Below are 54,132 nucleotides of genomic sequence, written 5' to 3'. Positions count from 1 at the left end.
GCTACCAGGTCGGACGCGGGCCGCATCTGACCAGGGACATGGGGCCGATCGAAAGCTATCTGTCGATCGAGGAGGTGATCCGCGTCGCCAGGCTGTCGGGCGCCGATGCTATCCATCCCGGCTACGGATTGTTGTCGGAAAGTCCCGAATTCGCCGACGCCTGTGCCGAAGCCGGCATTACCTTCATCGGGCCGAGGCCGGACACAATGCGGCGGCTCGGCAACAAGGTCGCGGCGCGCAATCTCGCCATCGAGGTCGGCGTGCCGGTGATCCCCGCCACCGATCCGTTGCCGGATGACATGGAGACGGTCAAGACACTGGCCAAGGAAATCGGCTATCCGGTGATGCTGAAGGCATCATGGGGCGGCGGCGGCCGCGGCATGCGGGCCATCCGCGCCGAAGCCGACCTTGCCCGTGAAGTCACCGAAGGCAAGCGCGAGGCGAAAGCCGCCTTCGGCAAGGACGAGGTCTATCTCGAAAAGCTGATCGAGCGCGCCCGTCATGTCGAGGTGCAGGTGCTGGGCGATACCCATGGCAATGCCGTGCACCTGTTCGAGCGCGACTGTTCGATCCAGCGCCGCAACCAGAAGGTCGTCGAGCGGGCGCCGGCGCCCTATCTCGAAATGTCGCAGCGCGAGGTGCTTTGCGGCCATGCGCTCAAGATCGCCCGCGAGACCAGCTATATCGGCGCCGGCACGGTCGAGTTCCTGCAGGACGCCGACACCGGCAAATTCTATTTCATCGAGGTCAACCCGCGCATCCAGGTCGAGCACACCGTCACCGAGCAGGTGACGGGCATCGATATCGTCAAGGCGCAGATCCATATCCTCGACGGCTTTGCCATCGGCACACCGGAATCAGGCGTGCCGGCGCAGAAGGACATAAGGCTGAACGGCCACGCGCTGCAGTGCCGTATCACCACGGAAGATCCCGAGCACAATTTCATCCCCGATTACGGCCGCATCACCGCCTATCGCGGCGCGACGGGCTTCGGCATCCGCCTCGACGGCGGCACCGCTTATTCGGGCGCGGTCATCACCCGCTTCTACGATCCGCTGCTGGAGAAGGTGACGGCGTGGGCGCCGACGCCGGCCGAGACGATCGCCCGCATGAATCGGGCGCTGCGCGAGTTCCGCATCCGCGGCGTCGCCACCAATTTGACCTTCCTCGAAGCGATCATCAACCATCCGAGCTTCGCCGACAATTCCTACACGACCAAGTTCATCGACACGACGCCGGAACTGTTCCAGCAGGTCAAGCGCCAGGACCGCGCCACCAAGCTCATCAACTATCTCGCCGACGTCAGCGTCAACGGCCATCCTGAGACGCGCGGCCGACCGCAGCCGAAGGCCGACGCCGCGGCACCCGTGGTGCCTTACCTCAACGGCAATGTGCCCGGCGGCAGCAAGCAGAAGCTGGATGTGCTGGGCCCGCAGAAGTTCGCGGCCTGGATGCGCGATCAGAAGGAGGTTCTGGTCACCGACACGACGATGCGTGATGGCCATCAATCGCTGCTGGCGACGCGCATGCGCACGCATGACATTGCCGGCATCGCCGGTACCTATGCGCGTGCCTTGCCGCAGCTTCTATCGCTGGAATGCTGGGGTGGCGCCACCTTCGACGTCGCCATGCGCTTCCTCACCGAGGATCCGTGGGAGCGGCTGTCGCTGGTGCGCGAGGCGGCGCCCAATCTGCTGTTGCAGATGCTGCTGCGCGGTGCCAATGGCGTCGGCTACACCAACTATCCCGACAATGTCGTGCAGCATTTCGTCAAGCAGGCAGCAAGCGGTGGCATCGACCTGTTCCGGGTCTTCGATTGCCTGAACTGGGTCGACAACATGCGCGTCGCCATGGATGCGGTCGGAGCCGAGGGCAAGCTGATCGAAGCGGCGATCTGCTACACCGGCGATATCCTCGATCCGGCGCGGGCGAAATACGACCTCAAATACTATGTCGGCCTAGCCAGGGAATTGCAGGCGGCCGGCGCCCACATCATCGCCGTCAAGGACATGGCCGGCCTGCTGAAGCCTTCCGCAGCACGCGTGCTGTTCAAGGCGCTGCGCGAGGCGACCGACCTGCCGATCCATTTCCACACCCACGACACGTCGGGCCTGTCGGCGGCGACGGTGCTGGCGGCGGTGGAAAGCGGCGTCGACGCCATAGACGCGGCGATGGATGCCTTCTCCGGCAACACCTCGCAGCCATGCCTTGGCTCACTCGTCGAGGCGCTGAAGGGCACCGAACGCGACCCCGGTCTCGACCCGCAATGGATCAGGAAGATCTCGTTCTACTGGGAAGCGGTGCGCAACCAGTACGCCGCATTCGAAAGCGACCTCAAGGGGCCGGCCTCGGAAGTCTATCTGCACGAGATGCCGGGCGGGCAGTTCACCAATCTGAAGGAACAGGCTCGCTCGCTCGGATTGGAGACGCGCTGGCACGAGGTGGCGCAGACCTATCACGACGTCAATCTGATGTTCGGCGACATCGTCAAGGTGACGCCGTCGTCCAAGGTCGTCGGCGACATGGCATTGATGATGGTCAGCCAGGACCTGACCGTTGCCGATGTCGAAAACCCGGATAGGGATATCGCCTTCCCGGATTCGGTCGTCTCGATGCTGCGCGGCGATCTCGGCCAGTCGCCAGGCGGGTGGCCGGCGGCGCTGCAGAGGAAGGCGCTCAAGGGCGACAAGCCGATCACGGTGCGGCCCGGCTCGCTGCTCAAGCCAGCCGACCTCAAGGCCAACCGCAAGGAAATCGAGGAGAAGCTCGAGCGCAAGCTGTCGGAGTTCGAATTCGCCTCGTGGCTGATGTATCCGAAGGTGTTTACGGATTTCGCCGGCGCGCAGGAAACCTATGGGCCGGTCAGCGTGCTGCCGACGCCGACGTATTTCTACGGCATGAAGCCGGAAGACGAGATTTTCGTCGACATCGAGAAGGGCAAGACGCTGGTGGTGCGGTGCCTTGCCATCGGCGATGTCGACGAGAAGGGCATGGTCACCGTGTTCTTCGAGCTCAACGGCCAGCCGCGCCGTGTCAAGGTGCCCGACCGGGCGCATGGCGCGTCCGCCGCCAAGGCCCGCCGCAAGGCCGAACCCGGCAACGAGGCGCATGTCGGCGCACCGATGCCGGGCGTCGTTTCTGCGCTTTCGGTGGCTGCCGGCCAGGCTGTGAAGGCCGGTGACGTGCTGCTTTCCATCGAAGCGATGAAGATGGAGACGGCGCTGCATGCCGAGCGCGACGGCACGGTCGCCGAGGTGCTGGTTAAGGCAGGCGACCAGATCGATGCCAAGGATCTGCTGATCGCTTTCAGCTAATTGATACCTTCCTGGGGGTCGCTGTCCGCATCGTGGCGGCAGCGTCAGTTCGATCATCGATAACAGCTTGACCCGCCGCCGCCGGTCGGGCATCGAGCCCGCTCAATTCGCCGCTGCATGCATCCCGAGTCGCGGCGCAGAAACGATGTGGAGAAAAATATGGCCGACGATATCACCGATACCAGCCAGACTGTTGCCGCCGGCCAGCTGCGTGCCTTCATCGAGCGCATAGAGCGGCTCGAGGAAGAGAAGAAGACCATTTCCGACGACATCAAGGAAGTGTTCGCCGAGGCCAAGGGCACAGGCTTCGACACCAAGGCGATGCGCACGATCATCCGGCTGCGCAAGAAGGACCAGGCCGAGCGTCAGGAAGAGGAAACCATCCTCGATCTGTATAAGGCCGCACTCGGCATGGTGTAGAGACCGTCTGGAAATTCTACTCCGGCGGCCATCTGGTGGCGTTTTCTGCGCTTCCCTAGTTCTACTGCAATGCAGTAGAACTGAGCTCACGTACTTTAAGTACGCTCCGCTCCGGTTCTCGAAACCACCACCATATGACTCGCCGGAGCGAATTTCGAAACAGTCTCCGGCCGAGCATGATGCCGGAGCGAGCATCGAGCCATGAGCGAATTCGACTTCGGCGCCCGCCGCGCCTCTGAATTCCGCCAGCGCGGCTTCTGGACGCTGTTCGCCGAGCGGCATCCGGAAGAAAGGGCTCTGATGGCGAGGCGCGGACCCTGGTTCTGGCAGCGCGGGCTGCCCGATTTCGCCTTGGTCCTTTCCATGTATGTCGCGCCGGCGCAGAGCCAGGTCGGCGTCTTCTTCGGCCGCAACGAGAAGTTCGGCGCCACGCAAGCGTGGTCGCGGTTGAAACCGTTCCAGCCTGATATCGAAGCCAGGCTGAAGCTCAGGCCGGAACAGAGTTGCGAGGATCTCGGCATCAATTCGATGTGGCGGGTGAACTGCTATGCCGAGGACAACTGGCCAGCCATGGCCGACTGGCTGGTGACCGAATGTTCGCGTTTCGAGCGCGCGGTAACCGAAGTCCTGAGGCAGGGATAGACATCCGGTGTTGCCAGAGGGTATCGGCTCCTTTTTCCGCTCACGCTGGCAAGGCCAGGTGCCGCTCGACCGGCTGTTCTGGCGCGACCTTGTTCTTGTCGGCACGGCGCTCAACGTAGCATCTCTGGTGGCCGCGATCGTCCTGCTCGGACTGAAGCTGCCGCTCGCGCTGGTTCTGGCGGCGCATTTCGCACCGGTGCCCTACAACCTCTTTCTGACCTTTTCCGTATGGCGAACCACGGAAAAGGCCGGCGCCAAGGCCTCACTGATGACGCTCGGCGCCACATTATGGCTGATCCTGACGGTCGTGGTCTGAGAGCGGACACGGGCGCCCACCGCGTTCGCCGGGTTCGGCCGGGGGGCAATGAAAAGGGCGGCCGCAGCCGCCCTTTTCATTCATTCAATCGAATTTCGGTTCAGGCCGCCGGCTCGAATTTCAGCGCCACGCCGTTGATGCAATAGCGCAGGCCGGTCGGCGGCGGGCCGTCCTCGAAAACATGGCCGAGATGGCTGCCGCAGCGGGCGCAATGGCATTCGGTGCGAACCATGCCGTAGCTGCGGTCGACGGTGTTTTCGACCGAACCCGGCACCGGATCGTTGAAGCTCGGCCAGCCGGTGCCGCTCTCGAACTTCAGCTTGGATTCAAACAAAGGCTGGTCGCAGCCGACGCAGGAAAAGGTGCCGGCGCGCTTCTCGTAGAGCAAAGCGCAACTTCCCGGCCGCTCGGTGCCGTGGCCGCGCATGACGGCATACTGCTCCGGCGTCAGCCGGGCGCGCCATTCGGCGTCGGTGCGGGTTACAGGGTAGGTGTGGGTGTCCATGTGATCTCCTCAGCCTTGCCGGCTCGCCACTACAGCGCCGCGCGCCCATCGGACGCGCAAAGGGACGCTGTAGTACTTTGGTTTTGCGCATAATCCTTTCCGAACCGGAGGTTCGGGATCATGCGCGGATTGCAACCTCATATTCGCACCAAGATAGGCATTTGTGACGCGATTTGCCCGCATTTTCGATCGGGATCTTTATGCGATCGCCCTGAGATAGCGATCGACCGAAGCAGCCAACGCCGCTTTTGCGCCCCCGATGACATTCTGGTTCCACCATGCACCATAGATATGGTCGAACGCGAATGGCTCCAGTGCCGCCGCGATGCGGCGCACGGCCGCTGCATTGAGCGGAATGTAGTTCGGATAGCTGTACATGAAGCTGACATGGCGGCGCGTCGGCGTCACCTGCAAGATATCGCCGGCCAGCAAGACGTCGCCGACATCGCGTTTCCAGTGCAGCACCTGACCGCCGGCAAAGTGGCCGCCGCAGCGGATGAGCGTCAGCGAAGGGTTTATGGCCAGCGTCTCGCCTTCCCAACTGACGATCGCCTTGTGCGGTCGCATGATCCATTGGCGGTCGTCGGCATGGAGATAAATCGGCACGCCGCCAAACGCCTCGCTCCAACTGGCCATCACCGAATAATAGTGGCAGTGCGAGATGGCGATCGCCGCCAGGCCACCGCGGCGGTTGATCTCGGCCACCGCCTCGTCGCTGACCATCGAAACGCAGTCCCACAGCACGTTGCCGTGTGGCGTCTGCGCCAGCAGCGCCCGTTGGCCGATGGCGAAGCGCGGCTCGATGCCGAAGGCGAGAACGCCGGCATCGTCCTTCATAACAAGCCGGTGTCCTTCGGCAAGTTCCTCCGGCGTGATCCACGCTTGGCCCTCCCAGCGCACATATTGGCGCTCGTCCTCGCAGATCGGGCAATGTTTTGGCGGCGTCTCTGTCGCCGCGAACTGGACGCCGCATTGCAGGCAGAGGAAGCAGGTCATCGGATCTCCTGTCAGTCTTTCAGTGCTTTCTTGAAAGCTGCTTGGTCGCGCCCTCAAGCCCGGCCAGCGTCAGCGGGAACATGCGGCCGCCGAAGATGTCGCGGATCATCGCAATCGAGTGGGTGTAGCCCCAGTTCTTGGGGTCTTCGGGGTTCAGCCATACCGCGTTCGGCCATTGCTGCAGCAGACGGCCGAGCCAGACGCTGCCCGCCTCCGGATTCCAGTGCTCGACCGAACCGCCGGGGTGAGCGATCTCGTAAGGGCTCATCGAGGCGTCGCCGACGACGATCACCTTGTAGTCCGGCCCATATTTGTGAAGCAGGTCGAAGGTCGGAATCACCTCGGCATGCCTGCGGCGATTGTCCTTCCACACGCCCTCATAGAGGCAGTTGTGGAAATAGAAATATTCGAGCTGGCGGAATTCGGCGCGGGCGGCCGAGAATAGCTCCTCGACGCCTTTGATGTGGTCGTCCATCGAACCGCCGACATCGAAGAACATCAAAAGCTTCACCGCGTTGCGCCGCTCTGGCCGCGTCCGCACGTCGAGATAGCCATGTTCGGCCGTGGCGTGGATGGTTCCGGGCAGGTCGAACTCTTCCTCGGCGCCCTCGCGCACCCAGCGACGCAGGCGTTTCAGCGCGATCTTGATGTTGCGGGTGCCGAGTTCGACGGCATCGTCGAAATTCCTGAACTCGCGTTTGTCCCAGACCTTCACCGCGCGGCGGCTGCGGCTTTCATGCTGGCCGATGCGCACGCCTTCGGGATTGTAGCCATAGGCGCCGAAAGGCGAGGTGCCGCCGGTGCCGATCCATTTCGAGCCGCCCTGGTGGCGACCTTTTTGCTCCTCGAGTCGCTGTTTCAGAGTCTCCATCAGCTTTTCGAACCCGCCGAGCGCCTCGACCAGTTTTTTCTCCTCGTCGGTCAGGTGCTTTTCGGCGAGGCGGCGCAGCCATTCCTCGGGGATATTGGCGACGTCCAGCGCGTCCGGTCCGCCCAGCGCTTCAATGCCCTTGAAGACATGCGCGAACACCTGGTCGAAGCGGTCGATATGGCGCTCGTCCTTCACCAGGGCGGCGCGGGCGAGGTAATAAAAACCTTCGACGTCGTAGTCGACCAGCCCAGCTTCCAGCCCCTCCAGCAGCGACAGATATTCCCTGAGCGAGACAGGAACGCGTGCAGCCTTCAGTTCAAGGAAGAAGGGGATGAACATGGCCGGTTACAGCAAATCATACTCGATGAAGCCCGTGCGGCGGGCGACGTGGTCGTAAAGCTTGCGCGCGGTGGCGTTGGTCTCGTGCGTCATCCAGTAGACATTCTTGACGCCGATCTTTGCCGCCTCTTCCTTCACTGCGTTGATAAGGGCGGCGCCGATCCCCTTGCCGCGCACATCCGGGTCGGCGAACAAATCCTGCAGATAGCAGTTGTTTTTCTCCGACCAGCCGGAGCGGTGGTACAGGTAGTGCGTGAGACCGACCGCCTTGCCGTCCAGTGTGGCGATGAAGCCTTTTGGCTCGAATTCGCCCAGAGTGAACAGCCGCTTCCAGGTGATGGCGTAGACCTCTTCCGGCAGCTTCGTCTCATAGAAGGTGAGATAGTCGGTCCACAGGCGCCGCCAATCGGCGTGGTCGGACTGCGCGAGCGGGCGGACGATTATCTCGGACATTTCGTTCCCTCTGAAGTCTGGAACCCGATCCATACCAATAGAATCGGGATCAGGAACACCCTTGCCTATTCGGCAGGCGAACTATATTCGCGAAAAGCGGTCGCGAGCATGTGCAGCGCCTCCCGCGCCCGCGGCGGCAGAGCGTGCGACTGCAAAACGATCTCGGACGGGGGAATTGGTGGCAGGCCGAGTTTGCGGCCCACCTCGATCAAGCCCGGGGGCACAACCCGGTAAGCGAGGGCGGAAAGGGCAAAGCCCGCCGATACCGCGATGTTGACGGCAGCGCCGCCGCCGCCGACGAAAGCCTCATTCCAGGCGATGCCTGCCCGGTCCAGCGCCTCGACCGCTCTCATACGGTCCGGGCAATTGCATCTGGTGCTTAAAAGAGCCAGGCGCAGGGGCGTGCCTGGTCGCCATTCGAAGCCAGGTGCCGCGAACCAGCCATAGTGGGTGCGCGACAAAGCTTCACCGCGTCGACTGTCATCTTCCTGGTGCACAATCACCGCATCGAGTTCGCCGCGATCGAAAGCTTCTTCCAGCATGGAGCTGGTATCGATCCGTATGTTGAGCGCGAGCGACGGATCGTGGGCATGAAGCTGGGCGATCAGCGTGGAAAGCTCAGGCCCCGCGACATGATCGACGAAGCCGAGCGCAAGCCGACATGGCGCCGCGGAAAATTCCGCGACGGCGCGTTCATGGGCGGCAAGGAATTCGCGGGCCACGGGCAGGAAGACAGCCCCCCTTTCCGACAGTGCCACGCGGCGCGGGGTTCGTTCGATCAAACGTGCGCCGAGCTTTTCCTCGAGCCGCCGCAACTTGACGCTGATCGTCGCCTGGGTGCTGCCAAGTGCTGCAGCCGCCCGGGTGAAGCTCTGCAGGTCGGCCACCATGACGAAAGTGCGCACGGCATCGACATCGAGACTGGCCATCTCCGGCATTCCATTTTGTTATCTCTGAAATAGAAATGCATAGTCTTTTTTCATGGTCAAGCCTCGTCTATGTCATCTCGACCGCAGTTTGAAGAGCCAGCCCGGTTCCAGAATGCTTCGACAGAAAGTGATCGACATGACGTTTCAAATCGACCGAAACACCGTTGCGCTTGCCGGGGCCTGCCTTGCCTCGCTGTTGTTCGGCCTCGAAATCTCCAGCGTCCCGGTGATCCTTCCGAAACTGGAAAGCGTGCTCGCCGCCGACTTCAAGGATCTGCAATGGATCATGAACGCCTACACCATTGCCTGCACCACGGTGCTGATGGCGACAGGAACGCTGGCCGACCGCTTCGGCCGCAAACGGGTGATGGTGATCGCCACCATCGCCTTCGGCCTGGCCTCACTGCTGTGCGGCCTCGCGCCGAGCGCTTCGCTCCTCATCATTGCACGCTTCCTGCAAGGCCTGGCGGGAGGGGCGATGTTCACTTGCAGCGTGGCCGTCTTGTCCCACCAGTTTCAGGACGGCAGCGAACGCGGCAAGGCTTTTGTGGCCTGGAGCGTCGTCTCGGGGATCGGGCTTGGCTTTGGTCCAGCCATCGGTGGATTGATCGTCGCGTTCTCGAGCTGGCAGTGGGTGTTCCTCATCCATGTGCCGCTTGCCATCCTTGCGCTGGTCTTCATCGGTGCCGGTGTCACCGAATCACGCGACCACAATGCCCAGAAGCTTGACCGTGCCGGTATCCTGACGCTCTCGTTCGCGGTGTTCGGCTTCTCCTATCTGATCACGCAAGGGGCCGATCTCGGCTCTGGCGCCCGCATCGGCGTAGCAAGTGCTGCCGTGCTGGCCTTCGCCGCGTTCCTCGTTGCCGAGAAGATCAGCCCCTACCCGATGTTCGATTTCTCGGTGTTCCGGATCCGTCAATTTTCGGGAGCGATCATGGGCGGCATCGGCATGAATTTCAGTTATTGGCCGTTCATCATCTATCTGCCGATCTATTTTTCGGGTGTGCTCGGCTACGACAGCACCACGACCGGCCTGCTGCTGCTCGTCTACACGCTTCCCTTGATGCTGATGTCCTCGACCGCCGAGCGCCTGCGCGCCCGCTATCAGGCGCGGGTGGCGATCCCGCTCGGGTTGCTGACATTGGGGGTCGGCTTTATCGCCATGAGGATAGGTTCGAGCCTTGAGGGAGCCAGCTGGCTGACCATGCTGCCCGGTACGCTGATCGCCGGTATCGGTATCGGCCTCACCAACTCACCGACCACCAACACCACGACGGGTTCGGTGTCGCCGGATCGCGCCGGCATGGCTTCGGGCATCGATATCAGCGCGCGGCTGATCACGCTCGCCATCAACATCGCGGTGCTGGGCCTGCTGTTGACGCAGGGAATTGCTTCCTATCTCAAAACCGCATTGGGCACGGCCCTTGACCCGGACGAATTGCGCGCGTTGGCGGAAAAGATCGCCACCGGAAATCTCGATGGCCTCTCGCAATATTCGCCCAGGCTGGCGACCCTCGACCCGTCCGGCGCGCTTGCGCATGCCGCCTTGGTCAACGGTTTTGGCTGGGTCATGCTCTATAGCGGGATCGGCGTTCTTGCCCTTGCCGTCATCAGCTTCGTCGTCTTCGGCCCCAGAAACGTCGCGCCGCAAGAGGCAAGGGACCGTCATCGTGCTCAGGGCGCAAGCGAAGCTCGATCGTAGCAAGTGCCCGGCGCCTCACCCTTGCCTGCGCGCCATGAAGGCAAGCCGCTCGAACAGATGGACATCCTGTTCGTTCTTCAGCAATGCGCCATGCAGCTTGGGCAACGCGTTCTTCGGGTCGGCGCGCAGATCCTCGGGCGCGATATCGTCGGCGACCAGCAGGCGGATCCAGTCGAGCGCCTCGGAGGTCGACGGTTTTTTCTTCAGCCCCGGCACTTCGCGGATCTCGTAGAACTGGGTGAGGGCTGCCCGAACCAGGTTCTGCTTGATGCCGGGATAGTGGACGTCGACGATTCTGTGCAGCGTGTCGACGTCGGGAAAGCGGATGTAATGGAAGAAGCAGCGGCGCAGGAACGCGTCCGGCAACTCCTTCTCGTTGTTGGAGGTGATGATGACGATCGGCCTGACGGCGGCGCGGATGGTTTCGCCGGTCTCGTAGACGAAGAACTCCATCCGATCGAGTTCCTGCAGGAGATCGTTTGGGAATTCGATGTCGGCCTTGTCGATCTCGTCGATCAAGAGCACGACCTTCCTGCCGGCGGCGAAAGCCTCCCAGAGTTTGCCGCGCTTGATGTAGTTCCTGATGTCGTTAAAGCGCTCGTCGCCCAACTGGCTGTCGCGCAGCCGCGAGACGGCATCATATTCGTACAGGCCCTGCTGCGCCCGCGTCGTCGACTTGACGTGCCATTCGATGAAGTCGAGGCCGAGTGCAGCCGCCACCTGGCGGGCCAGTTCCGTCTTGCCGGTGCCGGGCTCGCCCTTGACCAGCAAGGGCCGCTCCAGCGCGATCGCCGCATTGACGGCCACCATCAGATCCTTGTCGGCGACATAGGCCGCCGTGCCTTCGAAACGCATTCTTGCTCCTCGGTTGGTCATCGCGACCGTAAGGACGAGGCCGTGCCTGTGCAAGGGTGAGGTGTTGGCGGCGCGAGGGCCTGAACCAACACGGAAAGAGTGCCCGTCTCACTGGCGCTTAGCCGGCCGGCAGCCTATATTGGGCGGGACGGTCTGTGCTTCCCGGCAGGAGAACATTTTCCCCGGGGCCTTAACGATCCTTAGGGAGCTGTCCCTGGGAAGACCTGTGGGTTTTCTCACACGGCGCCCACCTACTTTGTAGGTTCCCGGGATCGCTCTCTCCACCGGTTGTGTGGATCGTCACTTATTGCCACGCGTCCCGCATTTCGGTGGATGATTGCGGTGGAAAACGTCGCTCCCAACACTCCATCCAGATCTGACCTTTTCTACCCTGACTGCATGACCTCTCTCAAAGACCTCAAAAAGCAGCTTCGCCGCGAGGCCCTCGGACGCCGCGATGCGCTCGACGAATTCTGGCGGGTGGAGGTCGCGCTTGAAATGGCAGAGACGGCACGCGATCACCTCCACATTGAGCCGGGCCAGATCGTTTCCGGCTTCTGGCCGATGCGCTCGGAAGTCGACGTCAGGCCGCTGATGTTTGCCTTGCGCGAAAGGGGCGCGCGGCTTTGCCTGCCGGCCATTCTCGACAAAACCACGATCGTCTTTCGCGAACTGGTGCGCGGCGCGCCGATGGTCGAGATGGGTTTCGGCACGGTCGGCCCGCATGAAGAAGCAGAAGTGCTCGACCCCTCGGTGATGCTGGTGCCGCTCGCCGCCTTCGATGCGCGCGGCCATCGCATCGGCTATGGTGCCGGCTATTACGACCGCGCCATCGCCAAGCTGATCGACAAGGGACAGCCGCCGCGGCTGGTCGGCATCGCCTTCGACTGCCAGGAGGTGGCAATGGTGCCGGATGAGGAACATGACGTCGTCATTCCGGAAATACTGACCGAGAGCGGGTTGCGCCGCTTCGCGTCAAAATTGTAGATAAAAGGACGCATGATCTTTCACAGATGTCATGCAGCTTTTGCTTCGCTGACCTTCGGTGCGGGATCATATGAGACTTCTCTTCCTCGGTGACATGGTTGGAAAGACAGGACGGACGGCGGTGTGGGAACAGCTGCCCGGCTTGATCTCCGACTTCAAACTCGATTTCGTCATCGTCAACGGTGAGAACGCCGCCGGCGGCTTCGGCATCACCGAAGATATCTTTCGCGAGACGATCGCGGCCGGTGCGGATGTCGTCACAACCGGCAACCATGTCTGGGACCAGCGCGACGCACTCGCCTTCGCGCCGCGCGAAGAGCGCTTCCTGCGCCCCTCGAACTTTCCCAAGGGCACGCCCGGGCGCGGCTCCGGCGTCTACATCGCCAGGAGCGGCGCGCGCGTGCTGGTCGCCAACATCATGGGCCGGGTGTTCATGCATCCCGAACTCGACGATCCCTTCCAGGCCGGCGAACGCGAGCTTGCCGCCTGTCCGCTCGGCGAGCAGGCGGATGCCGTGATCATCGACTTCCACGCCGAGGCGACCTCGGAAAAGATGTGCTTCGCGCATTTCGTCGACGGCCGCGCCAGCCTCGTCGTCGGCACCCACACCCACCAGCCGACCGGCGATCACCAGATCCTCAATGGCGGTACCGGTTATATGTCCGACGCCGGCATGTGCGGCGACTATGATTCCTCGCTCGGCATGGACAAGGAGGAGCCGCTCAATCGGTTCCTGTCGAAAGTGCCGAAAGGCCGCTTCGAAGCGGCGACCGGACCGGCGACATTGTGCGGCGTCGGCGTCGATATTTCCGACCGCACCGGGCTGACCGAGCGGATCGCGCCGTTTCGTCGCGGCCCGCGGCTGGAGGAAACCGCACCGTCCTTCTGGTCATGACATTGATATAGGCACGCTTAGTACCTAACTGCCGGCGACACTGCTCTAGATCGTTAAAAGAGGGGACGACCTCCATGCAGCTCATCGAATTCCTGGCGCCGCATTTTCAATTTGTGTCCGATCCAACCGCCTGGGTCGCGCTGCTGACGCTGATTGTGCTCGAGGTCGTGCTCGGCATCGACAATCTGATCTTCATCTCGATCCTGACCAACAAGCTGCCGGAAGCACAACGGGCCCGTGCCCGCCGGCTCGGCATCTCGGCGGCGCTGATCATGCGGCTGGTGCTGCTGGCCACCATTTCGATCATCGTCCAGCTGACCACGCCGGTGTTCACGGCCTTCGGCCATGGTTTTTCCTGGCGCGACCTGATCCTGATCGCCGGCGGCCTGTTCCTGGTCTGGAAGGCGACCAAGGAGATCCATCACACGGTCGATCCCGACGACCACAAGGATACGATGATGGGCGAGACGCTGCAGATCAGCCTTGCCGGCGCGATCTTCCAGATCCTGCTGCTCGACCTGGTCTTCTCGATCGATTCGATCATCACCGCCGTCGGCATGACCGACGAGATCGCCATCATGTACATCGCCGTGATCGTGGCGGTCAGCGTGATGATGCTGGCGGCCGGGCCGCTGGCCAACTTCATCGCCAAGAACCCGAGCATTGTCATGCTGGCGCTGGGCTTCCTTTTGATGATCGGCATGACACTGATCGCCGACGGCATGGGCTACCATGTGCCCAAGGGCTACATCTATGCGGCGATGGGCTTTTCGGCATTGGTCGAGGGGCTCAACATGCTGGCGCGGCGGCGCAAGAAGCCGGGCGGCGGGCATTGAGGCATGAGCAGCAGGGACCTTAGCCAGGATCAGCGCGATCAGTTGGCCAAGCTGGCTGAATTGCCTGACAGCGAGATCGATATCTTGGACATTCCGGAAGCTCCGGCCGAGAATTGGGCTCAAGCTCGTCGTGAGCAGGAAAAGCGGCGATCCCAAGCCCGCCGGTTCAGTTAGCCGGCACGCCCTTCGGGTGACGGTCGCCGATCAGGCCGAGCGTCAGGCCTTGTTCCAGCCACGCCTTGGCACCGGCCAGCACCAGCGTGAAGCCGCCGGTTGAGCCGACGGCCTCTTTCACCTGCCCGTCGCCATCGCCGGCGAAGCCAAAATTGCGAACCTCGAGAAAAGTTGTCTCGCCAGGCATTTCGGTGAAAGTCCAGACCACGGTGGTCGGTGGATCGCTCCACTGCATGACGATCTTTTCGTTCGGAACGATCTCGCTGACGTCGACCGTCGTCGAGACGCCGTACATGCGCCATTCCCAGTGGATCTGCTCGCCGCTGTCCAGCCGGCCGCTGCTATGGGTAAACCAGAATTTTGTGGTGATGGCCGGGTCGACGAAGGCCTCGAACACTTCGGCGACAGGCCGCCGGATCAGCATGCCGGCTTCGGCGGTCGGTTTTTCGTGGATGTCCATGGAATGCTCCTAATGGTCAGATATTGGTCTCGTTGGCGGGTTCGCCTTTCATCTCGCTGCGGTAGTAACCGTCGCGCAAATTGATGCCGTGCTCGACATAGGCCTTCATGCAGGCCAGCATCTGCGACCAGCCCTCGCAATTGAGATAGGACTTCTTCAGGCCGACCGCGCCTTCCTGCCAGCCGCTCTCGGCGATGGTGACGAAGGTGCCGCCATCGTCCAGCGGTTCGAAGTTCATCTCGATGCGGGTTTTGTAGGCCGGCTTGCCGTCCTCATCGGTGGCATCCCAGCGCAGCACGATGCGGCGGTCCTTGACCACTTCGTCGACCTCGACCGGCACCTTGCCCCACCAGACGACGCCGGCGCCGGCTTCCAGCGGCGCGCTGGCGCCGCCGATCGTGGTGAAATAGCCGCTCAGTTTCTTCGGATTGACGACTGCGTCGAAGACGTCGGCGACCGGCTTGCCGATGCGTCCGGAAACACTGAATCCAAGTGACATATCCACAGCTCCTTCCCTTGATCGGTTCAACAATATGTTATATAAACATAACATGTCAAGCCGATCGCAAGACGACAATGTTTTCAAGGCGCTGGCGCATCCGCGCCGGCGCGAAATGCTGGATCAGCTGAAGGACGCGCCGAAGACGACCGGCATGCTGTGCGAGGCCTTTCCCGATATCGATCGCTGCACGGTCATGCTGCATCTGAAGGTGCTGGAGGAGGCCGACCTGATCGTTGCGCGGCGCGACGGCCGCGAGCGCTGGAACCATCTCAACGCGCTGCCGATCAAGCAGATCCACGACCGCTGGATCAGCCAGTATGCCGGCCATGCGCTCAGCATCATCGACCGACTGAAGTCGGACCTCGAGGCGTGAGCGGCCGCAGCAGGTCACGTCTTGCGCCGCATGCGCGGTGCGGCTGGACGAATTGAGCCGATTTATCTATAAGCCGGCCATTCCGACAGAGAACGCCGTGCTTCCAAGAGGTGCACCTGGGACGCTCTGAAATTTTGAATTCGGGCATTGCGGAAGACGAGGTCAGATCACTTCGCTTCGCGATGCTCTAGCCGAGAAGACGACAGGGGTGCCATGGCTGGCCATTCACAGTTCAAGAACATCATGCACCGCAAGGGCCGCCAGGATGCGGTGCGGTCTAAAATGTTTTCCAAGCTGGCGCGCGAAATCACCGTCGCCGCTAAAAGCGGGACGCCCGATCCATCGATGAACCCGCGCTTGCGGCTGGCGATCCAGAACGCCAAGGCGGTGTCGATGCCGAAGGACAACATCCAGCGCGCCGTCAACAAGGCCTCGATGGGCGATGCCGAGAATTACGAAGCCGTGCGCTATGAGGGCTATGGCCCGGGCGGCGTCGCTGTCATTGTCGAGGCGCTGACCGACAACCGCAACCGCTCGGCGTCCAATGTGCGTGCTGCCTTCACCAAGGCCGGCGGCGCGATGGGCGAAACGGGCTCGGTTTCCTTCATGTGGGACCGCGTCGGCGAGATCTATTATCCGGCATCGGCCGGCAGCGCCGACAAGGTCATGGAAGCGGCAATCGAAGCCGGCGCCGACGACGTGGAAACCGACGAGGAAGGCCACACCATCTATTGCGCCTTCGAGAATCTCGGTGAGGTGTCGAAGGCTCTGGAAACCTCGCTCGGCGAGGCAGAATCGGTGAAGCTGATCTGGCGGCCTCAGAACAACGTTCCGGTCGACGAGGAGCGGGCACAGTCGCTGATGAAACTGGTCGCCACGCTCGAGGACGACGACGACGTGCAGAGCGTCTACGCCAACTTCGAAGTCGACGACGAGACCATGGCCAAGCTCAGCGCGGCATGAGCGGAGCTCAGCCCGGCATGAGCGAGCAGATCCTCCCCGCCATCCGCATCACCTATTGCACGCAGTGCCAGTGGCTGCTGCGCGCCGGCTGGATGGCGCAGGAGCTGCTGTCGACCTTCGGCACGGACCTTGGCGAGGTGACGCTGGTGCCGGGCACCGGCGGCATCTTCACCATTTCCTGCAATGACGTGCTTGTCTGGGATCGCAAGCGCGACGGCGGTTTTCCGGACGCGGCCAAGCTGAAGCAACTGGTCCGCGATGTCATTGATCCGGACCGCGACCTCGGTCATTCCGATCGGAAGACAAAGGCGTAGAGGCCGCCGGCGCTGCCGTCACTTGCGTCGCCACGCTCCGAAGGCGGCGCCAATCGCAATACCCACGGCGACGCCCATCGGAAGGTCATCCAGAGCGGTGCCGACCGCGGCACCGACACCAACTCCGATTGCCATGCCGAAGGCCATATTCGAATATTGATCCTTCATCGGTGGCTCCACCCATCCTTTTCAACGCGCGGCGAACCAGAAGGATGCCAGCGCGGCTATGCCGCTGATGGTGCGGACATGGTTCCACATCACCCACTCGTTGAGGTAGCGCGACCACAGGCTTGCGCCATTGCTGCTGGCCGGATCGAGGGCGGCGAGCGCATCGTTGAGCGGGACGTTGAAGATCATCGTCACCACCACGATGCCGATGAGATAGAGCAGGCTGCCGGCAACCAGCCAGAGCGAGCCTGGCTGGTTCCAGCCGATCACCGCACCGATGGCGACAACGATGCAGACGAGAGCCGTGCCGAACAGTGCTGTCATGAACAGCGGCGTCACGGCTGTGACGTTGATGGAATTCATCGCGGCAATGCCGCTTGCGGCTGGCATGCGGGCGAGGCCCGGCATGACGAAGCTGGAGAAAGCAAAGAAGACGCCGCCGACGACGCCTGAGCCAAGTGCGGCAATGAAGATGAGAGTGGGAAGAAGTTTCGCGATCATGTCAGTTGCTCCAGATGCCCATTGTGCTTTCCTTCGCATAAACGTGATTAATCCTCACATTTGCCAAACGTGATAAACCCTCGTATTTTTCGAGTCAAGTGATTTTGGCGGCATTTGGAGTCAGGTATGGAAGACGCGGCAACCCCCGTTTCCGCACAGAAGCAGGCTGCTTCACCGCGTCGGGCGCCGAGCCAGCAGCGCAGCCGCGAGCGGGTCGAGCGCATGCTGGCGGCTGCCTCGGCGCTGATCGCCGAGCAAGGCAGCGATGCCATGCGCATGGGTGAGGTGGCGGAGCGCGCTGGGGTGTCGATCGGGTCGCTCTACCAGTTCTTTCCGGACAAGCGGGCGATCATCTGGGCGCTGGCCGAGCGCTACACCGCCGAAAGCCAGTCCTGCATTTCGGCAGCACTGGCTGGCGTCAGCGACGCCGAAGGCCTGCAGTCCGCGTTTTCAGAGTTGGTCGACATCTATTACCGGCTGTTCCTGGCCGAGCCGGTGATCCGCGACATCTGGTCGGGCACGCAGGCTGACAAGGCGCTGCGCCAGCTCGAACTCGCCGACAGCCGTGCCAACGCCGAATTCCTCAGCGCGGTGCTGAAACGGCTGCGGCCGGCAGCCGATCCGGCGACACTGGAAACCACGGCGTTTCTGGTCTGGCAGATGGGCGAGGCCGCCATGCGGCTGGCGATCTCGGTTGAGCGGCAGGAGGGCGACAGGCTGGTCGCCGCCTACAAGCGCATGGCGTTAAGGGAATTGCTGGCCGAGTAGGACCGCGCCGCAACAAAAAACCCGCCACAAGGGCGGGTTTTCGATCTGTGAAAGCTCGTTTGGCTTAAGTTCTTACTTGATGCAAGTCGTTATCCCAAAACCGCTTCGCACTTTTGGGCGACATACAATTAGATGCCGAAACCTTCGAAACGCTTCTTGAACTTCGACAGGCGGCCGCCGCGGTCGAGCAGGGTCTGCTGGCCGCCGGTCCAGGCCGGGTGGGTGGTCGGGTCGATATCGAGGTTCATCGTATCGCCTTCCTTGCCCCAGGTCGAACGGGTCGTGTATTCGGTGCCATCGGTCATGACGACCTTGATGGTGTGGTAATCGGGATGGATGTCGGTCTTCATGGTTCGGTTCCTGGCTTGCCGGCGCTGGCGACGGGCATAAGCCTGCGTCGATGCGCCCCTTTTTAAAACTCGAAGCCGCAGCTATTGAGGAGCCACGGCTTCTAAAACGGTCGGCGAGCCTATACATCAGCCGGAATTGAATCACAAGGCCGCGGCAAGCGCATATTGAGGCGCAGACCCCAAGGACGGCTGGAGGAAACATCGGGATGGCGCAAATCACCAGCGCAGACGAGCGCCGGCGTTCGCTCAAGCCGCTCAGGCGCCTGTTCCCCTACATCACGCACTACCGCACGCTGGTCGTCGGCGCCATTATCTCGCTGGTCATCGCGGCGGCAACCACGCTGGCGCTGCCGCTGGCGGTGCGACGCATGATCGATCATGGCTTCTCGTCGTCCAGCACGACCTTCATTGCCGAATATTTCGCAGCGCTGGTGGCTATGGCCGCCCTGCTGGCGGCGGCATCGGCCGGCCGCTACTATTTCGTCATCACGCTGGGCGAGCGCGTCGTCGCCGATATCAGGCGCGATGTGTTTGCCCATGTGACGACGCTGTCGCCTGCCTTCTTCGACACCGCCCAGTCGGGCGAGATCGTGTCGCGGCTTGCCGCCGACACGACGCAGGTCAAGTCGGCGGTCGGAGCGACGGCCTCGGTGGCGCTGCGCAATGTCATCCTCGGCCTTGGCGCGGTGGGGATGATGGTCATCACCAGCCCGAAACTGTCCGGCCTGGTCATCGCGGCAATACCCGTGATCGTCCTGCCGCTGGTCGCCTTCGGCCGTTCGGTGCGGCGCAAATCACGCCAGGCGCAGGATACGCTGGCCGATGCCACCGCCTATGCCAGCGAGCAGATCGGCGCGGTGCGCACGCTGCAGGCCTTCACCAATGAGAAGCTGGTCACCGGGCATTTCTCGGCTGCGGTGGAAGCTGCTTTCGAGGCGGCACGCTCCTCGATCTTCGCGCGCTCCTTCCTTACCTTCTTCGCCATTTTCACCATCTTCTCGTCCGTCGTGGCGGTGCTGTGGTTCGGCTCGCGCGACGTGCTCGAAGGCTCGATATCGCCAGGCACGCTCGGCCAGTTCCTGCTCTATTCGGTGTTCGCCGCCGGCGCGCTGGGCGCGCTGTCGGAAGTGTGGGGCGAACTTGCGCAAGCGGCGGGTGCTGCCGAACGGCTGACCGAGATCCTGGCCGAGAAGCCGGCGATCCAGGCTCCCGCCGATCCGAAGCCGCTGCCGGCCGTCGCCAAGGGCGCGATCGTCTTCGACAATATCTCCTTCTCCTACCCGGCAAGGCCCGACCGCGCCGCCGTGCACGGCTTAAGCTTTCAGGTCATGCCGGGCGAGACGGTGGCGATCGTCGGGCCGTCAGGGGCCGGCAAGAGCACGGTGTTTTCGCTGATCCTGCGTTTTTACGATCCTGAAACAGGCAAGATCCTGATCGACGGCGTCGATGTGCGCGAGGCCGATCCCGTTTCGGTCCGCCAGCGCATCGCCATCGTGCCGCAGGACGTCACCATTTTCGCGGCAAGCGCGCGTGACAATATCGGTTTCGGCCGGCCGGGAGCCAGCAAGACCGAAATCGAGACGGCGGCGAAGGATGCACTTGCCGATGAATTCATCCTCAAGCTGGAAAAAGGCTATGACAGCCAAGTCGGCGAGCGCGGCGTGACGCTGTCAGGCGGTCAGCGCCAGCGGGTTGCGATCGCCCGTGCCATCTTGCGCGACGCGCCGATCCTGTTGCTCGACGAGGCCACCTCGGCACTCGACGCCGAAAGCGAAACGCTGGTGCAGACGGCATTGGAACGGCTGATGCAGGGCCGCACCACGATCGTCATCGCCCACCGCCTGGCAACGGTGCTGAAGGCCGACAGGATCCTGGTCATGGATGGCGGCTCGATCGTCGAGGAAGGCACGCATCAAAGCCTTGTCGCCAAGGGCGGCATCTATGCACGGCTGGCCAAGCTGCAGTTCGAAACCGGCGCCAGTGCTTTCAGGGGCGCGGCGGAGTAAGCAGATCTGCCGCTGTGGCGACAGCCGCTATGCGGCTCCATAGCGCTGTTTCAGATGGTTCACGAAATAGGTGGCGTTGAGCTTTTCGCCTGTGGCGCGTTCGAGCAGGTCCGGCGTCGACCAGCGTGACCCCTGTGACCAGATTTTTTGGCGGCGCCAGTCGTTGATCGCCTCGAAATTGCCTTTGGCGAGATCCTCGTCGGCGGCAGGATGCTCCCGCGTCAGCGCCGCCCATTGCTGGGCCGCCATCATCGCGCCAAGCGTGTAGGAGGGGAAGTAGCCGAAAGCTGCCCCGGGCCAATGCACGTCCTGCATTGGCCCGTCGGCTGGGTTGTCGATGGTGGAAAGGCCGAGGTAGTCGCGCATCTTGGCGTCCCAGGCTTCGGGCAGATCGGCCACCTCCAGCCGGCCCGAGACGAGTTCCTGTTCCAGTTCGTAGCGCAGGATGACATGCAGGGGATAGGTCACCTCGTCGGCATCGACCCGGATCAGGCCGCGTCCGACGCGATGCACGTGCGGCAGGATGTCGTCGAGCGACCAGGCTTCGCCGAGATGCTTTTCAACCACTGGCAGCGCCCAGCGCCAGAAGGCCGGGTTGCGGCCTAGCTGCTTCTCGACGAACAGGCTCTGGCTTTCATGCACGGCCATGCCGCGCGCTTTGCCGAGCGGCCAGTGCGACCATGCCTTGGGCAGGTTCTGTTCGTAGAGCGCATGGCCGGTCTCGTGCAGCACGCCCATCAGCGCCGACAGGAAGTCGGACGTCTTGTAGCGGGTGGTGATACGCACGTCGCTCGGCACGCCGCCGCAGAAAGGGTGGTGCGACACCGACAGCGACCCATGCGTCAGGTCGAAGCCGACTGCCGTCATCATGGCAAGGCCGAGCTCGCGCTGCCGATCGATCGCATAGGTGCCCGAAAGCGGCTTCAGCGGGCGCTTGCGCTGCCGTGCATCCTGGATCGCCAGCGCCTCCGGCACGAAACTTTTCAGAAAAGCCTTCAGGTCGGTGAACACAGGCGTGATGTCGGCGGTGCGGTTGCCGGGGTCGTACTGCTCCATCAGCGCGTCATAGGGGGCCAGGCCGAGCACATCGGCACGCAGCGCCGCCTCCTCGCGCACCAGCGCCACGACGCCCTCCAGCGCCGGCTGGAAGCCTGCCCAGTCGTTCTTGGCGCGCAGGCCGCGCCACAGCTGCTCGCAACGCATGCGCGCGGTCGTCTGGCGTTCGACGAATTCGACCGGCAGGCAGGTCAGGTTGGTGTATTGCCGCCGCAGTTCCGAGACGGCGGCGCGCTGCTCCTCCCCCAGCGCTTCCTGTTCGGCCGCTGCGATCCAGTCTGCTATCTCGGGCGCCGTTGCCCTGGTGTGATACATGCCGGCCAGTGCCGACATCGCCTCGGCACGCTTCTCGCCGCCGCCGACGGCCATGTGCGTGGCCTCATCGGCACCGAGGATGGCCAGCGCATGCTCGAGCGCTTCGAGCTTGTGACCGAGGTCGTCGAGTTTCTGAAAGGACATGGCGACTTCCGTGATTGGGACGGCGCGAAAAGACACCAACGCAAAAGCGTTGGCAACCCTCGGATGCCGTCCGGCAAATGCACCTTGCGCAGGCGAGGCCGCGCATGAAATGCTGCCGGCAACACATCAAGGGGGGAAAAATGATCGGCAACATCCTGGTCGGGCTGGTGGCCTTGATCCATGCCTACATCGTCTATCTGGAGATGGTGCTGTGGGACACGCCGCGCGGGCACAAGGCTTTCAACCTGACCCCGGAATTCGCCAGTGCCTCGAAAGTGCTCGCGGCCAATCAGGGACTTTATAACGGGTTCCTCGCCGCCGGGCTGATCTGGGGGCTATACCTTGGTGCGGCCGGTTTCCAGGTCAAGGTCTTCTTTCTGGCTTGCGTGGCCATTGCCGGCCTCTATGGCGCGGCAACGGTCGGGCGCAAGATCCTGTTCATCCAGACCGTGCCGGCGGTGATCGCCCTGATCGCGGTATTGCTCGGCTGGTAAAAAGGACGCCCGCGGGATCGCTCTCGAAGGCGCCAGGCGGTTCCTTCCTCTTGGACCGTTTCGGGCGCTACGGCCTCAGCCGTTCGGGTAATTGCCGCCGTCGGCGCCGTCGCCGATCATGAAGCCGCTGCCGGTGTCGATCATCAGCCGCTGGTCGACATTGTCGAGACGGCGCAGCAGATCATGGTATTGCGCGGCCGGTATCCTGCCGTGATCGGAGGCGGCGACTTTCTCTGCCGCCTGACTGATGTTGGCCGTGCGCATTTCCAGGCGTTCCGCCACAGCCGGGGTGATGTTGTTGGCCTGTCTTGCGTCCACGATGCCCTGCCGGACGCCCTGCACCTGTTGGATAAGCGCCTCGACACGCGGGCCAGTCATATCGGTTGGATCGGTCGCGTCGAGAGCGCCCTTGTGATGGCCCGCGGCATAGGCGCCGGCAAGCGGAACGGCGATGAGGAGCGCCGTGAGTGTTGCAGTTCTAAGCGAGGTCTTGGGAGTAAAAGAGCGCATCACGCGTCTCCTCTTGTAGAGGGAGGCGGCGGTTGTCCGCCTGCCTTCCAGCCTTGGGCCGTCCGGTTCCGTCGCGTCGCGATGAGGGGGGATTCATCGCCGGCGGTTCTCGGCCCGGGCGGCAGGCTAGGACCGCCCTGCGACTATGTGTAATTAAAAAAAGATAATGTTTTCAGGCCTTGCCGGCCTCCGTCTGCGCCCTAAGGTTGAGCCGACGAACAAGTTCGCGTGATTTTGGATCAACGTTCGGTGAGCTTCAGTTCAATACGGCGGTTCTTGTTGCGCGCCTCTTCGGTGTCGGCGGGATCGAGGGGCTGGAACTCACCGAAGCCTGCCGCGACCAGGCGGTTGGCCGGCACGCCGTTCTCGATCAGAAATTTCACCACCGAGGTCGAACGCGCCGTCGACAGTTCCCAATTGTCGCGGTAGCGGCCGGTGCCGGAGAGCGGCTTGTTGTCGGTATGGCCGTCGACGCGCAGCACCCAATTGATCTCGGGCGGGATTTCCTTCTGCAACTCGATGATGGCGTCGGCGAGTTTCTTCATCTCGACCTTGCCGGCATCGTTGATCACCTCAGAGCCGGTCGGGAACAGCACTTCCGACTGGAAGACGAAGCGGTCGCCTACGATGCGGATGTTCTCGCGGTCGGCGAGGATTTCGCGCAAACGGCCGAAGAAGTCGGAGCGGTAGCGGTTCAACTCCTGCACGCGCTGCGCCAGCGCGACGTTGAGGCGGCGGCCGAGATCGGCGATCTTGGTGTTGGAATCGCGGTCGCGGATTTCGGAGACGTTGAGCGCATCCTCGAGCGCGCCGATCTGCTTGCGCAGCGCCGCGATCTGCTGGTTGAGGATCTCGACCTGGCTCAGCGCCTGCTGGCTGATCTGGCGCTGGCTGTCGAGTTCGCCGCCGAGCGCCGCTGCACGCTGGTTGGCGGCGTCGCCGGCACCGGCACCTTGCGCCAGCAATCGTTCGAGCCGGCTCTTTTCCGCTTGCGCGGCCGACAGCGACGCCTGCAGATTGGCCAGGGAATCATCCTTGTCCTGCGCCGTCGAGCGCTCCAGCGCCAGCAATTGGGTCAGTTCGTTGATCTGCGAGTTGAGGCGCGAGAGCGCCGTATCCTTGCCGGAGATTTCGCGTCCCAGCAGGAACTGCGCCAGCACGAAGACCGTGAGCAGGAACATGATGGCCAAAAGCAGCGTCGACAGCGCGTCGACGAAGCCCGGCCAGTAGTCGATGCGGCGATCGGTGCGCCGGCCCCTGGCGAGTGCCACGTCAGTGCACTCCGGGCTTCTTCAGGGCATCGGCGATCTTTTCCAGCGTGTTGCGCATCGCCTTCTGCTCGTCGGACTGGGCCTCGACCCAGTCGCGCATGATCTGCTGTTCCGAGCGCATATTCTTGACCAGGCCGGAAATGCCGTCGGCGAGATTGGCCATGGCGGTGGCGACGCGCGGGTTGGAGCCGCCGCCATTCTCCTGCATCGAGCGCAGCCGTTCCGACAGCACCCGGATCTCGTCGGAGGATTCGGTTTTGGCCGGGTCGGCGACGACGATGTCCGACGACAGGTCGGTGACCGAGGAAAGCCAGTTTTCCAGTTCGGTGTAGAAGCGCGTCTGGGCGCGGCCGGCCTGCAGGTCGAGGAAGCCGAGCACCAGCGAGCCGGAGAGGCCGAACAGCGAGGACGAGAAGGCGGTGCCCATGCCGGCCAGCGGCGCCGAAAGCCCCTGCTTCAGGGAATCGAGCACCGCGGCGGCGTCACCGGTGCCGGGATCGAGCGATTCGATGGTTTCGCGGATCGAGCCGATGGTGTTCAACAATCCCCAGAAGGTGCCGAGCAGGCCGAGGAACACCAGCAGGCCGACGAGATAGCGCGAGGTGTCGCGGCTTTCGTCGAGGCGCGTGGCGATGGAATCGAGCATGGTGCGCATCGAACTGGTCGAGAAGGCCATCGCCGAGGAACGGCCGATCATCGCCTTCATCGGCGCCAGCAGCACCGGTTCGGTCGTCTCCGAGCCGGCACGGAAGGAGTTGACCCAGCGCACTTCGCGAAACAGTCGCCCGACCTGGGCGAAGGCCAAAAGGATGCCGACCACCAGCACGCCGACGATCAGGCCATTGAGGCCGGGATTGCTGCCAAAGGCGGTTGAGATCTGTCGGGTGAGGATGGCGGCGATGAAGGCGACGATGACCAGGAAGATCACCATGGTCAGCAGAAAGACCTGCGGGCTCGATAATTTATGCGGGTCGTAGATCAGGACATCAGAACGTCTGCCCATGCCGAAGGATCTGAGAAAAGCCATCCGTGCCCCGTTTCCGATGCCGCCGCCGATCACGTAAACCGCGACTCTAAACGGAATTGTGACCAAATTGAATGGCGCTTGGCAATATTGCCGCGTCGATAGTGTCAGAGGCGATTGATGACCAGACAGTCGACCATGGCGGCCAGATGCAGGCTGGCGCCGGTGACGACGAAACCGTGCCACAGCGCATTGTGGAAGCGCAGCCCCTTCCAGGCGAAGAAGATGACGCCGCAGGAGTAGACGATGCCGCCGGCAACGATCAGCGCTATCGATGTCGTCGGTAGCGTCTGGACAAGCGGCTTGACCAGGATGATGCCGCTCCAGCCAATGGCGAGATAGAAGCCGATCGCCAGCCGGTCGAAACGGCCGGGAAAGAACACCTTGATGGCAATGCCCAGCGCTGCCGCGGTCCAGACCAGCACGATCATCCAGCGCGCCAGCGGCGAGCCTTCGAGCTGCGCCAGGAAAGGCGTATAGGTCGCGGCGATCAGCAGATAGATCGCGGCGTGGTCGAAACGCCGCAACACCCATTTTGCCGGCGACGAGACCGGCCACAGATTGTAGGTCATCGACACCGAGAGCACGGTGAGCAGCGAAACCACGTAGAAGGCGGCGGCGATGTATTCGCCGGGTCCGACACGAAACGCCGCCAGCGCCAGCAGCGCGGAACCGGCCGATATCGCCAGCACGATGCCGACCGCGTGGACGATACCGTCGGCGATCATCTCGGCACGCGAATAGTGCCAGCGTCCGATGAAGGGGATATCGGGGTAGGGTTCGTTGTCTCTCACTAAGCCGGGTTCCTGCGCCGCGCCCTCCAATCTGGGCGCATGCCGGCCAGTATTTCAAGCTTCCGTTGCGGTTTTGCGACTGCGGCGTATCAGCGCCGCGGCTGTCAACGAGAGGAGAGCGGCTTCTTCACGACCTTGAGCAAAGCGCGCTGGATGATCTCGTTGCCGGCGACGACCGAACCGTTGTCGAGCATGTCCTGGCCGCCATCCATGTCGGAGACGAAGCCGCCCGCCTCGCGGATCAAAAGCAGCCCGGCGGCGATGTCCCAGGCAGACAGGCCGGTTTCCCAGAAGCCATCCATGCGGCCGGCAGCGACATAGGCGAGATCGAGCGATGCGGAGCCGAGGCGGCGGACGCCGGAAACCTCGGCCATGACGTTGCGCAGCTCGACGAGGAAATTGCCGTGGTGGCCGCGGCCGAGATGCGGCATGCCGCAGCCGATGACCGTGTCGACCAGCTTGATGCGGCCGGCGACGCGCAAGCGGCGGTCGTTCATGAAGGCGCCGCCGCCGCGTTCGCAGGTGTAGAGTTCGTCCATCGCCGGATTGTAGATGACGCCGGCGACGATCTGGCCCTGGCGCTCCAGCGCGATCGAAACGGCAAAGAGCGGAATGCCGTGCAGGAAATTGGTGGTGCCGTCGAGCGGGTCGACGATCCAGCGATGCTGGCCGTCGTCGCCTTCGACCACGCCGCGCTCCTCCATCAGGAAGGAATAGCCGGGCCGTGCCTTGGACAGTTCGGCGAAGACGATGTCCTCGGCCTTGCGGTCGGCCTGGCTGACATAGTCGCCGGGGCCCTTCATCGAGACCTGCAGGTTCTGCACTTCGCCGAAGTCGCGCGACAGCGAGCGGCCGGCCTTCATTGCGGCCTGGACCATGACGTTGAGAAGGGCTGAGCGTGCCATAGTGCTTTTTCCCGGTGCTGCGCTTTAAATTCTGCCTCGATGCATGTCGGTGACCCGGAACCGGGCCACTTTTGGGCGACATGCGTCAGTCGGCGCGGCGCACGTAAGTGATTTCGTTGGTGTCGACGATGATGCGTTCGCCGGCGCCGATGAAGGGCGGCACCAGGACGCGGATGCCGTTCTCCAGGATCGCCGGCTTGTAGGACGATGCCGCCGTCTGGCCCTTCACCACCGGGTCGGCCTCGGTGATGGTCAGCGTCACATAGTCGGGCAGCGAAATGCCGATCGGCCGCTCTTCATAGAGCTGGACCGTTACCATCATGCCGTCCTGCAGGAAGGCGGCGCGATCGCCGACGAAGTCCTTGTTCAATTCGAGCTGCTCGTAGCTCTGGGTGTCCATGAACACCAGGGCGTCTTCCTGCGCGTAGAGGAAGGAAAAATCCTTCAGGTCGAGCCGGATCTGTTCGACCGTCTCGGCCGAGCGGAAGCGCTCGTTGAGCTTGGTGCCGTTGATGAGGTTCTTCAGTTCGACCTGATTGTAGGCGCCGCCCTTGCCAGGCTTGACGGTGTTGGTCCTGACCGCCACCCAAAGGCCGCCATCATGCTCGATGACATAGCCGGGACGGATTTCGTTGCCATTGATCTTGGCCATGATGAGATGATCCGGAATGATGCCTACGGCGTTGGTATGGGATGTTCGCTGGGAAAGCGATTTCGGGCTCCCAAGACCACAAATCGCCAGAAGAGGCAAGGGAGCGGGCAGGTTGGTGCCAGGCGAGGGGAGCCGAGGTGACACTCGCAATGACCGCGCGGGCCGCCGTCAAGGCAGCCGGTTGGCCTTCTGCAGCGCCTGCTTGGTCTGGTCGTCGTCCAGCCCCTGCAGGAAGTCGTCCATCTGCGGATCGATGAGGCCGGCGCGGCGGGCAATGATGTACCAGGCACCGGCAAGGACCAGGTCCGGATCGGTGCCGATGCCTTGCATATAGAGCTTGGCCAGGCGGTTCTGGGCGGCAACATTGCCGCCCTCCGCCGCCTGCTTCATCCAGCCGAAGGCGGATTTCAGGTCGCGCGCACCGCCGCGGCCTTCGATCATCCAGGCGGCGAGATCGATTTGCGCGGTGTCGTAGTTCTGCCTTGCGGCCTGCGCCAGCAGGCGCCTTGCCTGGGCATCGTCGCGTGGCTTGCCGCCGACACCGTTGGCGTAGATCTGCGACATTGCATATTGCGCGTCCGCGAGGCCGGTCGCAGCGGCGCGTTCATAGTAGGAGACCGCCTTGGCCATACCGGCGTCGCCGGGGTCCTGCTGGACCAGCATCTGCGCGAAATTGAATTGCGCCAGCCGGTTGCCGGCTTCGGCTGCGGCCTGCATCAGGGCGTAGGCCTCTTTTCCATCCTTTTTGACATAGCGGCCGTCGAGCAGCATCAGCGCATACTGGAACTGCGATTCCGGCACACCCTGTTCGGCGGCCAAGGCGTACCATTTCGCCGCCTGCGCCGAATTGACCGGTACACCGAGACCTCGCGACAGGATCTCGGCCACCAGGGTCTGCGCCGCCGGGTCGCCGTTTTGCGCCCGGACCAATGCCAGATTGTAAGCTGTCTTGTAGAGGCCGCGCTGGAAGGCGCCATAGGCCGCGTCGGCGGGTTTTGCGCCGAAGCGGTCGGGATTGACGGCGTCGGCCGACGGCAGCGGCGCAGGCTCGGCCGTGGTGGCGGGCTGCGGCAACGGCTTGTCGATCGGCTTATCGGTGTGGACGCCGATTTCCGGCTTGGGCTGCGGCAAGGGGATGGTCTCCGCGGCCGCCGCCTGGACCATCAGCACCGCAAGCAGAGCCTGGAGGGGAAGCGTCGCCGATGACATTTCAGTCCTCGAAACGCGGCGCAGTCTCGTCGAGCAGCGCGTTGGCGGTGGCGACCGCTGTCCTGGGGTCGGTGCCGTCGGCGAACACGGCGCTCGACAGCGCCACGAATTCAGCGCCGGTGGCGCCCACGGCTTCGACCGAGGCGATGTCGGATCCGGCCATGACGATGCAAGGGATCTGGATCATGTCCGCCCACCATGCGCCGAGCGACAGGTTGCGCGGGTGCGGTTCGGGCTTGTTGTCGTAGCCGAAGCGGCCGAAGAAAATGTAGTCTGGCCGCGTCTCGCCAAGCTCGAGCGCGTCGTCACGCGTCTTGGCGCCACCGGTGCCGACCATCATCTTTGCCTGGAAATGCTCGATCGTCTCGGCGAGTTCGGCCTTGGAGACTTCGACATGGATGCCGTCGGCCTGGACGCGGCCGGCTATGCGGGTGTCGCCGGCGATGATGACAGCAACGCCGGCGGCTTGCGCTGCCGGCACGATCCGTTCGGCGAAAGCCTGGAAGGAGGCTTCATCCATGCCGTTCTCGGGCAGGATTAGCGAAGCGACATCGCCACCATCGAATGCCGCGACAATACGGGCCGCCGGCACGCCGGGCGGCGCGATCAGCACGATGCGACAGCGATTGGGGGGCGTTGCTTCATTCATGGTTCTTCGGGTCCCGCGTTTCGCCTATGCCGGGCGAAGATGGTTGGATTGCGGCATAGAGCAAAGTGCCCGCCTTGAACAGGCAGGCAGCCGGGATCGCGATGTTTGAACCGCCGGGCAGCCGGCGGGCCGCTTCACTTGATCGGGTGCGGGCTCGCGACGGGCGGTTTGCCCTTCCACAGCGTCCAGCCGAGATTCATGCCGGCGGCGGCGATCAGGATGGCGGTAGCGCCGACGACTTGGCTCAGATGCAGCCGATGGCCGAAGGCGACGACGTCGACCAGGATGGCGACGACGGGATAGATGAACGACAGCGATCCCTGCAGATGCGTCGGCAGCTTCTGGATGGCGCCGTACATCAGTATGTACATCAGGCCGGTGTGGACGATGCCGAGCGTCGCCAGCATGGTCCAGCTCCAGGCATCGGCTGGAAGCCGGGATAGATTGGCGAACGGCGCCAGCATGACGACGCCGACGCAGACCTGGATCAGCGCAATCAGATGCGGTGGCGTGCCCTTGAGCTTCTTGGTGACGATGGCGGCGACGGCCCAGAAGAAGGCCGCGCCCAATGCCATGACGATGCCGGTGAAATAATCCGTGCCGGCCATGCCGGCATTGGGGCCGGCATCGGGAGCCGACTGCACGATCAGCACCATGCCGGCGAAGGCGATGGTCAGCCAGGTCAGCTTGGTCAGGCTCAGCCGCTCGGCGAAGAAGAGCGCGCCGAAGCCGACCAGCATGAAGGGCTGCGTGTTGTAGACGGCGGTGGCGATCGAGATCGACGCGCGCGAGAAAGCGCTGAACAGCAAAAGCCAGTTGACGACGATAGCGACGCCGCCGAGCGCGGCGATGCCGATGATGCGCAGCGACAGCCTGTTGCGCAGCAACCCCAGCCCGGCGCAGATGATGAGCAGCGTCAGCGCGCCGAAAGCGCAACGCCAAAACACCACATCCATGATCGGCTGGCCGGACAGGACGACGAACCATCCGATCGTTCCCAGGATGGCCATTGCGGCGGACATTTCGACCGTGCCGCGTACTGTCTCGTTCACAACAAACCTCCGTATCGGTTGAGCCGCCATAATCTCATGCGGTCGCGAAGCTTTCCATCAGATTGGAAAGGGTGTATGGCCTATTGGCCTAATTATATTAGGAGAAAGCTCCCAGCTGTCGGGAAAAGGAAAAAGATGCTGGACGATCTCGACCGAAATCTCCTTGAAATCCTGGTCAAGGATGCGCGAACCTCGCTGAAGGAGCTGGCCGCCCAGGTCGGGCTGTCGTCGCCAAGCGTTTCGGAGCGGCTGCGACGACTCGAGGAGCGCGGCGTCATCCGGGCGTTCACCGTCGAGATCGATCCGCTCGCGCTCGGCTATACCTTGCAGGCGATCGTGCGCATCCGGCCTCTGCCGGGGAAGCTGCACATCGTTCAGAAGCTGATCGAGGACATCCCCGAATTCGGCGAATGCGACAAGGTGACGGGCGATGACTGCTTCGTCGCCCGGCTGTTCGTACGCTCGATCGGCGATCTCGACGGGATTCTCGACCGTATCGCCGACAAGGCGGAGACAAGCACCGCCATCATCAAGGCGCAGCCGATCCGGCGGCGGCCGCCACCGCTCGACGCGGCTGCTTCTCGGGATAGGGCAAAGGTCTTGCATGCCTCCTGATCGAGCCGGGTGGAAAGCCGATGGCCGCTTGGTTAGTGTGCCGACCAAATGAGACCGAGACTGTCATGGCGCAGAACATATACGACCGTGAGGATTTCTTCGCAGGCTACAGCCAACTCGGCCGTTCGGTCGAAGGGCTGGAGGGTGCCGCCGAGTGGCCGGCAATGCGCGCGATGCTGCCCGATGTCGGCGGCTTGAGGGTCGTCGATCTCGGCTGCGGCTTCGGCTGGTTCTGCCGCTGGGCACGCGAGCATGGGGCGGCGCAGGTGCTTGGCCTGGACCTGTCGGAGAAGATGCTTGCCCGAGCAAGGGCCGCCGGCCCGGATGCAGGGATAAGCTATGAGACGGCCGATCTCGATCGGCTCAGCCTGCCGGAAGCCAGCTTCGATCTCGTCTACAGTTCGCTCGCCTTGCACTATGTCGAGGATGTGTCGCGTCTGTTCGGGACCGTGCATCGGGCCCTGGCGCCTGGCGGGCATTTCGTCTTTTCGACGGAACATCCGATCTTCATGGCGCCGACCAAACCCGGCTGGGTGATCGATAGCGAAGGCCGAAAGACGTGGCCTGTCGACCAGTATCTGGTGGAAGGACCGCGCAGCACGGACTGGCTGGCCAAGGGCGTCGTGAAACATCACCGCACGATCGGCACCACGCTCAACGCTCTCCTGCAGGCCGGCTTCACCATCGCGCATGTCGAGGAGTTCCGTCCGACATCAGAGCAGATCGCGGCCAAACCCGAACTGGCGGAAGAGCTCGAGCGGCCGATGTTCCTGCTGGTCTCGGTGCGTCGGTAGGCACAGGCCTGCGTCGGCCCGCATGTGCGGCCGCCACGCTCATATTTGCTGTCGCTCCGCCCGACATTCTGGGCTATTCAAGCGTCGACACGCTTTCCCTCCGGACCAGTCCCCTCCCATGTCAGGCCTGCTTCTCGATCCGTGGTTCTATGCGGCCGCCATTCCGGCGGTCATTCTGGTCGGCCTGTCGAAGGGCGGCTTTGGCGGTGCCGTCGGTTTCGTCGGCGTGCCGCTGATGGCGCTGACCATGCCGCCGGTGCAGGCGGCGGCCATCCTGCTGCCGATCCTGTGCCTGATGGATATCGTCTCGGTGTGGACGTGGTGGGGCGTTTACGACCGCAAGATGCTGGTCGACATGATGCCGGGCGCCGTCATCGGCATCGGCCTTGGCTGGCTGACGGCGGCACTGGTGACCGAAGAGGCGGTGCGGCTGATCGTTGGCGCCGTCGCCATCATCTTCGTCCTGCGCTGGCTCTATCTGCAGTTCCGCCACGGCGCCGATCACGCGGCCGCGCCCAACCGCGTGGCCGCCGCCGTGTGGGGCACGGTCGCCGGCTTCACCAGCTTCGTTGCCCATGTCGGCGGTCCGCCCTTCCAGGTCTATGCCTTGCCGATCCGTCTCGATCCGAAAGTTCTGTCGGGCACCGCAGCGATCTTCTTTGCCGCCACCAACGCGCTGAAGCTGGTGCCCTATTTCGCGCTCGGCCAGTTCGACACCGCCAATCTGACGGCATCGGCGGTGCTGATGCCGCTGGCGCCGCTGTCGACCATCGCCGGAGCGTGGCTGGTGCGCCGCATGCGGCCGGAAACCTTCTATCCCTTTACCTACGCAACCGTCGCGGTCGTGGCGCTGAAGCTGCTGTGGGATGGCATTGTCGGCCTGATGTAGAAAGGACGCCGCGCAGCCGCCCCGTCATTAGGGGTCAGGCGGCGCTTGGCACCAGACGACGGTTGCCGCCAAAAGCCAGTGTCGCGCCGACCATAACGACCAGCACCATGCCGGCAAGGATGCCGATGTCATGCACGGTCGGTTTGAGCACCATGTCGGCAATGATCACCAGCATCACCGCATAGTCGAAACGTGCCGCGCTCATCATGCGCTGGCCGATGGCAAGAACCTCTGGCGTGACGCCCTCCTTGGCGATCATTGCGCCCATGCGCTCCCCGGTCGGCTTGAAGATGAACATGCCGATCGAAAAGGTCGTGGCGTATCCCGCCAGGCCGATGAGTACCCACAAATCGGAGAAGCCGACCCAGAACCAGCACATGATGAGGCCGAAGATCAGCGTCAGCATCGACATCGGCGCAAAGAACCTGCCGCCCAGCTGACCGCTGGCGCGCATTGCCTGCAGCTTTTCCTCGATGTTGCCCGCGCGCTCGGCAAGCATGCCCAGCAGGAACAGTACGAAGCCACCGCCGACCCACAGAATGGCGGTAGTGACGTGGAGGAATTTGACGATCGAGTACCAGTCCATGGGTTGCTCCTGCAGTGTCCGGTCAGGTTTGCGGCGGCGCCAATTTGCGCCGGCCGTCAGAGGAGCGGGCGTTTAGCGTGGCGCCTGTTTCGGAACGATGTCGCGAAAAATCCGGCTCTGTTTCAGCTTACGGCCAACGCGCGAGGTCGCAGATTGTGAACGCATTATCTGATTTTCTGCTAATGTACGAATCGTCGGGAGGGGGTTGGCGCGACATCGTCTGGATACGCTGCCGATATTAGTGCGCCAATGCCGGGAGCCCGATGGCGACAACAATCGCCTGACGATCAACCCATTCCCGCAAGCGGGAAAAGGCAATTCGGGGGACCATTATGCAAGGGATAGCACGGAATTTCTTCACGCTGGCCATCATCTATTCGCTGTGCGGCATGGCGCTCGGCCTGTACATGGCGATCAGCCAGGATCACGGCCAGATGCCGACCCACGCCCACACGATGGTGGCCGGATGGCTGATGTCGGCGGTCTTCGCCTTCTTCTACCATTTGTTTCCGGCAATCGGGCAGAAGACGCTCGCCACAGTTCATTTCTGGCTGACGGCGGTCAGCGGCATCGGCCTGCTGATCGGCCTCTATTTCCTGCTTGCCGGCAATGCCGCGATCGAACCGCTGGTGGCGGCCTCCTCGATGGGCTTCTACGCAGCCATGCTGCTGTTCGCCTTCATCGCCTTGCCGGCGGTCTGGAAGACCGCTTGAGCCGAGCCTAAGGGAAGGTGAGGCTGTGCCGGCGGTCTGGAAGACCGCTTGAGCCGAGCCTGACGCAGGAGATGCTGTGCTGTTACGGCACAGTATGGCGGCGTCGGTCAAAAAACATCCGCACCGTTAAGGCTTCATTAAGCTTTACAGGTGTTTACTATGTTCATCCAGTGATCTGGATTCTTACCGAGTGGTTGGAGCCACTTTGTTTGACGCCTCCCTGTTAAACTCCTGAGAGCCGCCTTATCCGCGGCTCTTTTTTTGTCTCGATTTCTCTTTTTTTGTCCGCACCCCAGCGGGGCCGCCCGACAGGGGTGCCGTTAACCTTCTGTTAAACATGTGCTTGCCTTCACCGGTGACGAAGCGCATTTTCAAGCTTCAGTCAGATAGGGTTCCGGGTGTATCGGCAGGGAGCCGAATCGGCCGGTTGCAAGTGCAGGGGCGTATCAATGAACGAGCCTTCGAAGGGCAGTGCGAAAACCGTCAAGCTGGCGGAACGCCGGGTTTTCTCGCAATCCTTCAAGCCGCTTTACCAGGAAGGCATGGGTCTGGTCGAACAGGCCGCCGAATATCTCGACGGCAAGGGCCGGGCCGAGGCGAAGAAGCTGTCGCGGCTGGCCGCCACGCTCTACGCGGCCGAATCGATGCGGCTGACCACCAGGCTGATGCAGGTTGCCTCCTGGCTGCTTTTGCAGCGCGCCGCCAATTCCGGCGAGATGACCCGTGACCAGGTGGCATCGGAAAAGTCCAAGGTGCGCCTCGACACCGCTTCCGCCCATGACGAAGCCGCCGGTTGGGCCGAACTGCCCGAGGATTTCCTCGACCTCGTCACCCGCTCGCTGCGCCTGCAAGCGTTGGTGCGCCGCATGGACGACGAGATCTATGGCTCCGGCGCCATGGTCGACATGCAACCGATGGCTCGCCGCCCCAACCCGGTTTCCGACCAGATCAGCCTGCTCAACACGGCTTTCGCTCGGGGTTAGACCGCGGTCCGCCTTCTGTTTCCGGTTTGTTCACATTTCGCTGGCATCGCTGTCCGCCGGAGGTAAACTCGGCAAATGGCGGAAGCGATTCGCATCATCGGTATCGATCCCGGGCTTCGGCGCACCGGCTGGGGCATCGTCGAAAGCCTCGGCAATTCGCTGCGCTTCATTGCTTCCGGCACTGTGAAATCAGACGATAAGGCCGCGCTGGCAACGCGGCTATGCCAGCTGCATGACGGGCTTGCCGAAGTCCTGCATGCCGCCATGCCGCACGAAGCGGCGGTCGAACAGACCTTCGTCAACAAGGACGCGGTGGCAACGCTGAAGCTCGGTCAGGCACGCGGCATCGCCATGCTGGTGCCGGCGCGTGCCGGCCTCGTCGTTGCCGAATATGCGCCTAACGCAGTCAAGAAAGCGGTGATCGGCGTCGGGCATGGCGACAAGAAGCAGATCCACATGATGGTGAAGGTGCTGTTGCCGAAAGCCGTCTTCGATACCGAACATGCCGCCGACGCGCTTGCCATCGCCATCTGCCACGTGCATCACCGGCAAAGCGTGGCTTACCGGATGGCGCTCGCTGGTTAGCGATGTTCTTGACTTGTTCGTCGGGTTGGAATAATCCTTACTTGTAAGAAAGGGGTGTTTCATGCGTGTGACGAGCAAAGGCCAAGTGACAATCCCACGGGATCTGCGGGAGACATTTGGGATTGGCGCCAACAGCGAAGTCATCTTCGGCATCGAGGGCGGCAAGATCACGATCACGCCGAAGCATGACAAGGGGCGGTTGGCCGACCGCGAAAGACTCGATCGTTTTCTTGCTGCGCTCGATCGGCTTGAGGGCAGCGGCGATCAGACAATGAATGCCGATGCCGTCATGGCTTTGACCCGGGATCGCTAATCTTGGCGACGCTTGTCGACACCAACGTGCTTGTCGATATCGCCGTTCGCGATCCCGTCTGGTCAAAGTGGTCGTGGTCCAAAATGGTGTCTGCCCTCGAGCAAGGCAGCCTGGTCATCAATCAGATTATCTACGCCGAGTTTTCGATGCGCTATGAGGCGATAGACGATGTCGATGATGCCTTGCCTGAAGACGAGTTCCGGCGCGAAAGTCTCCCGTTCGAGGCGGCCTTTGCTGCGTCGAGAGCGTTCTCGGTCTATCGGCGGTTGGGCGGACCTCGAGAGAAGGTGATGCCCGACTTCTTGATTGGGGCTCACGCTGCCATCCGAGGCTATCCCATTCTTACTCGCGATCCCGCAGGTTTCAGAAAGTACTTTCCAGATGTCGAGCTCATCACGCCCGATACTCATCCCTAACGGGGATTGCGTCCAATGATCGGCAAGCTCAAGGGCACGCTGGACGAGGTCGACGAGGATCATTGCCTCATCGATATCCATGGCGTCGGCTACGTCGCCTATTGTTCAGCGCGCACGCTGGCGGCGCTGCCTTCGCCCGGCGAGTTAGTAGTGCTGTTCATTGAGACCTATGTGCGCGAGGATATGCTGCGGCTGTACGGCTTCCAATCGCAGCTCGAGCGTGAGTGGTTCCGGCTGCTGATGAACAATGTTCCCGGCGTTGGCGCCAAGGTGGCGCTGGCCATCTTGTCGACGCTGGCGCCGGCAGATCTCGCCAATGCGATTGCGCTGCGCGACATCGCCATGGTTTCTCGCGCACCCGGCGTCGGCAAGAAGGTGGCCGAGCGCATCGTCACCGAACTGAAGAACAAGGCGCCGGCCTATGCCGGAACCGCTTCGGGCACCATCGGCCTGAAACAGGAGCTCGGCGACGGCGTGGCATCCGCGCCGATCACCGACGCGGTCTCGGCGCTGGTCAATCTCGGCTATTCGCGCGACACGGCCGCCAATGCGGTGGCGGCGGCGCTGAAGACGGCGGGCGAGGATGCCGATGCGCCGAAGCTGATTCGCTTTGGGCTGAAGGAACTTGCGCGGTGAGCCGCCGCTTGTTCAGCCCCTTGCCGTGTGCAAGGAAGGCGGCATGAGCCTGTCGCCCCGCTTGATTGCACCGGAAAAACGCGGCGAGGATGCCGAGCAGACCCTGCGGCCGCAGACGCTCGACGATTTCGTCGGCCAGGCGGCGGCGCGGGCCAATCTCAAAGTGTTCATCGAGGCCGCCAAGAGCCGCAGCGAGGCGCTCGACCATGTGCTGTTCGTCGGGCCGCCTGGTCTCGGCAAGACGACGCTGGCGCAGATCATGGCGCGCGAGCTCGGCGTCAATTTCCGCTCGACCTCGGGTCCGGTCATCGCCAAGGCCGGCGATCTTGCCGCGCTGCTGACCAATCTCGAGGAAGGCGACGTGCTGTTCATCGACGAGATCCATCGGCTGAGCCCGGCGGTGGAGGAGATCCTTTATCCGGCGATGGAGGATTTTCAGCTCGACCTGATCATCGGCGAAGGCCCGGCGGCGCGCTCGGTCAAGATCGACCTCGCCCGCTTCACCCTCGTCGCCGCCACCACGCGGCTTGGCCTGCTCACCAATCCGCTGCGCGACCGTTTCGGCATTCCGGTACGGCTCAATTTCTACACGGTCGAGGAGCTGGAGCAGATCGTGCGGCGTGGCGCGCGTATCCTGCAAATGCCGCTCGGCAACGACGGCGCGCTGGAGATCGCGCGGCGCGCGCGGGGCACGCCACGCATCGCCGGCCGGTTGTTGCGCCGTGTGCGCGATTTCGCCTCGGTGGCCGGCGATGGCCATGTCGACCGCAAGATCGCCGACGAAGCGTTGACCCGGCTGGAAGTCGACGCGCTCGGCCTCGACGCGCTCGACCGCCGGTACCTCAGCATGATCGCGCGCAATTTCGGCGGCGGGCCGGTCGGCATCGAGACGATCGCCGCCGGCCTGTCAGAGCCGCGCGACGCCATCGAGGACATCATCGAGCCTTATCTGATCCAGCAGGGTTTCATCCAGCGCACGCCGCGCGGCCGGATGCTGACGGCCAATGCCTGGCGCCATCTCGGCCTCGACGCGCCGAAGGATCTGGCGCAACAGCAGATCAACCTGTTCCAGGAAGAATAGCGCTCAGGGCGATCAGGCGCAGGTTCCGGGCCGACAAAGGATCTGTGAGCGGCCTGCGCAAAATATCCTCGGCTTCGTCGGTTTGCCGGCGCATTCGTCGGCTCTGGTGGCGGTGCCATCCCGGGGCAATCTCGCTCCGATGGTTTGCCGGAGCCACGCAATGATCACCAGACGCGGATTCCTGCGCTTCATCGGCGGGTCGGTTCTGTCGGTTGCCGCGTTCAGCGCCTATGCGGCCGGCATAGAGCCGATGCTGCTGACGCATGTGAAACGCTATGCGCTAACGCCGCCGCATTGGCCTGATGGCCTGAAGCTGCGCATCGTCGCGCTTGCCGATATCCATGCCTGCCGGCCATGGATGACGCCGGAGCGGATCGCCTCACTTGTCGAAGACGCGAATGCCCTGCAGCCGGACGTCATCGTCCTGCTCGGCGATTATATCGCCGGCATGCCGTTGGTGACCCGCCCGGTGACGCCGTCGCAATGGGCCTCCGCCCTCTCAAACCTCAGGGCACCGCTCGGCGTGCTCTCGATTCTCGGCAACCATGACTGGTGGGCAGATGGCTTCGCGCAGCGCGCCGGGGCCGGCCCGACCGTAGCGCGCAAGGCCCTGGAGAAAGTCGGCATTCCGGTGCTGGAGAACGATGTCGTGCGCCTGGAAAAGGATGGGCATGGTGTCTGGATTGCCGGGCTCGCCGACCAGCTCGCTCTGCTGCCGATCAGGGACCGCGCTGGCTTCACGGGGCTGGACGATCTCGACGGCACGCTGGCCAAGGTCAGCGACACCTCGCCCATCATCCTGCTTGCGCACGAGCCGGATATTTTTCCGAAAGTGCCGTGGCGCGTCTCGCTGACCCTGTCCGGCCACACCCATGGCGGACAAATTCGGCTGTTCGGCTATTCGCCGGTCGTGCCATCGCGTTTCGGCAACCGCTACGCCTATGGCCACGTCGTCGAGAAGGATCGCAATCTGATCGTCTCCGGCGGGCTCGGTTTCAGCATATTGCCGGTGCGTTTCGGGATGCGGCCGGAAATCCTGTCGATCGACCTTGGCTAAATCCAGATCGCCTCAGTGAAGCGATTTGATCGCGTCCATCACATCCGGCTCGGCCTTGTCGCCGTTGAAGGCATCGACGATGCCGAAGGCGCCGCCATAGCTCCACACCGACCATGAGAAGCCATGTGCTTCGGCACGCGCGATCATGTCCCTGATATAGGCGGCCCGATACCTAGCGGGCATCACATAGGAATTGCCGTATTCCTGGCGGATCATGCCGAACTCGCCCAGCGTGATGTTTCCAGGCTTGACGCCGTTGGCCCTCGCCCACGCCTCGACCTTTTCGAACGGCGCATCCATCAAGCCGAGCAGTCTGTCGGGGCTGTCCATGCTGGCAACTTGTTCATCGAGATAGGCAAGCAGGCCGCTTTGCCGTGTCCAAGGCGCCTCGGCCTTGATCCTGGCGCGGATGGTGTCGAGCGTCACGTCGAGCTGCGCCTTGGGCACCGCACTCAGCGGATAGGGCAGGCCGGTCACGTAAGGAATGAAGTCTCCGGCCCAGGTTGCGCCCTGATGGGTGAGCAGAAACGGATCGTAGGAATGGAAGGTCCAGATGACGTTGTCGTCCGGAATCGTCTTCGGGTCGATCTTTTCCAACGAACTCGCGGCGGAATAGCAGGCGCCGGTCAGCACCAGGGTCAGTTTCGTAGCCGAGGATCGCGCCGCCGCGAACAGTTTGCGCTGGCGGTCCGGCCACAGGCTCGTGCCGTCGCTGTCGCAGTCCACGATCGGTTCGTTCATGGGCTCGAAGGCGACCTGGGCGGGATCTTCGCTGGCCAGCGTGCGGGCCATCTTGCGGACCATCTCGACATAGGCGTCGAAGGTCCGTGGGTCGCCCATCACTTCAGCCATTCCGATCTTGCGGCTGCCGCCGGCCGGGATCAGGTGCATGTCGACGATCACCTTGAGCCCGGCGCGGTTGATTATGCGCACCGAGTCCAGCACGCTGGCATAGAGATCGTCACGCAAGGCCACGGTCTGGTCGGACAGAAAGGGCGATGGATCGACCGGCATGCGCAGGAAATCGAAGCCGGCATCCTTCAACGCCTTGAGGTCGTCCTCCCCAAGGAATTTCCGCCACTCCGGATAGGGCAGGATGGCCTTGGCGTCGCCCCACTGGTCCTCGCCGGGCCAGGTGACCCACTGGTCGAGATTGAGGCCGCGCTTCATCGAGAATGTCGCGGTCTGGCCAGGCAGCGCCAAAGCCACCAACACGAACAGCGCCGCCATCAAAGTCTTGATCATCGCCGTCAACAGTGCCATCCGATGCTGTGTCACGCGGGAAACAGGTGCCTCGTCGGGGCTGAAAAAGGAAGCGCAATGGGCGATCATGGTGAATCGGCGACGCTGCTGGCCGGGCTTTCCGGTGCGCTGACGGCGTTCGGCCACCGGCTGATGGCGCGGGTCTATTATGCCGACACCGATTTCTCCGGCGTCGTCTATCATGCTCGCTATCTCGAATTCTTCGAACGCGGCCGCTCCGACTATCTCAGGCTGACCGGCGTGCACCACACAGAGCTTGCCGACGGCAAGCATGGCGAAAGAATAGTCTGGGTGGTGCGCCGCATGGAGATCGACTTTCGCGGCCCGGCCCGCATCGACGACATCCTGACCGTCGACACCCGCACCGAGGAGATTTCCGGCGCGCGCATCTTCATGGCGCAACAGCTCAAGCGCGGCGACGAGGTGCTGGTCGAGGCCAAGGTCGAGGCGGCGATCATCGGCGAGAATGGCCGCCCAAGGCGCTTTCCCAAGGAATGGGTGGCGGCATTCATGCCCCGGATGGGATGATATTCAGGTGATGCCGGCCTGCAAACGGTGATTCCCTGCGCTTCCGGTGCTCGGGTGCTTCAAGTACCCTCCGCTCCGGTTCTCGGAAACCGCCGCTTTCGGCTCGGCCTGACCTGAATCTCAACCCATCCTGACTTCGCGCTTGGATGATGGCGTTACAACTGTGCGGGCGTGGCAATGCGCCGCGCCTTATATACTAACCCATCCTTAACCATAACGGTTCATGAAGAGATTGGTGAAGATTGGCGTTATCGAACGCCTTCCTTTCACCAATATTTGCCCTGAAAAGGCCGACAACGGCACAGTTTGGGGTTGTTCCGGTAGCTTCGTGCGAACCGACCACAAGGGATGCCAGGGGCCAGCCGCCAGCTTCGCCCGGAAAATCTTAAGGACGTAACGATGGAAAATATCGCACTCGCCGATCCGGGCGCGCAATTGTCGGTTTGGTCGCTGTTCGTTTCGGCCAGCTGGGTGGTCAAGCTGGTCATGATCGGCCTGCTCTGCGCCTCGGTCTGGACCTGGGCGATCATCGTCGACAAGCTGGTTTCCTATGCCCGCATGCGGCTGGCGCTCAACCGGTTCGAGCAGGTGTTCTGGTCGGGGCAGTCGCTGGAGGAGCTTTACCGCACGCTCGCCGATCGCAAGACCACCGGCATGGGCGCCATTTTCGTGGCGGCCATGCGCGAGTGGAAGAAGAGTTTCGAGAAGGGCGCCAAGTCGCCGCTCGGCCTGCAAACCCGCATCGACAAGGCGATGGACCTGGCGCTGACCCGCGAGATGGAAAAGCTGGAAGGCCGCCTCGGCTTCCTTGCCACCACCGGCTCGGCGGCACCCTTCATCGGCCTGTTCGGCACCGTCATCGGCATCATGACGTCGTTTCAGGCGATCGCCGGCTCCAAGAATACCAGTCTCGCCGTGGTTGCGCCGGGCATCGCCGAAGCGCTGCTGGCGACGGCCATCGGCCTGCTCGCCGCCATTCCCGCCGTCATCGCCTACAACAAGCTGTCGTCCGATGCGAGCAAGATAGCCGTGCGCATGGAAGGGTTCTCCGACGAGTTCTCCGCCATACTCTCGCGCCAAATCGATGAAAAAGTGGCCCCCAAGGCCTGAGGAGTAGCAGATGGGTATGTCCATGGGCATGGCAGGACGCGGCGGGCGCGGCCACAGGCGGCGCGGCCGTCACCATGCACTGATGTCCGAGATCAACGTCACGCCGATGGTCGACGTGATGCTGGTGCTGCTGATCATCTTCATGGTCGCGGCGCCAATGCTGACGGTCGGCGTGCCGATCGACCTGCCGGATACGCAGGCTAAGGCGATGAATGCCGACACGCAGCCGATCACCGTCTCGATCAACGCCGCCGGCCAGATTTACCTGCAGGAAACCGAAATCCCGATCGAGGAACTGGTAGCCAAGCTGCAGGCAATTTCCAAGACCGGCTATGAGGAGCGCATCTTCATCCGCGGCGACAAGTCCACCGACTATGGTACGGCGATGAAGGTGATGGCCCGCATTTCGGCCGCCGGCTACAAGAACATCGGCCTGGTTTCACTGCAGGAACAGGACCAGTAGACGCGCGATGAAGACCGGCCTCACCACATCGGTGATCTTGCATACGGCGGCGCTGACCTTCGGCCTGTTCACGCTGACGGCGCCGGCGGCACTTCCGTCGTCCGACGTCGAGTCGGTCGCGGTCGATATCGTGCCGATGGAAGCCATTGCGCAGACGTTGCAGGGCGACAAAAAGGCCGTGATGCATGAAAAGCCGGCCCCTGTGCCGACGCAGCGCCCGGACATTGTGCCGGATGCGCAGAAGGTCGGTGAGAACAGTGTCGATACCGACAAGCCGATAACGCCGGAAGCCAAGCCCAAGCCCGTCGACATGACCTCGGCTCCGCCGCCCGCACCGACCCCGATCGAAAAGCCGAAGCCTGAGGACGTGCCGAAGCCGCAGGAGAAGCCCAAGCCTACCCCGGCAACGGAAGTGGCGCCGGCGCCGACGCCCAAGGAAGAGGTCAAGCCCGAGCCGGTCAAGCAGGCCGATCCCAAGCCGACACCGGCCAAGCCGGCGCCGACCCCGCCGCCGCAGGACAAGACCGCTGCCATCGATCCGACGCCCGAGGTCAAGCCCGACGCCGTCGCTGAAGCCATAGCGCAGGAGCCGCCCGCCGAGGCGACGCAGCTGCCGGATTCCGCTCCCGCGCCGGAAGCGCGGCCGAAGCCGCAGCCGGCGCAGGCCGAAAGCGCCAAGGCGCCGGAGCGCAAGGACGCCGACAAGCCGGTCAAGGAAGCGTCGTCGAAGCCGAAATCCGATGACAAGCAATTCAACGCCGACGAGATCTCCGCGCTCCTCGACAAGCAGAAACCATCCGGCGGCGGCGCCAAGCGCTCGACCCAGCAGGCGTCGCTCGGCGGCGACAAGGACCAAGGTCAGAAGCTCTCCAGGTCCGAAATGGGTGCCCTGGAAAGCCAGCTCGGCGGCTGCTGGACCCTTCCTGTCGGCCTTGAAGGTTCCGAGAACTTCCTCGTCGTGGTGCGGTTCAACCTGGATGCATCCGGTAAGCTGGACGGGCGCCCGGCGGTCGAAAAGTCGAGCGGAAATCGCCAGTTCGACGAAAGTGCCGTTCGTGCGGTGCAAAAATGCGATGTCACCGGCCTGCAAGTTCCCGCCGGCAAGCAGGACATCTGGGCCGACGTCCGCGTCACCTTCGATCCAAGGGAGATGCTCGGCCTCTAAGGCCCTGTCATCCGAAAATCAGTACGAGAAGCGAGAAGACATGAAATCAATCCTCAAGCCGCTCCTGATGGTCGCAGCAATGGCGATGGGCATGACCGCGGCAGGCACGTTGCCGGCGCTGGCGCTCGTCGAGCTCAACGTCAACAAGGGCAACGTCGAGCCGCTGCCGATCGCCATCACGGATTTCCAGGGCGGCGACGCGCTTGGGGCGCAGATTTCGCAGATCGTCACCGCCGATTTGAAGCGTTCGGGTCTGTTCGCTCCGATCGACAAGAGCGCCTTTATCGAGAAAATCACCAACCCCGATGCAGCACCGCGCTTCGACGACTGGAAGGTGATCAACGCTCAGGCGCTGGTCACGGGCAGCGTCAGCAAGGAAGCCGACGGCCGCATCCGCGCCCAGTACCGGTTGTGGGATACCTTTGCCGGCCAGCAGATGGCTGGCGAGCAGTTCTTCGCCAACGATGCCAATCAGCGGCGTGTCGCCCATATCATCGCCGACGCCATCTATGAGCGGCTGACCGGCGAAAAAGGCTATTTCGACACCCGCGTCGTCTTCATCGACGAATCCGGCGCCAAGAATGCGCGCAAGAAGCGCCTCGCGATCATGGACCAGGACGGCGCCAACGTCCGCTATCTTTCGGACGGCAGGTCGATCGTGCTGACGCCGCGTTTCTCGCCGAACCGGCAGGAAATCACCTACATGTCCTATGAAAGCGGTCAGCCGCGGGTGTACCTGCTGCAGATCGAGACCGGCCAACGCGAACTGGTCGGCAATTTCCCAGGCATGACCTTTGCGCCGCGCTTTTCGCCCGATGGCCAGAAGGTGATCATGAGCCTGCTGCGCGACGACGGCAATTCCAACATCTTCGCCATGGACCTGCGCAGCCGCTCGACGACGCGGCTGACCAACTCGACCGCCATCGACACCTCGCCGTCCTATTCGCCCGACGGCAGCAAGGTGGTGTTCACCTCCGACCGTGGCGGCCGCGCACAGATCTACGTGATGGGCGCCGACGGTTCGGGCCAGACCCGTATCTCCTTCGGCGACGGCGTCTATTCGACACCGGTATGGTCGCCGCGCGGCGACCTGATTGCCTTCACCAAGCAGACCGGCGGCGAATTCCAGATCGGGGTCATGAAGACCGATGGATCGGGTGAGCGCATCCTCTCCTCCGGCTTCCAGCAGGAGGGACCGACCTGGGCGCCGAATGGCCGCGTGCTGATGTTCTTCCGCGATTCCGCCGGTGGCCCCAAACTGGTTTCGGTCGATCTGACCGGACGCAACGAGCAATCGATCCCGACGGCGAACTTCGCTTCGGACCCTGCCTGGTCGCCGCTGCTGGAGTAAGAGACGAACTGAGGAACTGGGGAATTGAAGAACTGAAGAATGGAGAAGGCGGGCGGCCACATCAAGCGTGCGAAGGATCTAGAGGTTTATAAGCGCGCTTATGTGGTCTCTCTTGACGTGCATAAAGCTACGCTCGCCTTCCCGAAAATGGAGCAATACGCACTGGCTGATCAGTTGCGTCGCTCCAGCAAGGGAATCTGCGCCAATTTGGCTGAGGGATTTGCCAAGCAGACTCACTCCAAACCCGAATTCGCGCGGTTCATTTCGATGGCAATGGGTCATGCAGCGAAGTGGAGACGTGGATTTCCTAAGCGTTCGACCTTGGATACATCAGCCAGGCACAACACGACGATTGGCTGCGATCCTATGCCCATATCTACGGCATGCTGATCAATCTGAGAGAAAAGCTGAAGTGAATTCTCTCTTCAGTTCCTCAATTCCCCAACTCTTCAATTCCTCTTTTCCATCTCTTTGTCGCGTTTTGGCCGTATTTCCGCCTAGGGTCCGCGCCAACTGTGGCTCATGGCCAATGGCTGCGGACGGGCAGCTTAAACCAAAATTTAACCGTGTTTCTTGAATGCCGGTTAACCCAAACGTGGTTACTGGGTGATCAACGAAATCACTCAAATTAGACCACTCGAATTACGAAGGAGAGGCGGCATGGGCCGTATTGCAGCACTTACCAGAAACCCGGTCATGATCGCGCTGGTGGCGATGCTCGCCATCGCCGGTTGCGCCTCGAAAAAGACGCCGAACAACGCGGCCGATCTTGGCCTTAACGGCGCCGGCGCCGCAACACCCGGATCGGCGCAGGACTTCACCGTCAACATTGGCGACCGCATCTTCTTCGATACGGACTCGACCTCGATCCGTGCCGACGCGCAGACGACGCTCTCGCGCCAGGCACAGTGGCTGAACCAGTACAAGCAGTATGCCATCGTCGTCGAAGGCCATGCCGACGAACGCGGAACGCGCGAATACAATCTGGCGCTCGGCGCCCGCCGCGCAGCCGCTACCCGTGACTTCCTTGTCGCCAAGGGCGTCTCGGCCAGCCGTCTCAAGACCATTTCCTACGGCAAGGAACGTCCGGTCGCGGTTTGCGACGACATCTCTTGCTGGTCGCAGAATCGCCGCGCGGTCACTACGCTTAGCGGCGCTGGCTCCTGAGGCATCATGGACCGGCGCGTCAAAGGACGCGTGGCCGTCTAGCGGTAAAAATGCAACATACTTGTGCGAAAGGCGGCCTTGGGGCCGCCTTTTTCATATCCGGATGCCCGAAACAAAATTTGGCCGAAGTCTCGGCTCCTGCTATGAGCCGAGGGCGCTTGGCTGGTCCCATTCTGATTGGAAGGCGCGAACAAGCTAACGAAATCACTGCGAGAGGCACATGCATTTGAGATCGGTTCTGAGCGGCACGCTTGCGCTGCTGCTCCTATCAGGCGTCACCGCCCTGGCTAGCGGCACCGGGGCGAGCGGCACAGGGCAATCAACCGACAGCGGCTTTACCTTCCATCTTCCCAGTATCGAATTGCCCGGCTTTTTTGGTCAAAAGAAGAAACCGGACCAGGTTCAGCTGGTGCAGTCCGATCCTACCGCTGTCACCAGCCTGGAAGAGCAGCTGCGGCAGATGAACGGCAAGATCGAGGAACTCAATTTCCAGGTCCTGCAAATGCAGGAGCAGATCCGCAAGCAGCAGGAAGATAATGAATTCCGCTTCCAGCAGCTGGAAGGTGGCGGCACGCAAGGCGGACAGCCGCCGGCGCAGAAGAAATCGGACGCCACCACCGGCACCGACAACAACGTGGCGGCGGCCCCGGCAACACGGGCGCCGGCCGATGCCGGCGCCGAGCCCGCCAACGATCAATCGGCAGTCGGCAAGACGGTCGAGGACGTCATCGTCGAATCTCCGGATGGCGACCCCGGCAAGGTTATTCCCGGTACGGGAGCGCCGGAAAAGACCTTCGGCAGCATCACCGTCGACAAGAACGGCAATGTCATCGATGCCGGCGGCAACACACAATCGACCGCGCCGGCGCAGGATACCGCGCCAGTCGCCGGGGCGGCGCCCAAGGCCGGCAAATCCGATACGGTGGTCGCGGCGTTGCCCGCCACCAACAATCCGGAAGAGCTCTACCGCAACTCATACCAGTTCATCCTCTCGGGCGACTACGGCACCGCCGAGCAGGGTTTTCGCGACCACATCGCCCGCTTCCCCAAGGATGCGAAGGCCGCGGACGCGCATTACTGGCTGGGCGAGTCATTGCTCGGCCAGCAGAAATACCGCGATGCGGCCGAGACGTTCCTTGCCGCCAGCAAGGACTACCCCAAGGCCAAGAAAGCTCCCGATATGTTGCTGAAGCTCGGCGTGTCGCTGGTCGGCCTCAAGCAGCATGACGTTGCCTGCGCCACTTTCAGCGAGGTCGGCAAGCGCTACCCCGATATTTCCAGCGCGCTCAAGGAACGCGTCAAGCAGGAGAAGGCTCTGGCTGCCTGCTGATCCTTGTCATACATGTCGTTGTCCTGAAACCGGGATCACTTTTGGGCGACATGCATCATGCTCGACACCGAGCCGGACCTCTCGACTAACCCTTTTTCGCATATCGATTTTACCAGCGGCGCTGTTGCGGCCGTGTCCGGCGGCAGCGACTCGACCGCCCTGCTCCTTCTTCTCAAACACCATCTCGAACGTAGGGCGCCGGCAACCAGGCTGCTGGCGGTGACGATCGACCACGGTTTGCGGTCCGGTTCGGCTGCGGAAGCGCAAACAGTGGCGAAGCTGTGCGCCAGGCTCGGAATTTCACACCGCATCCTGACATGGTCGGGTCCAAAGCCATCGACCGGTCTGCCCGCCGCCGCTCGCGAGGCGCGCTACCGGCTGCTAGCCGAGGCGGCACAAGCGGAAGGCATCGGCATGATCCTCACCGGCCATACCGCCGACGACCAGGCGGAAACGGTGCTGATGCGGCACGCGCGGGACGAGGGCCAAGGCCATGCCGGCATGGCCGGCCGGGGACTTGCCGGCATGGCGCCGGCCACCCTCTATGACTGGCGCATTTGGATCGTGCGGCCGCTCCTCGGCGTGCGGCGCGCGGCATTGCGCGACGTCCTGCGCCGTCAAAATGTCGGCTGGGCTGACGATCCGACCAATGACGACGCGGCTTTCGAGCGGCCGCGTGTGCGGGCCGCACTTGCCGGCGAGAGTGTCGAGCATGTGAAGGGCATGTTGATGCTCGCGGGCCAGGCCGCCCTCGAGCGCAGGCAGCTTGGCGCCAGCGCAGCCGGTTTGATCGATGGCTTCGCCAGCCAGCCAGCCATCGGCCTCATCCGCCTCGACCCGTGCCTGCTCTCCTCCGGTGACGAGCAGGCGGCCGTCTATGCGTTGCGCATCCTTCTGGCCACGACCGGCGGGATTGCCTTCCTGCCGGATCAGGCCCGCAGCGAGGCTCTGTTCGGTCGGCTGAGGGCTGGATTTCTTTGCGCCACATTGTCGCGGACGGTTGTCGATTCCCGGCGCTCCGGCATATTCCTGCGCCGCGAGGCGCGCGGACTGCCCGCCGCCGCTGCCGCCACCGGCAGCACCCTGTGGGACGGCCGCCGGCACATCACATTGAACGACAGCAGCAGCGCATTGTTGATTGCCCCGTTAGGCACGGCAGCGGCGAAACGGCTCGCGACGGGTGAAGGAAAAACCCCGTCGAGCCTGATGCGCGCCGCGCTCGCGGCCGAACCGGCGGTGTGGCAGGCCGGTGAATGCCTTGGTTTGCCTGGATATGGACTGAAGTCCGCGACGGTGGAAGTGCGGCCGGTCGTTGCCCCCTTCGGCCGCTTCCTGCCATCCTTCGACCTAGCGCTGGCGCGGGCCGTCGCCGGGCTGATTGGCGCGGCCCCGGTCCCGCCCTTGCCTTTCAGCGGCCACAGTGCCGGCTGAGGGTTGCGCGAAAGCTTAACCCAGACGTGCTGTTCTGCTTGGCAAGGGGGGACGCTCTCCCTATGTTAGGCGCAAGTTTCCTCTCATGACGCGTGTCCGCCTCGCGGACGCCAACGGGACAATTGATGAATCCGAACTATCGCAACCTCGCGCTCTGGGCGATCATAGCGGTCCTGCTCATAGCCCTGTTCAATTTGTTCCAGACGCCGCAGACGCGAGGGGCTTCCAGCGATGTGCCTTATTCGCAGTTCCTGCAGGATGTCGCGGCGGGGCGGGTCAAGACGGTGACCATTGCTGGCGCTCGTATCAGCGGCACCTACACCGACAATTCCAGCGGTTTCCAGACCTATTCGCCCGGCGATCCTTCGCTGGTCTCGCGGCTGCAGGACAAGAACGTCACCATCAATGCACGGCCTGAAACGGACGGTTCCAATTCGCTGTTCGGCTATTTGATCTCCTGGCTGCCGATGATCCTCATCCTCGGCGTCTGGATATTCTTCATGCGCCAGATGCAGTCCGGCTCCGGCCGCGCGATGGGCTTCGGCAAATCGAAGGCCAAGCTGCTCACCGAAGCGCATGGCCGCGTCACTTTCCAGGACGTTGCCGGCGTCGACGAAGCCAAGGAAGATCTGGAAGAGATCGTCGAGTTCCTGCGCGATCCGCAGAAGTTCCAGCGGCTCGGCGGCAAGATTCCGCGCGGCGTGCTGCTCGTCGGCCCTCCGGGAACCGGCAAGACGCTGCTCGCGCGCTCGGTTGCCGGCGAAGCCAATGTGCCGTTCTTCACCATTTCCGGTTCTGACTTCGTCGAGATGTTCGTCGGCGTCGGTGCAAGCCGCGTCCGCGACATGTTCGACCAGGCCAAGAAGAACGCGCCCTGCATCATCTTCATTGACGAAATCGACGCAGTCGGCCGTCATCGCGGCGCCGGCCTCGGCGGCGGCAATGACGAACGCGAGCAGACGCTGAACCAGCTGCTGGTCGAGATGGACGGTTTCGAATCCAACGAAAGCATCATCCTGATCGCTGCCACCAACCGGCCCGACGTGCTCGATCCGGCACTGCTCAGGCCAGGCCGCTTCGACCGCCAGGTCGTGGTGCCGAACCCTGACATCGTCGGCCGCGAGAAGATCCTCAAGGTGCATGTGCGCAACGTGCCGCTGGCGCCCAACGTCGACCTCAAGGTGATCGCGCGCGGCACGCCTGGCTTCTCCGGCGCCGACCTGATGAACCTCGTCAACGAATCCGCGCTGATGGCGGCACGACGCAACAAGCGCCTCGTCACCATGGCTGAATTCGAGGACGCTAAGGACAAGATCATGATGGGCGCCGAGCGCCGCTCGTCGGCCATGACGCAGGCCGAGAAGGAACTGACCGCCTACCATGAGGCCGGCCACGCCATCCTCGCGCTCAACGTGCCGTCGGCCGATCCGCTGCACAAGGCCACCATCATCCCGCGCGGCCGTGCACTCGGCATGGTCATGCAGTTGCCCGAAGGCGACCGCTATTCGATGAGCTACAAATACATGATCTCGCGGCTCGCCATCATGATGGGCGGCCGTGTCGCCGAGGAGTTCAAGTTCGGCAAGGAGAACATCACCTCCGGAGCTTCTTCGGATATCGAGCAGGCGACCAAGCTGGCGCGTGCCATGGTCACGCGCTGGGGCTTTTCCGACAAGCTCGGCCATGTCGCCTATGGCGACAACCAGGAAGAAGTGTTCCTTGGCCATTCGGTGGCACGCACGCAGAACGTCTCGGAAGAAACGGCGCAGATCATCGACGCCGAAGTGCGCCGCCTGATCGATGAGGCCTATTCGTCGGCGAAGTCCATCCTGACCAAGAAGAAGAAGGAATGGATCGCGCTGGCTCAGGGCCTGCTGGAATACGAGACGCTGTCCGGCGAGGAGATCAAGCAGTTGATCGCCGGCCACAAGCCCGCACGCGACCTCGGCGACGATACGCCGCCAAGTCGTGGCTCGGCCGTGCCGAAGTCCGGCGGCCGCCGCAAGAAGGGTCCTGAGCCCGAAGGCGGTATGGAACCACAGCCGTCGAGCTGAGTTCGGCCACCGATTTCATCGAACGCCGCGGCTTGCTCCGCGGCGTTTTTTGTTTTTGGCGTTGGGGAGGAGTTGTCCGCGACCTCGCATCTGCGACGGTGACGATTGGCGAAAGTCTAGGTGATAGCCAATCTCCCCCACAAGGGGGAGATTGGCAACGTCGCCGCTGGCGTGCCCTCGAAGGCAACAAAAAGGCCCGCGAACCCTGCGGTTCGCAGGCCTTCTCTTCTTCAGATGTCTTGTCGCTCAGCTCTTCAGCTTGGCATTGCACAGGCTGTAATAACCGCCGCCCTTCTGGATCCAGCGAAGGCCGTTCAACGTGCCCGCGTCCTTGTTGCCATGGTAGCCCTGGAGACAGGTCTTCATGCGCGCCTTCGCGGGCTTTTCGGTCTTGAACTCGGCGGCCAGCGTGGTCGGAAATGTCACGCCCGCGGGCGCTACAGTGGGGGCGACCGCCGCGCTGGTTTCTTTTTTCGTCTGCGGCTCGGTTTTGACCGTATCCTCGCTGACACTGTCCGCTGCTGATGTCGCGCACTTCTCCTTGCGAAAAGCCGTCCAGTCCATGCCGTTCAGAGTGCCGCCTTCCTTGGCTGTTCGATAGGTCTCGCCGCATTCCTTCATCGTCAGTGCGCTTGCGGGGGCGACGCTCCAAGCGACAAATGCGGTCGCAGCCAATACCGCCAATTTCAAACCGTGCATAAGACCCTCCTGGTTGATAATAAGTTTGACGTCTTTTTGTATATGGTTTGTTCTCTATATGTTCAACCAGAATCTTTACGGACTACCGATGAGCTTGGCGGTGGGCAGTGTAGGCGAATTGATGATGCCGGCAGCCCGGCGACATGCAGATGCGAGCAAGGCAGTGTGCGTCTTCGCGCAACAAAAAAGGCCCGCGCATCTTGCGATGCGCGGGCCTTTGTTTGGAGACTATGGCTAAGCGATCAGCTCTTCAGCTTGGCGTTGCACAGGCTGTAGAAGCCGCCGCCCTTCTGGATCCACTTCAGGCCGCCAAGCGAATTGGCGTCCTTGAGGGCATAGTACTGGTCGAGGCAGGTGTGCATACGGCCCTTTCCGGGGGTCTCGCTGGTATATTTCGGCGAGATCGCGGACGGGAAGGTGACGCCCTTGGGCGCAGCCGTCGTCGGCTTCGCCGGCTCCTTGGTGTAGCTCGCCTCGTCGGCGGCCGGCACGGTGTCGTCATCCGAGGCGGCTGCGCCGCACTCGGTCTTGCGGAAGTCGTTCCACTTCATGCCGTTCAGCGTGTTGGCCGTCTTGGCGGCCTGATACTTGGTGCTGCATTCGGCCATGCTCAGGCCCTTGCCGCCATTGTCTGCGGGAGCGGCGGGAGCCGCGGCGGCCTTGGTGGTCGCCGGCTTGGCGGCGGCAGCGGCGGATGCACCGGCGGCGCATTCGGATTTGCGGAAGTCGTTCCACTTCATGCCGTTCAGCGTGCCGGCAGCCTTCGCCGCCTGATACTTGGTGCTGCATTCCTTCGCCGTCAGGCCCTTGGCCGTGCTGTCGTCCGCCGCGGCGGCAGCCTTCGTGGTGTCGGTCGCTTTCTTGGCATCGGCCGGCTTGGCGTCGGTCGTCGCTGCGGCGTCGGTACCGCACTGAGCCTTGCGGAACTGGTTCCAGGTCGCTCCGGCCAGTGTCCCCGCATCCTTGGCGGCGTTATACTTCGTGCTGCACTCGGCCATCGTCAGTGCGTTGGCTGGCGCGGCCAGGAACAAGGTCGCGACGGCGAGGCCGGTCAAAGTGGCAAGTCGGTGGATGAGCATAGCGTTTCTCCGTTGCAGCAGCCCATGATACGTCCCTGCAAATCAATAACGCTCAACGGTCGGTTGCGCCAGATGCTAAGTGGCGTATATATCGCCGAAAATCGGCTTCTCCCGATAAGGTGATGAAATCGTTGTCCGTTGCCTGGTTCAGAGCAAGATTTTCCTGGTGCATCCGCGCTGAAAGGCTCGAATGACTTGTATATTGCAGCATGGCAGTCTGGGCATGTCAGGTTGCGGCCACGTTGTGTGCAGTGCACAACAATGGTTTTCTAAGGATTGGTAACGTATAATCACACAATGTGATCATAGCGCCCTGGCCACTTGTGGCATGACGTGCCGGGGAAGAAACGTCGAGGAAGCTGACTGGCATGGCAGGGAATTATTTCGGCACGGACGGCATTCGCGGACGCGCCAACAAGTTTCCGATGACCGCTGAAATCGCGATGCGGGTCGGCATGGCCGCCGGCCTTTCTTTCCAGCGCGGCAGCCATCGACATCGTGTCGTGCTCGGCAAGGACACCAGGCTTTCCGGTTATATGATCGAGAATGCCATGGTCGCCGGTCTTTGTGCCGCCGGCATGGACGTGTTCCTGCTCGGCCCGATCCCGACGCCGGCTGTCGCCATGCTGGTGCGTTCGCTGCGCGCCGATATCGGCGTCATGATCTCGGCCTCGCACAACCCCTATTACGACAACGGCATCAAGCTGTTCGGACCCGACGGCTACAAGCTCTCCGACGAGATCGAGGAGCGCATCGAGAGCATGCTCGACAGGGATATCGAACTGGCGCTCGCCGACTCCGACGGGCTTGGCCGCGCCAAGCGCGTCGACGGCGTGCATGACCGCTACATCGAATTCGCCAAGCGCACCTTGCCGCGCTCGATGTCGCTCGCGGGCTTGAGGATCGTCGTCGATTGCGCCAATGGCGCGGCCTACAAGGTGGCGCCCGAGGCGCTGTGGGAACTGGGCGCCGAAGTCGTCGCCATCAATGTCGAGCCCAACGGCTTCAACATCAACAAGGAATGCGGCTCGACCCACCCGGCCGGCCTGCAAAAGAAGGTGCACGAAGTGCGCGCCGATATCGGCATCGCGCTCGACGGCGACGCCG

The 54,132-nt window shown here is 62.8% G+C and carries 61 protein-coding genes and 1 other RNA gene (2 of these 62 only partly in view); 37 read left to right on the top strand and 25 right to left on the bottom strand.

The features are described from left to right. The 4 genes from pyc to LB519_RS04035 form a co-directional block, all read left to right on the top strand. Nucleotides 1–3,314: the 3' portion of a pyruvate carboxylase gene (gene pyc, locus LB519_RS04050; protein ID WP_224618769.1), read on the top strand. The gene continues 145 nt to the left of window position 1, outside the view; the window shows 3,314 of its 3,459 coding nt (coding positions 146–3,459); the start codon falls outside the window, past its left edge; it ends in the stop codon at nt 3,312–3,314. A 159-nt stretch (nt 3,315–3,473) separates the two neighbouring features. Next, nucleotides 3,474–3,734: a DUF2312 domain-containing protein gene (locus tag LB519_RS04045; protein ID WP_013529099.1), complete on the top strand. Its 261-nt coding sequence runs from the start codon at nt 3,474–3,476 to the stop codon at nt 3,732–3,734. Nucleotides 3,735–3,935: 201 nt separating this feature from the next. Further along, nucleotides 3,936–4,376 (top strand): hypothetical protein, encoded by a 441-nt coding sequence (locus LB519_RS04040; protein WP_013529100.1) that lies wholly within the window; start codon nt 3,936–3,938, stop codon nt 4,374–4,376. Between the two features lie 7 nt (nt 4,377–4,383). Further along, on the top strand, nt 4,384–4,692 hold the full coding sequence (locus LB519_RS04035; RefSeq protein ID WP_224618766.1) for a hypothetical protein: 309 nt from the start codon (nt 4,384–4,386) through the stop codon (nt 4,690–4,692). A 100-nt stretch (nt 4,693–4,792) separates the two neighbouring features. On the opposite strand, the gene msrB is transcribed toward LB519_RS04035, so the two are convergent. The 5 genes from msrB to LB519_RS04010 all read right to left on the bottom strand — a co-directional run bounded on the left by msrB (nt 4,793) and on the right by LB519_RS04010 (nt 8,785). Further along, the gene (msrB, locus tag LB519_RS04030; protein ID WP_013529102.1) at nt 4,793–5,197 is read right to left on the bottom strand and encodes a peptide-methionine (R)-S-oxide reductase MsrB; all 405 of its coding nucleotides are present in this window, start codon (nt 5,195–5,197) and stop codon (nt 4,793–4,795) included. Nucleotides 5,198–5,395: 198 nt separating this feature from the next. Next, complete coding sequence (locus LB519_RS04025; RefSeq protein WP_224618765.1) at nt 5,396–6,193, bottom strand: MBL fold metallo-hydrolase; 798 nt, start codon at nt 6,191–6,193, stop codon at nt 5,396–5,398. A 19-nt stretch (nt 6,194–6,212) separates the two neighbouring features. Then, nucleotides 6,213–7,403 (bottom strand): vWA domain-containing protein, encoded by a 1,191-nt coding sequence (locus LB519_RS04020; RefSeq protein WP_224618764.1) that lies wholly within the window; start codon nt 7,401–7,403, stop codon nt 6,213–6,215. A 6-nt stretch (nt 7,404–7,409) separates the two neighbouring features. Next, nucleotides 7,410–7,856 (bottom strand): GNAT family N-acetyltransferase, encoded by a 447-nt coding sequence (locus LB519_RS04015; protein WP_224618763.1) that lies wholly within the window; start codon nt 7,854–7,856, stop codon nt 7,410–7,412. Nucleotides 7,857–7,921: 65 nt separating this feature from the next. Continuing rightward, complete coding sequence (locus LB519_RS04010) at nt 7,922–8,785, bottom strand: LysR family transcriptional regulator (protein ID WP_024502900.1); 864 nt, start codon at nt 8,783–8,785, stop codon at nt 7,922–7,924. Between the two features lie 136 nt (nt 8,786–8,921). Between LB519_RS04010 and LB519_RS04005 the strand changes: the two genes are divergently transcribed. Further along, nucleotides 8,922–10,490 carry an MFS transporter gene (locus tag LB519_RS04005; protein WP_024502901.1) on the top strand — a complete coding sequence of 523 codons (1,569 nt, stop codon included), beginning with the start codon at nt 8,922–8,924 and terminating at the stop codon, nt 10,488–10,490. A 15-nt stretch (nt 10,491–10,505) separates the two neighbouring features. Here LB519_RS04005 and LB519_RS04000 read toward each other — a convergent pair whose 3' ends face one another. Further along, a complete protein-coding gene (locus LB519_RS04000; RefSeq protein ID WP_224618762.1) occupies nt 10,506–11,345 on the bottom strand; it encodes an AAA family ATPase in 840 nt (279 codons plus the stop codon). A 147-nt stretch (nt 11,346–11,492) separates the two neighbouring features. On the opposite strand from LB519_RS04000, the gene ssrS reads away from it, so the two are divergent. The 4 genes from ssrS to LB519_RS03980 all read left to right on the top strand — a co-directional run bounded on the left by ssrS (nt 11,493) and on the right by LB519_RS03980 (nt 14,063). Further along, a non-coding RNA gene (ssrS, locus tag LB519_RS03995) (6S RNA) lies at nt 11,493–11,648 on the top strand. Between the two features lie 96 nt (nt 11,649–11,744). Beyond that, nucleotides 11,745–12,332: a 5-formyltetrahydrofolate cyclo-ligase gene (locus LB519_RS03990; RefSeq protein WP_024502903.1), complete on the top strand. Its 588-nt coding sequence runs from the start codon at nt 11,745–11,747 to the stop codon at nt 12,330–12,332. A gap of 70 nt (nt 12,333–12,402) precedes the next feature. Next, nucleotides 12,403–13,227, top strand: a complete 825-nt coding sequence (locus tag LB519_RS03985; RefSeq protein ID WP_024502904.1) for a YmdB family metallophosphoesterase — start codon at nt 12,403–12,405, stop codon at nt 13,225–13,227. 74 nt (nt 13,228–13,301) lie between these two features. Beyond that, nucleotides 13,302–14,063 carry a TerC family protein gene (locus tag LB519_RS03980; protein WP_013529109.1) on the top strand — a complete coding sequence of 254 codons (762 nt, stop codon included), beginning with the start codon at nt 13,302–13,304 and terminating at the stop codon, nt 14,061–14,063. A gap of 166 nt (nt 14,064–14,229) precedes the next feature. On the opposite strand, the gene LB519_RS03975 is transcribed toward LB519_RS03980, so the two are convergent. Then, nucleotides 14,230–14,697, bottom strand: a complete 468-nt coding sequence (locus tag LB519_RS03975) for an SRPBCC family protein (RefSeq protein ID WP_127369214.1) — start codon at nt 14,695–14,697, stop codon at nt 14,230–14,232. A gap of 16 nt (nt 14,698–14,713) precedes the next feature. Next, complete coding sequence (locus LB519_RS03970; protein WP_224618761.1) at nt 14,714–15,196, bottom strand: SRPBCC domain-containing protein; 483 nt, start codon at nt 15,194–15,196, stop codon at nt 14,714–14,716. Nucleotides 15,197–15,248: 52 nt separating this feature from the next. Here LB519_RS03970 and LB519_RS03965 point away from each other — a divergent pair, with 52 nt between their 5' ends. From LB519_RS03965 to LB519_RS03955, 3 genes are all read left to right on the top strand, one after another. Next, on the top strand, nt 15,249–15,572 hold the full coding sequence (locus LB519_RS03965; protein ID WP_024502907.1) for an ArsR/SmtB family transcription factor: 324 nt from the start codon (nt 15,249–15,251) through the stop codon (nt 15,570–15,572). 213 nt (nt 15,573–15,785) lie between these two features. Further along, on the top strand, nt 15,786–16,535 hold the full coding sequence (locus LB519_RS03960) for a YebC/PmpR family DNA-binding transcriptional regulator (protein ID WP_013529113.1): 750 nt from the start codon (nt 15,786–15,788) through the stop codon (nt 16,533–16,535). A gap of 17 nt (nt 16,536–16,552) precedes the next feature. Further along, nucleotides 16,553–16,849 (top strand): SelT/SelW/SelH family protein, encoded by a 297-nt coding sequence (locus tag LB519_RS03955; RefSeq protein WP_127218697.1) that lies wholly within the window; start codon nt 16,553–16,555, stop codon nt 16,847–16,849. A gap of 18 nt (nt 16,850–16,867) precedes the next feature. On the opposite strand, the gene LB519_RS03950 is transcribed toward LB519_RS03955, so the two are convergent. Further along, complete coding sequence (locus tag LB519_RS03950) at nt 16,868–17,017, bottom strand: hypothetical protein (protein WP_013529115.1); 150 nt, start codon at nt 17,015–17,017, stop codon at nt 16,868–16,870. Nucleotides 17,018–17,038: 21 nt separating this feature from the next. Continuing rightward, nucleotides 17,039–17,518, bottom strand: a complete 480-nt coding sequence (locus tag LB519_RS03945) for a DUF1772 domain-containing protein (protein ID WP_013529116.1) — start codon at nt 17,516–17,518, stop codon at nt 17,039–17,041. A 126-nt stretch (nt 17,519–17,644) separates the two neighbouring features. On the opposite strand from LB519_RS03945, the gene LB519_RS03940 reads away from it, so the two are divergent. Beyond that, nucleotides 17,645–18,286 (top strand): TetR/AcrR family transcriptional regulator, encoded by a 642-nt coding sequence (locus LB519_RS03940; RefSeq protein ID WP_224618760.1) that lies wholly within the window; start codon nt 17,645–17,647, stop codon nt 18,284–18,286. A 128-nt stretch (nt 18,287–18,414) separates the two neighbouring features. On the opposite strand, the gene rpmE is transcribed toward LB519_RS03940, so the two are convergent. Next, nucleotides 18,415–18,636: a 50S ribosomal protein L31 gene (rpmE, locus tag LB519_RS03935; RefSeq protein ID WP_013529118.1), complete on the bottom strand. Its 222-nt coding sequence runs from the start codon at nt 18,634–18,636 to the stop codon at nt 18,415–18,417. Nucleotides 18,637–18,842: 206 nt separating this feature from the next. On the opposite strand from rpmE, the gene LB519_RS03930 reads away from it, so the two are divergent. Next, nucleotides 18,843–20,642 carry an ABC transporter transmembrane domain-containing protein gene (locus LB519_RS03930; RefSeq protein ID WP_027162537.1) on the top strand — a complete coding sequence of 600 codons (1,800 nt, stop codon included), beginning with the start codon at nt 18,843–18,845 and terminating at the stop codon, nt 20,640–20,642. A 27-nt stretch (nt 20,643–20,669) separates the two neighbouring features. Here the strand turns inward: LB519_RS03930 and LB519_RS03925 are convergent, their stop codons facing one another. Further along, nucleotides 20,670–22,157, bottom strand: coding sequence for a carboxypeptidase M32 (locus tag LB519_RS03925; protein WP_224618758.1), 1,488 nt, complete (start codon nt 22,155–22,157; stop codon nt 20,670–20,672). A 140-nt stretch (nt 22,158–22,297) separates the two neighbouring features. On the opposite strand from LB519_RS03925, the gene LB519_RS03920 reads away from it, so the two are divergent. Then, a complete protein-coding gene (locus LB519_RS03920) occupies nt 22,298–22,651 on the top strand; it encodes a DUF1304 domain-containing protein (protein WP_063169204.1) in 354 nt (117 codons plus the stop codon). A 75-nt stretch (nt 22,652–22,726) separates the two neighbouring features. On the opposite strand, the gene LB519_RS03915 is transcribed toward LB519_RS03920, so the two are convergent. The 9 genes from LB519_RS03915 to LB519_RS03875 all read right to left on the bottom strand — a co-directional run bounded on the left by LB519_RS03915 (nt 22,727) and on the right by LB519_RS03875 (nt 30,717). Next, on the bottom strand, nt 22,727–23,161 hold the full coding sequence (locus LB519_RS03915; RefSeq protein WP_224618757.1) for a hypothetical protein: 435 nt from the start codon (nt 23,159–23,161) through the stop codon (nt 22,727–22,729). 239 nt (nt 23,162–23,400) lie between these two features. Beyond that, a complete protein-coding gene (locus LB519_RS03910; RefSeq protein WP_013529123.1) occupies nt 23,401–24,432 on the bottom strand; it encodes a peptidoglycan -binding protein in 1,032 nt (343 codons plus the stop codon). A 1-nt stretch (nt 24,433) separates the two neighbouring features. Beyond that, on the bottom strand, nt 24,434–25,459 hold the full coding sequence (locus LB519_RS03905; RefSeq protein WP_013529124.1) for a MotA/TolQ/ExbB proton channel family protein: 1,026 nt from the start codon (nt 25,457–25,459) through the stop codon (nt 24,434–24,436). A gap of 104 nt (nt 25,460–25,563) precedes the next feature. Continuing rightward, nucleotides 25,564–26,250: a PAQR family membrane homeostasis protein TrhA gene (gene trhA, locus LB519_RS03900; protein WP_027162532.1), complete on the bottom strand. Its 687-nt coding sequence runs from the start codon at nt 26,248–26,250 to the stop codon at nt 25,564–25,566. Nucleotides 26,251–26,354: 104 nt separating this feature from the next. Then, a complete protein-coding gene (locus tag LB519_RS03895) occupies nt 26,355–27,155 on the bottom strand; it encodes an inositol monophosphatase family protein (RefSeq protein ID WP_013529126.1) in 801 nt (266 codons plus the stop codon). A gap of 85 nt (nt 27,156–27,240) precedes the next feature. Beyond that, complete coding sequence (gene efp, locus LB519_RS03890; RefSeq protein WP_013529127.1) at nt 27,241–27,807, bottom strand: elongation factor P; 567 nt, start codon at nt 27,805–27,807, stop codon at nt 27,241–27,243. 168 nt (nt 27,808–27,975) lie between these two features. Beyond that, entirely contained in the window at nt 27,976–29,016 is a 1,041-nt protein-coding gene (locus LB519_RS03885; protein ID WP_013529128.1) for a tetratricopeptide repeat protein, read from the bottom strand. Between the two features lies 1 nt (nt 29,017). Beyond that, on the bottom strand, nt 29,018–29,665 hold the full coding sequence (locus LB519_RS03880; protein ID WP_024502915.1) for a thiamine phosphate synthase: 648 nt from the start codon (nt 29,663–29,665) through the stop codon (nt 29,018–29,020). A gap of 134 nt (nt 29,666–29,799) precedes the next feature. Further along, nucleotides 29,800–30,717: a DMT family transporter gene (locus LB519_RS03875; RefSeq protein ID WP_027162529.1), complete on the bottom strand. Its 918-nt coding sequence runs from the start codon at nt 30,715–30,717 to the stop codon at nt 29,800–29,802. A 135-nt stretch (nt 30,718–30,852) separates the two neighbouring features. On the opposite strand from LB519_RS03875, the gene LB519_RS03870 reads away from it, so the two are divergent. The 3 genes from LB519_RS03870 to LB519_RS03860 all read left to right on the top strand — a co-directional run bounded on the left by LB519_RS03870 (nt 30,853) and on the right by LB519_RS03860 (nt 33,015). Further along, nucleotides 30,853–31,332 carry an Lrp/AsnC family transcriptional regulator gene (locus tag LB519_RS03870; RefSeq protein WP_013529131.1) on the top strand — a complete coding sequence of 160 codons (480 nt, stop codon included), beginning with the start codon at nt 30,853–30,855 and terminating at the stop codon, nt 31,330–31,332. A gap of 65 nt (nt 31,333–31,397) precedes the next feature. Next, nucleotides 31,398–32,126 carry a class I SAM-dependent methyltransferase gene (locus LB519_RS03865; RefSeq protein ID WP_013529132.1) on the top strand — a complete coding sequence of 243 codons (729 nt, stop codon included), beginning with the start codon at nt 31,398–31,400 and terminating at the stop codon, nt 32,124–32,126. Nucleotides 32,127–32,244: 118 nt separating this feature from the next. Next, nucleotides 32,245–33,015 (top strand): sulfite exporter TauE/SafE family protein, encoded by a 771-nt coding sequence (locus LB519_RS03860; protein ID WP_013529133.1) that lies wholly within the window; start codon nt 32,245–32,247, stop codon nt 33,013–33,015. A gap of 34 nt (nt 33,016–33,049) precedes the next feature. Here LB519_RS03860 and LB519_RS03855 read toward each other — a convergent pair whose 3' ends face one another. Then, nucleotides 33,050–33,601 carry a DUF2269 family protein gene (locus LB519_RS03855; RefSeq protein WP_063173250.1) on the bottom strand — a complete coding sequence of 184 codons (552 nt, stop codon included), beginning with the start codon at nt 33,599–33,601 and terminating at the stop codon, nt 33,050–33,052. 332 nt (nt 33,602–33,933) lie between these two features. Between LB519_RS03855 and LB519_RS03850 the strand changes: the two genes are divergently transcribed. From LB519_RS03850 to LB519_RS03815, 8 genes are all read left to right on the top strand, one after another. After that, nucleotides 33,934–34,314, top strand: a complete 381-nt coding sequence (locus LB519_RS03850; RefSeq protein ID WP_013529135.1) for a hypothetical protein — start codon at nt 33,934–33,936, stop codon at nt 34,312–34,314. Between the two features lie 449 nt (nt 34,315–34,763). Beyond that, nucleotides 34,764–35,297 (top strand): DUF1465 family protein, encoded by a 534-nt coding sequence (locus tag LB519_RS03845; protein WP_013529136.1) that lies wholly within the window; start codon nt 34,764–34,766, stop codon nt 35,295–35,297. A 75-nt stretch (nt 35,298–35,372) separates the two neighbouring features. Then, entirely contained in the window at nt 35,373–35,882 is a 510-nt protein-coding gene (gene ruvC / locus LB519_RS03840; protein ID WP_127366284.1) for a crossover junction endodeoxyribonuclease RuvC, read from the top strand. A gap of 61 nt (nt 35,883–35,943) precedes the next feature. Further along, complete coding sequence (locus LB519_RS03835) at nt 35,944–36,195, top strand: AbrB/MazE/SpoVT family DNA-binding domain-containing protein (protein WP_013529138.1); 252 nt, start codon at nt 35,944–35,946, stop codon at nt 36,193–36,195. 2 nt (nt 36,196–36,197) lie between these two features. Next, the gene (locus LB519_RS03830; RefSeq protein WP_013529139.1) at nt 36,198–36,611 is read left to right on the top strand and encodes a type II toxin-antitoxin system VapC family toxin; all 414 of its coding nucleotides are present in this window, start codon (nt 36,198–36,200) and stop codon (nt 36,609–36,611) included. A gap of 15 nt (nt 36,612–36,626) precedes the next feature. Further along, nucleotides 36,627–37,247 carry a Holliday junction branch migration protein RuvA gene (gene ruvA / locus LB519_RS03825; RefSeq protein ID WP_127366285.1) on the top strand — a complete coding sequence of 207 codons (621 nt, stop codon included), beginning with the start codon at nt 36,627–36,629 and terminating at the stop codon, nt 37,245–37,247. Between the two features lie 43 nt (nt 37,248–37,290). Beyond that, complete coding sequence (ruvB, locus tag LB519_RS03820) at nt 37,291–38,328, top strand: Holliday junction branch migration DNA helicase RuvB (RefSeq protein WP_013529141.1); 1,038 nt, start codon at nt 37,291–37,293, stop codon at nt 38,326–38,328. A 160-nt stretch (nt 38,329–38,488) separates the two neighbouring features. Further along, the gene (locus LB519_RS03815; protein WP_127366286.1) at nt 38,489–39,385 is read left to right on the top strand and encodes a metallophosphoesterase; all 897 of its coding nucleotides are present in this window, start codon (nt 38,489–38,491) and stop codon (nt 39,383–39,385) included. Between the two features lie 12 nt (nt 39,386–39,397). Here LB519_RS03815 and LB519_RS03810 read toward each other — a convergent pair whose 3' ends face one another. Then, on the bottom strand, nt 39,398–40,648 hold the full coding sequence (locus LB519_RS03810) for a glycoside hydrolase family 5 protein (RefSeq protein ID WP_224618755.1): 1,251 nt from the start codon (nt 40,646–40,648) through the stop codon (nt 39,398–39,400). Between the two features lie 57 nt (nt 40,649–40,705). Between LB519_RS03810 and ybgC the strand changes: the two genes are divergently transcribed. From ybgC to ftsH, 10 genes are all read left to right on the top strand, one after another. Continuing rightward, nucleotides 40,706–41,176: a tol-pal system-associated acyl-CoA thioesterase gene (ybgC, locus tag LB519_RS03805; RefSeq protein ID WP_013529144.1), complete on the top strand. Its 471-nt coding sequence runs from the start codon at nt 40,706–40,708 to the stop codon at nt 41,174–41,176. 399 nt (nt 41,177–41,575) lie between these two features. After that, complete coding sequence (gene tolQ / locus LB519_RS03800; RefSeq protein WP_013529145.1) at nt 41,576–42,286, top strand: protein TolQ; 711 nt, start codon at nt 41,576–41,578, stop codon at nt 42,284–42,286. Nucleotides 42,287–42,296: 10 nt separating this feature from the next. Beyond that, on the top strand, nt 42,297–42,749 hold the full coding sequence (gene tolR, locus LB519_RS03795; RefSeq protein WP_013529146.1) for a protein TolR: 453 nt from the start codon (nt 42,297–42,299) through the stop codon (nt 42,747–42,749). Between the two features lie 7 nt (nt 42,750–42,756). After that, nucleotides 42,757–43,914: a TonB family protein gene (locus LB519_RS03790; protein WP_013529147.1), complete on the top strand. Its 1,158-nt coding sequence runs from the start codon at nt 42,757–42,759 to the stop codon at nt 43,912–43,914. A 40-nt stretch (nt 43,915–43,954) separates the two neighbouring features. Then, the gene (gene tolB / locus LB519_RS03785) at nt 43,955–45,265 is read left to right on the top strand and encodes a Tol-Pal system beta propeller repeat protein TolB (RefSeq protein ID WP_013529148.1); all 1,311 of its coding nucleotides are present in this window, start codon (nt 43,955–43,957) and stop codon (nt 45,263–45,265) included. Nucleotides 45,266–45,304: 39 nt separating this feature from the next. After that, nucleotides 45,305–45,655 (top strand): four helix bundle protein, encoded by a 351-nt coding sequence (locus tag LB519_RS03780; RefSeq protein WP_224618753.1) that lies wholly within the window; start codon nt 45,305–45,307, stop codon nt 45,653–45,655. 270 nt (nt 45,656–45,925) lie between these two features. Continuing rightward, nucleotides 45,926–46,432, top strand: a complete 507-nt coding sequence (gene pal, locus LB519_RS03775) for a peptidoglycan-associated lipoprotein Pal (RefSeq protein WP_013529149.1) — start codon at nt 45,926–45,928, stop codon at nt 46,430–46,432. Nucleotides 46,433–46,652: 220 nt separating this feature from the next. Then, complete coding sequence (gene ybgF, locus LB519_RS03770) at nt 46,653–47,762, top strand: tol-pal system protein YbgF (RefSeq protein ID WP_027162518.1); 1,110 nt, start codon at nt 46,653–46,655, stop codon at nt 47,760–47,762. A 57-nt stretch (nt 47,763–47,819) separates the two neighbouring features. Further along, entirely contained in the window at nt 47,820–49,193 is a 1,374-nt protein-coding gene (gene tilS / locus LB519_RS03765; protein ID WP_063169198.1) for a tRNA lysidine(34) synthetase TilS, read from the top strand. A 125-nt stretch (nt 49,194–49,318) separates the two neighbouring features. Further along, nucleotides 49,319–51,247, top strand: coding sequence for an ATP-dependent zinc metalloprotease FtsH (gene ftsH, locus LB519_RS03760; protein ID WP_013529152.1), 1,929 nt, complete (start codon nt 49,319–49,321; stop codon nt 51,245–51,247). A 246-nt stretch (nt 51,248–51,493) separates the two neighbouring features. Here ftsH and LB519_RS03755 read toward each other — a convergent pair whose 3' ends face one another. Then, complete coding sequence (locus tag LB519_RS03755) at nt 51,494–51,946, bottom strand: hypothetical protein (RefSeq protein WP_013529153.1); 453 nt, start codon at nt 51,944–51,946, stop codon at nt 51,494–51,496. A 242-nt stretch (nt 51,947–52,188) separates the two neighbouring features. After that, nucleotides 52,189–53,025 (bottom strand): hypothetical protein, encoded by an 837-nt coding sequence (locus LB519_RS03750; RefSeq protein WP_063169197.1) that lies wholly within the window; start codon nt 53,023–53,025, stop codon nt 52,189–52,191. A 368-nt stretch (nt 53,026–53,393) separates the two neighbouring features. Here LB519_RS03750 and glmM point away from each other — a divergent pair, with 368 nt between their 5' ends. Continuing rightward, nucleotides 53,394–54,132, top strand: the 5' portion of a protein-coding gene (gene glmM / locus LB519_RS03745; RefSeq protein WP_013529155.1) for a phosphoglucosamine mutase. Its footprint extends 614 nt past the window's final position; the window shows 739 of its 1,353 coding nt (coding positions 1–739); it begins with the start codon at nt 53,394–53,396; the stop codon falls past the right edge of the window.

This window comes from Mesorhizobium sp. AD1-1 (genome assembly GCF_020164655.1).
Taxonomy (GTDB): Bacteria; Pseudomonadota; Alphaproteobacteria; order Rhizobiales; family Rhizobiaceae; genus Mesorhizobium; species Mesorhizobium ciceri.
This window is presented reverse-complemented; position numbering and strand designations above follow the sequence as displayed.

Bases quoted from the DNA above. Each gene is read 5' to 3' on its own strand.
- LB519_RS03925 (WP_224618758.1), bottom strand. From the start codon at position 22,157: ATGTCCTTTCAGAAACTCGACGACCTCGGTCACAAGCTCGAAGCGCTC.
- efp (WP_013529127.1), bottom strand. From the start codon at position 27,807: ATGGCCAAGATCAATGGCAACGAAATCCGTCCCGGCTATGTCATCGAG.
- LB519_RS03860 (WP_013529133.1), top strand. From the start codon at position 32,245: ATGTCAGGCCTGCTTCTCGATCCGTGGTTCTATGCGGCCGCCATTCCG.
- ybgF (WP_027162518.1), top strand. From the start codon at position 46,653: ATGCATTTGAGATCGGTTCTGAGCGGCACGCTTGCGCTGCTGCTCCTA.
- LB519_RS04005 (WP_024502901.1), top strand. From the start codon at position 8,922: ATGACGTTTCAAATCGACCGAAACACCGTTGCGCTTGCCGGGGCCTGC.
- ybgC (WP_013529144.1), top strand. From the start codon at position 40,706: ATGGGCGATCATGGTGAATCGGCGACGCTGCTGGCCGGGCTTTCCGGT.
- ruvB (WP_013529141.1), top strand. From the start codon at position 37,291: ATGAGCCTGTCGCCCCGCTTGATTGCACCGGAAAAACGCGGCGAGGAT.
- LB519_RS03850 (WP_013529135.1), top strand. From the start codon at position 33,934: ATGCAAGGGATAGCACGGAATTTCTTCACGCTGGCCATCATCTATTCG.
- LB519_RS03955 (WP_127218697.1), top strand. From the start codon at position 16,553: ATGAGCGAGCAGATCCTCCCCGCCATCCGCATCACCTATTGCACGCAG.
- LB519_RS03750 (WP_063169197.1), bottom strand. From the start codon at position 53,025: ATGCTCATCCACCGACTTGCCACTTTGACCGGCCTCGCCGTCGCGACC.
- LB519_RS03940 (WP_224618760.1), top strand. From the start codon at position 17,645: ATGGAAGACGCGGCAACCCCCGTTTCCGCACAGAAGCAGGCTGCTTCA.
- LB519_RS03880 (WP_024502915.1), bottom strand. From the start codon at position 29,665: ATGAATGAAGCAACGCCCCCCAATCGCTGTCGCATCGTGCTGATCGCG.
- LB519_RS04040 (WP_013529100.1), top strand. From the start codon at position 3,936: ATGAGCGAATTCGACTTCGGCGCCCGCCGCGCCTCTGAATTCCGCCAG.
- LB519_RS04000 (WP_224618762.1), bottom strand. From the start codon at position 11,345: ATGCGTTTCGAAGGCACGGCGGCCTATGTCGCCGACAAGGATCTGATG.
- LB519_RS03790 (WP_013529147.1), top strand. From the start codon at position 42,757: ATGAAGACCGGCCTCACCACATCGGTGATCTTGCATACGGCGGCGCTG.
- LB519_RS03990 (WP_024502903.1), top strand. From the start codon at position 11,745: ATGACCTCTCTCAAAGACCTCAAAAAGCAGCTTCGCCGCGAGGCCCTC.
- tilS (WP_063169198.1), top strand. From the start codon at position 47,820: ATGCTCGACACCGAGCCGGACCTCTCGACTAACCCTTTTTCGCATATC.
- LB519_RS04010 (WP_024502900.1), bottom strand. From the start codon at position 8,785: ATGGCCAGTCTCGATGTCGATGCCGTGCGCACTTTCGTCATGGTGGCC.
- LB519_RS03930 (WP_027162537.1), top strand. From the start codon at position 18,843: ATGGCGCAAATCACCAGCGCAGACGAGCGCCGGCGTTCGCTCAAGCCG.
- LB519_RS03965 (WP_024502907.1), top strand. From the start codon at position 15,249: ATGTCAAGCCGATCGCAAGACGACAATGTTTTCAAGGCGCTGGCGCAT.
- LB519_RS04025 (WP_224618765.1), bottom strand. From the start codon at position 6,193: ATGACCTGCTTCCTCTGCCTGCAATGCGGCGTCCAGTTCGCGGCGACA.
- LB519_RS03980 (WP_013529109.1), top strand. From the start codon at position 13,302: ATGCAGCTCATCGAATTCCTGGCGCCGCATTTTCAATTTGTGTCCGAT.
- LB519_RS03920 (WP_063169204.1), top strand. From the start codon at position 22,298: ATGATCGGCAACATCCTGGTCGGGCTGGTGGCCTTGATCCATGCCTAC.
- LB519_RS04020 (WP_224618764.1), bottom strand. From the start codon at position 7,403: ATGTTCATCCCCTTCTTCCTTGAACTGAAGGCTGCACGCGTTCCTGTC.
- LB519_RS03810 (WP_224618755.1), bottom strand. From the start codon at position 40,648: ATGGCACTGTTGACGGCGATGATCAAGACTTTGATGGCGGCGCTGTTC.
- tolR (WP_013529146.1), top strand. From the start codon at position 42,297: ATGGGTATGTCCATGGGCATGGCAGGACGCGGCGGGCGCGGCCACAGG.
- LB519_RS03975 (WP_127369214.1), bottom strand. From the start codon at position 14,697: ATGGACATCCACGAAAAACCGACCGCCGAAGCCGGCATGCTGATCCGG.
- LB519_RS03895 (WP_013529126.1), bottom strand. From the start codon at position 27,155: ATGGCACGCTCAGCCCTTCTCAACGTCATGGTCCAGGCCGCAATGAAG.
- LB519_RS03905 (WP_013529124.1), bottom strand. From the start codon at position 25,459: ATGGCTTTTCTCAGATCCTTCGGCATGGGCAGACGTTCTGATGTCCTG.
- LB519_RS03815 (WP_127366286.1), top strand. From the start codon at position 38,489: ATGATCACCAGACGCGGATTCCTGCGCTTCATCGGCGGGTCGGTTCTG.
- LB519_RS03915 (WP_224618757.1), bottom strand. From the start codon at position 23,161: ATGCGCTCTTTTACTCCCAAGACCTCGCTTAGAACTGCAACACTCACG.
- LB519_RS03755 (WP_013529153.1), bottom strand. From the start codon at position 51,946: ATGCACGGTTTGAAATTGGCGGTATTGGCTGCGACCGCATTTGTCGCT.
- LB519_RS03960 (WP_013529113.1), top strand. From the start codon at position 15,786: ATGGCTGGCCATTCACAGTTCAAGAACATCATGCACCGCAAGGGCCGC.
- tolB (WP_013529148.1), top strand. From the start codon at position 43,955: ATGAAATCAATCCTCAAGCCGCTCCTGATGGTCGCAGCAATGGCGATG.
- tolQ (WP_013529145.1), top strand. From the start codon at position 41,576: ATGGAAAATATCGCACTCGCCGATCCGGGCGCGCAATTGTCGGTTTGG.
- LB519_RS03870 (WP_013529131.1), top strand. From the start codon at position 30,853: ATGCTGGACGATCTCGACCGAAATCTCCTTGAAATCCTGGTCAAGGAT.
- pal (WP_013529149.1), top strand. From the start codon at position 45,926: ATGGGCCGTATTGCAGCACTTACCAGAAACCCGGTCATGATCGCGCTG.
- LB519_RS03835 (WP_013529138.1), top strand. From the start codon at position 35,944: ATGCGTGTGACGAGCAAAGGCCAAGTGACAATCCCACGGGATCTGCGG.
- LB519_RS03885 (WP_013529128.1), bottom strand. From the start codon at position 29,016: ATGTCATCGGCGACGCTTCCCCTCCAGGCTCTGCTTGCGGTGCTGATG.
- LB519_RS03865 (WP_013529132.1), top strand. From the start codon at position 31,398: ATGGCGCAGAACATATACGACCGTGAGGATTTCTTCGCAGGCTACAGC.
- msrB (WP_013529102.1), bottom strand. From the start codon at position 5,197: ATGGACACCCACACCTACCCTGTAACCCGCACCGACGCCGAATGGCGC.
- LB519_RS03855 (WP_063173250.1), bottom strand. From the start codon at position 33,601: ATGGACTGGTACTCGATCGTCAAATTCCTCCACGTCACTACCGCCATT.
- LB519_RS04015 (WP_224618763.1), bottom strand. From the start codon at position 7,856: ATGTCCGAGATAATCGTCCGCCCGCTCGCGCAGTCCGACCACGCCGAT.
- LB519_RS03945 (WP_013529116.1), bottom strand. From the start codon at position 17,518: ATGATCGCGAAACTTCTTCCCACTCTCATCTTCATTGCCGCACTTGGC.
- LB519_RS03845 (WP_013529136.1), top strand. From the start codon at position 34,764: ATGAACGAGCCTTCGAAGGGCAGTGCGAAAACCGTCAAGCTGGCGGAA.
- ruvC (WP_127366284.1), top strand. From the start codon at position 35,373: ATGGCGGAAGCGATTCGCATCATCGGTATCGATCCCGGGCTTCGGCGC.
- ftsH (WP_013529152.1), top strand. From the start codon at position 49,319: ATGAATCCGAACTATCGCAACCTCGCGCTCTGGGCGATCATAGCGGTC.
- LB519_RS03780 (WP_224618753.1), top strand. From the start codon at position 45,305: ATGGAGAAGGCGGGCGGCCACATCAAGCGTGCGAAGGATCTAGAGGTT.
- LB519_RS03985 (WP_024502904.1), top strand. From the start codon at position 12,403: ATGAGACTTCTCTTCCTCGGTGACATGGTTGGAAAGACAGGACGGACG.
- rpmE (WP_013529118.1), bottom strand. From the start codon at position 18,636: ATGAAGACCGACATCCATCCCGATTACCACACCATCAAGGTCGTCATG.
- ruvA (WP_127366285.1), top strand. From the start codon at position 36,627: ATGATCGGCAAGCTCAAGGGCACGCTGGACGAGGTCGACGAGGATCAT.
- LB519_RS04045 (WP_013529099.1), top strand. From the start codon at position 3,474: ATGGCCGACGATATCACCGATACCAGCCAGACTGTTGCCGCCGGCCAG.
- LB519_RS03970 (WP_224618761.1), bottom strand. From the start codon at position 15,196: ATGTCACTTGGATTCAGTGTTTCCGGACGCATCGGCAAGCCGGTCGCC.
- LB519_RS03950 (WP_013529115.1), bottom strand. From the start codon at position 17,017: ATGAAGGATCAATATTCGAATATGGCCTTCGGCATGGCAATCGGAGTT.